50 protein-coding genes and 1 pseudogene (2 of these 51 only partly in view) are annotated in these 56,324 nt (G+C 73.9%); 23 read left to right on the top strand and 28 right to left on the bottom strand.

Annotated features, from left to right (window positions below; genetic code table 11):
* Both WN71_RS29635 and WN71_RS29640 read right to left on the bottom strand, forming a co-directional pair.
* A protein-coding gene (locus WN71_RS29635; RefSeq protein WP_046591016.1) for a sodium/solute symporter crosses the window boundary here: on the bottom strand, positions 1-1,456 show its 5' portion. It extends 155 nt beyond the left edge of the window; the window shows 1,456 of its 1,611 coding nt (coding positions 1-1,456); the start codon lies at positions 1,454-1,456; its stop codon lies beyond the left edge, outside the window.
* Positions 1,453-1,929 (bottom strand): DUF485 domain-containing protein, encoded by a 477-nt coding sequence (locus tag WN71_RS29640; protein ID WP_046591017.1) that lies wholly within the window; start codon positions 1,927-1,929, stop codon positions 1,453-1,455. The genes WN71_RS29635 and WN71_RS29640 overlap by 4 nt, the downstream gene beginning before the upstream one ends.
* A 631-nt stretch (positions 1,930-2,560) precedes the next feature.
* Here WN71_RS29640 and WN71_RS29645 point away from each other — a divergent pair.
* The 5 genes from WN71_RS29645 (at position 2,561) to WN71_RS29660 (ending at position 9,716) form a co-directional block, all read left to right on the top strand.
* On the top strand, positions 2,561-3,829 hold the full coding sequence (locus tag WN71_RS29645) for an amidohydrolase (RefSeq protein ID WP_046591018.1): 1,269 nt from the start codon (positions 2,561-2,563) through the stop codon (positions 3,827-3,829).
* A 340-nt stretch (positions 3,830-4,169) separates the two neighbouring features.
* On the top strand, positions 4,170-4,793 hold the full coding sequence (locus WN71_RS29650) for a hypothetical protein (protein ID WP_046591019.1): 624 nt from the start codon (positions 4,170-4,172) through the stop codon (positions 4,791-4,793).
* Positions 4,794-5,238: 445 nt separating this feature from the next.
* Positions 5,239-5,415 (top strand): hypothetical protein, encoded by a 177-nt coding sequence (locus tag WN71_RS42030; protein WP_167382965.1) that lies wholly within the window; start codon positions 5,239-5,241, stop codon positions 5,413-5,415.
* Positions 5,416-5,650: 235 nt separating this feature from the next.
* Positions 5,651-5,962: a WhiB family transcriptional regulator gene (locus WN71_RS29655; RefSeq protein WP_046591020.1), complete on the top strand. Its 312-nt coding sequence runs from the start codon at positions 5,651-5,653 to the stop codon at positions 5,960-5,962.
* Between the two features lie 781 nt (positions 5,963-6,743).
* Positions 6,744-9,716, top strand: coding sequence for a glycoside hydrolase family 35 protein (locus WN71_RS29660; protein WP_046591021.1), 2,973 nt, complete (start codon positions 6,744-6,746; stop codon positions 9,714-9,716).
* A gap of 205 nt (positions 9,717-9,921) precedes the next feature.
* Here the strand turns inward: WN71_RS29660 and WN71_RS29665 are convergent, their stop codons facing one another.
* Both WN71_RS29665 and WN71_RS29670 read right to left on the bottom strand, forming a co-directional pair.
* Positions 9,922-10,785, bottom strand: coding sequence for a hypothetical protein (locus WN71_RS29665; RefSeq protein WP_046591066.1), 864 nt, complete (start codon positions 10,783-10,785; stop codon positions 9,922-9,924).
* A 243-nt stretch (positions 10,786-11,028) separates the two neighbouring features.
* The gene (locus WN71_RS29670) at positions 11,029-11,607 is read right to left on the bottom strand and encodes a rhodanese-like domain-containing protein (protein ID WP_046591022.1); all 579 of its coding nucleotides are present in this window, start codon (positions 11,605-11,607) and stop codon (positions 11,029-11,031) included.
* Positions 11,608-11,701: 94 nt separating this feature from the next.
* Between WN71_RS29670 and WN71_RS29675 the strand changes: the two genes are divergently transcribed.
* Positions 11,702-11,989, top strand: coding sequence for a metal-sensitive transcriptional regulator (locus WN71_RS29675; RefSeq protein ID WP_046591023.1), 288 nt, complete (start codon positions 11,702-11,704; stop codon positions 11,987-11,989).
* Between the two features lie 129 nt (positions 11,990-12,118).
* Here WN71_RS29675 and WN71_RS29680 read toward each other — a convergent pair whose 3' ends face one another.
* The 9 genes from WN71_RS29680 to WN71_RS29715 form a co-directional block, all read right to left on the bottom strand.
* On the bottom strand, positions 12,119-12,865 hold the full coding sequence (locus tag WN71_RS29680; RefSeq protein WP_046591024.1) for a sulfite exporter TauE/SafE family protein: 747 nt from the start codon (positions 12,863-12,865) through the stop codon (positions 12,119-12,121).
* Positions 12,862-13,080: a hypothetical protein gene (locus WN71_RS42335; RefSeq protein ID WP_206300172.1), complete on the bottom strand. Its 219-nt coding sequence runs from the start codon at positions 13,078-13,080 to the stop codon at positions 12,862-12,864. The genes WN71_RS29680 and WN71_RS42335 overlap by 4 nt, the downstream gene beginning before the upstream one ends.
* Before the next feature lie 53 nt (positions 13,081-13,133).
* On the bottom strand, positions 13,134-14,498 hold the full coding sequence (locus tag WN71_RS29685) for an MBL fold metallo-hydrolase (RefSeq protein ID WP_046591025.1): 1,365 nt from the start codon (positions 14,496-14,498) through the stop codon (positions 13,134-13,136).
* Positions 14,499-14,616: 118 nt separating this feature from the next.
* Complete coding sequence (locus WN71_RS29690; protein ID WP_046591026.1) at positions 14,617-15,660, bottom strand: MsnO8 family LLM class oxidoreductase; 1,044 nt, start codon at positions 15,658-15,660, stop codon at positions 14,617-14,619.
* Between the two features lie 27 nt (positions 15,661-15,687).
* Positions 15,688-17,172 (bottom strand): MFS transporter, encoded by a 1,485-nt coding sequence (locus WN71_RS29695; RefSeq protein WP_046591027.1) that lies wholly within the window; start codon positions 17,170-17,172, stop codon positions 15,688-15,690.
* On the bottom strand, positions 17,169-19,943 hold the full coding sequence (gene lanKC / locus WN71_RS29700) for a class III lanthionine synthetase LanKC (RefSeq protein WP_046591028.1): 2,775 nt from the start codon (positions 19,941-19,943) through the stop codon (positions 17,169-17,171). Before lanKC ends, WN71_RS29695 begins: the two co-directional genes overlap by 4 nt.
* A 173-nt stretch (positions 19,944-20,116) precedes the next feature.
* On the bottom strand, positions 20,117-20,326 hold the full coding sequence (locus WN71_RS29705) for a hypothetical protein (protein ID WP_046591029.1): 210 nt from the start codon (positions 20,324-20,326) through the stop codon (positions 20,117-20,119).
* A gap of 199 nt (positions 20,327-20,525) precedes the next feature.
* Positions 20,526-20,747, bottom strand: coding sequence for a hypothetical protein (locus WN71_RS29710; protein WP_046591030.1), 222 nt, complete (start codon positions 20,745-20,747; stop codon positions 20,526-20,528).
* Between the two features lie 14 nt (positions 20,748-20,761).
* On the bottom strand, positions 20,762-20,974 hold the full coding sequence (locus tag WN71_RS29715; RefSeq protein ID WP_046591031.1) for a hypothetical protein: 213 nt from the start codon (positions 20,972-20,974) through the stop codon (positions 20,762-20,764).
* Between the two features lie 277 nt (positions 20,975-21,251).
* Between WN71_RS29715 and WN71_RS29720 the strand changes: the two genes are divergently transcribed.
* The 6 genes from WN71_RS29720 to WN71_RS29745 all read left to right on the top strand — a co-directional run bounded on the left by WN71_RS29720 (position 21,252) and on the right by WN71_RS29745 (position 28,073).
* Positions 21,252-22,358, top strand: a complete 1,107-nt coding sequence (locus tag WN71_RS29720) for a radical SAM protein (RefSeq protein ID WP_046591032.1) — start codon at positions 21,252-21,254, stop codon at positions 22,356-22,358.
* A 119-nt stretch (positions 22,359-22,477) separates the two neighbouring features.
* Positions 22,478-23,227 (top strand): iron-containing redox enzyme family protein, encoded by a 750-nt coding sequence (locus tag WN71_RS29725; protein WP_240529813.1) that lies wholly within the window; start codon positions 22,478-22,480, stop codon positions 23,225-23,227.
* A 1-nt stretch (position 23,228) separates the two neighbouring features.
* Positions 23,229-23,444: an aroma-sacti cluster domain-containing protein gene (locus tag WN71_RS29730; protein WP_046591033.1), complete on the top strand. Its 216-nt coding sequence runs from the start codon at positions 23,229-23,231 to the stop codon at positions 23,442-23,444.
* 56 nt (positions 23,445-23,500) lie between these two features.
* Positions 23,501-26,656 (top strand): adenylate/guanylate cyclase domain-containing protein, encoded by a 3,156-nt coding sequence (locus WN71_RS29735; protein WP_052743158.1) that lies wholly within the window; start codon positions 23,501-23,503, stop codon positions 26,654-26,656.
* The gene (locus tag WN71_RS29740) at positions 26,653-27,513 is read left to right on the top strand and encodes a S8 family peptidase (protein WP_046591034.1); all 861 of its coding nucleotides are present in this window, start codon (positions 26,653-26,655) and stop codon (positions 27,511-27,513) included. The genes WN71_RS29735 and WN71_RS29740 overlap by 4 nt, the downstream gene beginning before the upstream one ends.
* A gap of 8 nt (positions 27,514-27,521) precedes the next feature.
* On the top strand, positions 27,522-28,073 hold the full coding sequence (locus WN71_RS29745; protein ID WP_046591035.1) for a GAF domain-containing protein: 552 nt from the start codon (positions 27,522-27,524) through the stop codon (positions 28,071-28,073).
* Positions 28,074-28,107: 34 nt separating this feature from the next.
* On the opposite strand, the gene WN71_RS29750 is transcribed toward WN71_RS29745, so the two are convergent.
* Positions 28,108-29,829, bottom strand: coding sequence for an AfsR/SARP family transcriptional regulator (locus tag WN71_RS29750; RefSeq protein ID WP_079178209.1), 1,722 nt, complete (start codon positions 29,827-29,829; stop codon positions 28,108-28,110).
* Between the two features lie 407 nt (positions 29,830-30,236).
* Here WN71_RS29750 and WN71_RS29755 point away from each other — a divergent pair, with 407 nt between their 5' ends.
* Entirely contained in the window at positions 30,237-30,680 is a 444-nt protein-coding gene (locus WN71_RS29755) for an OsmC family protein (protein ID WP_046591036.1), read from the top strand.
* A 271-nt stretch (positions 30,681-30,951) separates the two neighbouring features.
* Entirely contained in the window at positions 30,952-31,293 is a 342-nt protein-coding gene (locus WN71_RS29760; RefSeq protein WP_046591037.1) for a DUF6415 family natural product biosynthesis protein, read from the top strand.
* A gap of 46 nt (positions 31,294-31,339) precedes the next feature.
* On the opposite strand, the gene WN71_RS29765 is transcribed toward WN71_RS29760, so the two are convergent.
* Positions 31,340-32,170, bottom strand: a complete 831-nt coding sequence (locus WN71_RS29765; protein WP_240529814.1) for a hypothetical protein — start codon at positions 32,168-32,170, stop codon at positions 31,340-31,342.
* A gap of 360 nt (positions 32,171-32,530) precedes the next feature.
* Here WN71_RS29765 and WN71_RS29770 point away from each other — a divergent pair, with 360 nt between their 5' ends.
* Positions 32,531-34,522 (top strand): hypothetical protein, encoded by a 1,992-nt coding sequence (locus WN71_RS29770; protein WP_071369894.1) that lies wholly within the window; start codon positions 32,531-32,533, stop codon positions 34,520-34,522.
* A 227-nt stretch (positions 34,523-34,749) separates the two neighbouring features.
* Complete coding sequence (locus WN71_RS29775; RefSeq protein ID WP_046591039.1) at positions 34,750-35,526, top strand: polysaccharide lyase family 7 protein; 777 nt, start codon at positions 34,750-34,752, stop codon at positions 35,524-35,526.
* Between the two features lie 15 nt (positions 35,527-35,541).
* Here WN71_RS29775 and WN71_RS29780 read toward each other — a convergent pair whose 3' ends face one another.
* From WN71_RS29780 to WN71_RS29790, 3 genes are read right to left on the bottom strand one after another with little or no spacing between them, the layout of a single operon-like run.
* A complete protein-coding gene (locus WN71_RS29780) occupies positions 35,542-36,243 on the bottom strand; it encodes a hypothetical protein (RefSeq protein WP_046591040.1) in 702 nt (233 codons plus the stop codon).
* A complete protein-coding gene (locus WN71_RS29785; protein WP_046591041.1) occupies positions 36,240-37,139 on the bottom strand; it encodes an ABC transporter ATP-binding protein in 900 nt (299 codons plus the stop codon). The genes WN71_RS29780 and WN71_RS29785 overlap by 4 nt, the downstream gene beginning before the upstream one ends.
* Positions 37,136-37,537, bottom strand: coding sequence for a GntR family transcriptional regulator (locus WN71_RS29790; protein WP_046591042.1), 402 nt, complete (start codon positions 37,535-37,537; stop codon positions 37,136-37,138). The genes WN71_RS29785 and WN71_RS29790 overlap by 4 nt, the downstream gene beginning before the upstream one ends.
* Positions 37,538-37,661: 124 nt before the next feature.
* On the opposite strand from WN71_RS29790, the gene WN71_RS29795 reads away from it, so the two are divergent.
* Entirely contained in the window at positions 37,662-38,858 is a 1,197-nt protein-coding gene (locus WN71_RS29795) for a M20 family metallopeptidase (RefSeq protein WP_046591043.1), read from the top strand.
* Positions 38,859-38,955: 97 nt separating this feature from the next.
* On the opposite strand, the gene WN71_RS29800 is transcribed toward WN71_RS29795, so the two are convergent.
* Together WN71_RS29800 and WN71_RS29805 are read right to left on the bottom strand one after the other, a co-directional pair.
* Positions 38,956-40,005 (bottom strand): LLM class flavin-dependent oxidoreductase, encoded by a 1,050-nt coding sequence (locus WN71_RS29800; protein WP_046591044.1) that lies wholly within the window; start codon positions 40,003-40,005, stop codon positions 38,956-38,958.
* Entirely contained in the window at positions 40,005-40,517 is a 513-nt protein-coding gene (locus WN71_RS29805; protein WP_046591045.1) for an SRPBCC family protein, read from the bottom strand. The genes WN71_RS29800 and WN71_RS29805 overlap by 1 nt, the downstream gene beginning before the upstream one ends.
* 118 nt (positions 40,518-40,635) lie before the next feature.
* Between WN71_RS29805 and WN71_RS29810 the strand changes: the two genes are divergently transcribed.
* Positions 40,636-41,166, top strand: coding sequence for a winged helix-turn-helix transcriptional regulator (locus WN71_RS29810; RefSeq protein WP_046591046.1), 531 nt, complete (start codon positions 40,636-40,638; stop codon positions 41,164-41,166).
* 245 nt (positions 41,167-41,411) lie between these two features.
* On the opposite strand, the gene WN71_RS29815 is transcribed toward WN71_RS29810, so the two are convergent.
* Positions 41,412-42,755: a hypothetical protein gene (locus tag WN71_RS29815; RefSeq protein ID WP_107469810.1), complete on the bottom strand. Its 1,344-nt coding sequence runs from the start codon at positions 42,753-42,755 to the stop codon at positions 41,412-41,414.
* Positions 42,756-42,901: 146 nt separating this feature from the next.
* Here WN71_RS29815 and WN71_RS29820 point away from each other — a divergent pair, with 146 nt between their 5' ends.
* Positions 42,902-44,296, top strand: coding sequence for a molybdopterin-dependent oxidoreductase (locus tag WN71_RS29820; RefSeq protein WP_206300174.1), 1,395 nt, complete (start codon positions 42,902-42,904; stop codon positions 44,294-44,296).
* 334 nt (positions 44,297-44,630) lie between these two features.
* Here the strand turns inward: WN71_RS29820 and WN71_RS29825 are convergent, their stop codons facing one another.
* From WN71_RS29825 to WN71_RS29835, 3 genes and pseudogenes are all read right to left on the bottom strand, one after another.
* On the bottom strand, positions 44,631-45,383 hold the full coding sequence (locus WN71_RS29825; RefSeq protein WP_046591047.1) for a class I SAM-dependent methyltransferase: 753 nt from the start codon (positions 45,381-45,383) through the stop codon (positions 44,631-44,633).
* A 149-nt stretch (positions 45,384-45,532) separates the two neighbouring features.
* A pseudogene (locus tag WN71_RS29830) lies at positions 45,533-46,129 on the bottom strand (TIGR04282 family arsenosugar biosynthesis glycosyltransferase); the annotation flags it as partial.
* 5 nt (positions 46,130-46,134) lie between these two features.
* Complete coding sequence (locus WN71_RS29835; protein WP_046591048.1) at positions 46,135-46,878, bottom strand: glycosyltransferase family 2 protein; 744 nt, start codon at positions 46,876-46,878, stop codon at positions 46,135-46,137.
* Between the two features lie 334 nt (positions 46,879-47,212).
* Here WN71_RS29835 and WN71_RS29840 point away from each other — a divergent pair, with 334 nt between their 5' ends.
* A complete protein-coding gene (locus WN71_RS29840) occupies positions 47,213-47,878 on the top strand; it encodes a response regulator transcription factor (RefSeq protein ID WP_046591049.1) in 666 nt (221 codons plus the stop codon).
* Positions 47,879-47,880: 2 nt separating this feature from the next.
* Entirely contained in the window at positions 47,881-48,990 is a 1,110-nt protein-coding gene (locus WN71_RS29845; protein ID WP_046591050.1) for a sensor histidine kinase, read from the top strand.
* A 117-nt stretch (positions 48,991-49,107) separates the two neighbouring features.
* Here the strand turns inward: WN71_RS29845 and WN71_RS29850 are convergent, their stop codons facing one another.
* The gene (locus tag WN71_RS29850; protein ID WP_046591051.1) at positions 49,108-49,992 is read right to left on the bottom strand and encodes a GNAT family N-acetyltransferase; all 885 of its coding nucleotides are present in this window, start codon (positions 49,990-49,992) and stop codon (positions 49,108-49,110) included.
* A gap of 54 nt (positions 49,993-50,046) precedes the next feature.
* The gene (locus WN71_RS29855) at positions 50,047-51,036 is read right to left on the bottom strand and encodes an NAD-dependent epimerase/dehydratase family protein (protein WP_046591052.1); all 990 of its coding nucleotides are present in this window, start codon (positions 51,034-51,036) and stop codon (positions 50,047-50,049) included.
* 297 nt (positions 51,037-51,333) lie between these two features.
* On the opposite strand from WN71_RS29855, the gene WN71_RS29860 reads away from it, so the two are divergent.
* Both WN71_RS29860 and WN71_RS29865 read left to right on the top strand, forming a co-directional pair.
* Positions 51,334-52,050, top strand: a complete 717-nt coding sequence (locus tag WN71_RS29860; RefSeq protein ID WP_046591053.1) for a flavodoxin family protein — start codon at positions 51,334-51,336, stop codon at positions 52,048-52,050.
* 19 nt (positions 52,051-52,069) lie between these two features.
* Positions 52,070-54,139, top strand: a complete 2,070-nt coding sequence (locus WN71_RS29865) for a YbaK/EbsC family protein (RefSeq protein ID WP_046591054.1) — start codon at positions 52,070-52,072, stop codon at positions 54,137-54,139.
* Positions 54,140-54,401: 262 nt separating this feature from the next.
* Here WN71_RS29865 and WN71_RS29870 read toward each other — a convergent pair whose 3' ends face one another.
* The gene (locus WN71_RS29870) at positions 54,402-54,953 is read right to left on the bottom strand and encodes an isochorismatase family protein (RefSeq protein WP_046591055.1); all 552 of its coding nucleotides are present in this window, start codon (positions 54,951-54,953) and stop codon (positions 54,402-54,404) included.
* An 80-nt stretch (positions 54,954-55,033) separates the two neighbouring features.
* Positions 55,034-56,324 carry the 3' portion of an MFS transporter gene (locus WN71_RS29875; RefSeq protein WP_240529815.1) on the bottom strand. The gene runs 212 nt beyond the window's last position, so 1,291 of the gene's 1,503 nt are visible here — the last part of the coding sequence; the start codon falls outside the window, past its right edge; the stop codon is at positions 55,034-55,036.

Raw genomic sequence — 56,324 nt, forward strand, 5'->3', positions numbered from 1 at the left:
ACGGGAACCAGTTGAAGTCGTGGCCCGGGAAGGCCGCCGCGGCGGAGCCGGAGACCAGATTGGTGCCCGGCATCAGCGCCAGCACGGTCAGCGAGCCGCCGATGAGCGTGCACAGCAGGCCGGAGGCGGTGAAGCGCCGCCAGAAGAGGCTGTACACGAGCGCGGGTGCGATCGCCGACGCGGACACGCAGAACGACAGCGTCGCGAGCGGCTGAAGGCTGTGGTGCTGCACCAGGGTGGCGAGCGCGATGACCGGCGCGCCGATCAGCACCGCCGACAGGCGGGCCACCGTCTGCTCGGTGCGCGGGCTCAGCCCCTTGCGGCGCGAGGCGACCAGGTCGTGCGCCAGGGAGTTGGCGCAGGCGAGGGTCATGCTGGCCACCGACGCGAGCAGGGTGAGGAAGAGTGCGCTGGTGACGGTGGTGAACAGCAAACTCTCGAACTCGGTGACGTCCGGGCCGAACGCCGCCCGCGAGCCCAGCAGGAACGCGGTGTTGCCGTGCGGGTCCCCGGCCGCGACCCCGGCCCGCCCGACCAGCGCGGTCGCGCCCACCCCGATCACGGTGATGAGCGGGACGAACAGCGCCACGAACGACACCGCCCACGACATCGAACGCCGCACCTGCCGTGCGGAGTCCGCGGTGTTCATGCGCATGGTGACATGGGGCAGGCAGGCCCCGCCGAGCACGATGGCGAACTGCGTGGAGACCATGTCGAGCCGGGGATGCGGCCCGCCGACGAACTCCAGGCCGCTGCGCAGGTAGCGGGCCCCGGCCTGGCTGCGCGCGGCGGCCGCGTCGAACAGCGAGGAGGGTTCCCAGCCGAACAGCCGCAGGATGAGCACGGTCACGACGACTCCGGACCCGAGCAGCGCGATCATCTTCAGGATGTGCAGCAGCGCGGTGCCGCGCATCCCGCCGATCGCCGCGTACGCCACCATCAAGGTGCCCACCCCGACGATGCAGCCGGTCTTCACCGCGCCGCTGGAGAAGCCCAGGATGAACGCCAGCAGCTGGCCGGTGCTGGCGAGTTGGACGAGCATCATCGGCACCAGCGCGCCGATGGTCACCAGGCACGCGGTGATGCGCACGGAGCGCTGCGGCGCGCGCCGGGCGAGCGCGTCGCCCATGGTGAACCGGCCCGCGTTGCGCAGTGGTTCGGCCAGCAGGAACATCAGCACCAGCAGTGACAGCAGGGTGCTGATCGACAGGACCACCCCGTCGTAGCCGCACAGTGCGATGACCCCGCCGATCGTCAGCACGGTGGCCGCGGAGACGTAGTCCCCGGCGATGGCCAGCCCGTTGCGCAGCGGCGAGAGCGAGCGGTAGCCGGTGTAGTAGTCGTCCAGATCCTCGTGGTCGGGTCCGGTCACGATGCACAGCAGGAGGGTCACGCTCACGACGGCGCAGAAGGCCACGAGCGACCACGTCTGGGCGGTGCCGCTGAACGACGTCACCGACCGCTCCCCGTGTCGGGGCCGACCGCCCAGGAGGCGTGATGGGTGACCCGGAACGCGAGCGGGTCCACATAGCGGCGCGCGCTGCGCTCGTACACGACGACGGCGAGCCAGGTGAGCGGGACGTGCGAGAGGGCGAGGAGAAGACCGAGGGGGAGACCGTCCACCCGGCGGCTCATGAAGTCGGGCTCCAGCGCGGACAGGGCGAGGAAGGCGGTGAAGTACCCGAGGGCCAGCAGGGTGGTGACGCGCCGCTGGGTCCGGTACCTGCGGCGCAGCCGCCTCAGGTCTCCGTGATGGGCCAGGGTGGAACGGGAATGCGTCCGCTCGGGTAATAAGTGGCCCGGCGGTAAATCCTCGGAAAGAGGCGCCGGATACCCGGCCGCATCCGATTGCGGCGGCTCGGTCCCTGATTGCGGAGTCTCGGTTTCTGATGGCGGGGGATGCGGCGAGTCGGCGTTGCCGTAGAACATTCCCATACTCCTGGAGCGGATCGGCACGGAGCGGATGGAGACCGGACGGGCGCGCACTCTGCGGAACGTGGTGGGGGAAAGCGGCTCGGTCTCTCGCACGGTATTCGGCCAGGCGTACGAAGGGGAGACGTTTGGTGGAATTGGCTGGTGGAAGGGGGTGACCCCGGGAAACCTCCTGGTCGCGGATGTGATCAGAAGTGAATGCAGTGACGGATGGGATCAGAGAAACCGTTGGGAACAGCCGAGGTCGCCGGGGTCGATTCGAAGAAGGGGGAATGTGCGATGGTTTGCGCGGTGCTTTCCGGGGCCGGATACGCGCCGAAATCTGTGCCGAGCCTGCGTCCGGCCCCCGAATTCTCCCCCGCGCGCCTCCTGTTATTCATCGTCTTCGCGTTCGGTGCTGCCGCGCGCCTCTGTACGCGGCTCTCTTTCCATGGGGCGCAATCGAGGCGTGCGCCCGCGCATTGCAGGGGCGCATTCTCGGCCGCCGTACGCCGGAGGCGCCGGGGCATGCGGCGGCGAAGCCGCAAACTCACAGGCTTCCGACCTCGTCCCACGTGATCATGGGTGCGATGATCGGAGCCGATCCGGCCGTCCGGTGCCGGGTGCTGCCAGGCAAGAGGAGACGGCCGTGACCGACGGCGTGTGGAACGGACTGACGGAGCTGACCGAGGAACTCGCGGACCTGTACCGCGACCTTCACCAGCACCCGGAACTCTCCCTCCAGGAGCACCGCACCGCGCGCCGCCTGGCCGAGGCGCTCGCGCCCCTCGGCTACGAGGTCACCGAGCACGTCGGCGGCACCGGAGTGGTGGGTGTGCTGCGCAACGGGGACGGCCCGGTCGTCATGGTGCGCGCCGACATCGACGCCCTGCCCGTCGCGGAGCAGACCGGCCTGCCCTACGCCAGCACCGCGCGGGCGGTCGACGGGGCGGGCCACGAGGTGCCGGTGATGCATGCCTGCGGCCACGACATGCACGCCGTCTGCCTGGTCGGCGCCGCCACCGTGCTCGCCCGCGCCACCGACGCCTGGACCGGAACCCTGCTGATCGTGTTCCAGCCCGCCGAGGAACTGGCCCGCGGCGCGCGGGACATGGTCGAGGACGGCCTGTTCGAGCGGTTCCCCAAGCCGGACGTGGTGCTCGGCCAGCACGTCGGCCCGCTGCCGGCCGGGTTCGTCGGCCACGCGAGCGGCCCGGTGATGGCCGCCGCGGACAGCGCGGAGATCGTCCTGTACGGCAAGGGCGGACACGGCTCGCGGCCCGAGGCCACCGTGGACCCGGTGCTGATGGCCGCGCACGTGGTGACCCGCCTCCAGGGCATCGTCGCGCGGGAGGTGCCGCCCGCGGAGGCGGCCGTGGTCACCGTCGGCAAGCTGCACGCGGGCACCAAGGACAACATCATCCCCGAGACCGCCGAGCTCGGGGTGAACGTGCGCAGCTACTCCCCGCAGGTGCGCGCCAAGGTCATGGAGGCGATCGAGCGGGTCGTGCGCGCCGAGTGCGCCGCGAGCGGGGCGCCGAAACAGCCGGAGATCACCTGGCACCAGAGCGTGCCGCTCCTGGTCAGCGACCCGGAGGCGACCGCCGCGACGGTGGCCGCGTTCACCGGGCACTTCGGGCCGCAGCGGCTGCTGCCGATGCCGCTCGTCTCCGCCAGCGAGGACGTCGGTGTGTTCGGCGAGGCGGCCGGCGTGCCGACGGTCTTCTGGTTCTGGGGCGGCCTGGACGCCGAGACCACCATCCAGGCGCTGGGCGCCGGACAGCTCGACTCGCTGCCGAGCAACCACTCGCCGTTCTTCGCCCCGGTCGTCGAGCCCACGCTCACCACGGGAGTGGAGACCCTGGTCGTCGCGGCACGGACGTGGCTGGGGCGGGCGGGGGGTACGGAGGCGCCGTAGCCGGGGCCCCGCACGCCCGGCGGGGCTACCGAGGCTTCGTAGCAGGTGCGTCGTACGCCGCGTCATGGGCGGGGGCCGGGGCGACACGCCCCAGGGGCGCGGGGAACTGCGCGCTCAGCCCCCACCATGCCGCAGCCGCGGGCGCCGCGACATGCCCCGGTGCGGGCGCGGCGCCTCACGCCCCGCCCCGCGAGGGGGAGGGCGCGTGGCTCGCTCCGGTGGATGGCGTACCGGGCCGGAGGCCGGAGGCCGCGATTCGCCCGTCAGGAGTCCGTCCGCTCGCGGGGCGCGGGCCGGGAACGGACGATGAGGGCACGCTCCCGAGCCGAAGGACGACCTCATGACCTCCCCCCACCGCCCCGCCGGGCCACGTACCCGTCTGCTGGTGACGGCCGTCGTCACCGGCACCCTGGCCGCCGGGGTGCTCGCGGGTTGCAGTGACAACTCCGACTCCGGTTCCTCCGCGAGCAAGACGCCCTCCGCGCCGGAGACGGGGTCCTTCACCGGCTCGACCCCGTCCGCGGTCAAGTCGTCGGCCTCCGCGGCCCTCTCCTCCGCACGTGCGTCGGCCTCCTCGGCGGCCTCGTCCCTGTCCGCGCGGGCCTCCGAGTTCGAGGCGTCGGTCGACGCGGAGACCGGCCGCAGGGCGGAGACGGCCCAGAACGAGCTCAAGGGCGTGTCCGGAGGGGGCAACGCCAAGTCGGACGTCAGCATGAAGGGGCTCAACAACTCGACGACGGGAGGCGTCCTCGCCGTCCTCGTCACCATCACGAACACCACGGACAAGAAGGCGTCCTACGCCGTCCAGATCGACTTCGAGAACGACCAGGGCAAGGTCGTCGAGACCCGCTACACCGGCGCGGAGAACCTCGAACCCGGCAAGAAGGCACAGCCGATCGTCTTCAGCCGGCAGCCCTCGGAGCCGAGGCTGACGGCGCACCTGGCGAAGGCCCAGCGCTACTGACCGCCTCCCGTTCGGAGAAACCCCTCCCGCCACCGCCCCCGCCGACCGCACGCCCCTCGCCGTGGACCGCTCGCGTCAACTGCGGTTCCTGATCCGGGCGTACCGGGCGGGCCGCGGTGTGCTCAGGGTCTCTTACGCGCTGCTGCCGCTCGTACCCGGGCGGCACAGTCGTACGAACACCGCCTCGCCCCGGGCGCGTTGCGCCCGGTGGTCCGGCCCGATCCGCAGCGGGCGGCGGTCCTGGCCCCGTCCGGTGGTGCCGGCAGCCCGAGCGCCGGCCGCGGACGCGGCCCCCACTGCTGCCCGAACTCGCCCATGGACGGCACGGCGACCCGGTCGGCACGCGCCTCCTCCAGGCCTGCCCGAGCGACGTCCGGTCCCTGGTGCCCGTGCAGACGGCGCCGGTCGTCGCCCCGGCGCTGAACGTCTGGGCGCCGCTCGCGGGATGCGCGGCCGCGTCGACCGCGGGTGCCTCCGGCTTGCCGCGCTCGCCTCCGCCTCCCATCTTCCCGGGCCGCGCAGCCCGTTGCCGCGGGCCGTCGTGCCGATGGCGCTGTTCTGCCTGGTGGCCGCCGTCCTCGGGGTCGCGGAGCTGGTCGGAGCCGTAGCGGTCGCCTCCTGACGTCGTACCGGGTCCTGATGATTTCGAACGGATCTCCCCCCGGACCCGTATTGATCCTCGGCGCGGCACTTCCTCTATCCCCACCGTTCGCGTCTGGCAAGTTCGGCTCACTCGAAAGGATGCAAGAGACAACCGACTTCTGTTCTAAGCCTCCGAAAGGCGTACGGTCATATGCCGATTGACTACGAAGAAGTTCAACCTCCCGAGCGGATCGACAGAAAGGACGGCACCGCGGATGGCGAGCGCCGACTGGAGCGAACGAGGACTGTGCCGGTCTGTGGACCCTGACGAGCTGTTCGTCGAGGGAGCCGCGCAGAACCGCGCGAAGGCGCTGTGCTCCGGCTGCGTTGTCCGGACCGAGTGCCTCGCGTACGCCCTGGACCAACGCATCGAGCACGGCGTGTGGGGCGGCATGACCGAACGCGAACGCCGGGCCCTGCTGCGCCGCAGACCGACCGTGACCTCGTGGTCGAATTTGTTGCAAACGGCGCGCCTGGAGCACCAACGGGGCCGCGGCCTGCCGATGGCCCGGTCGGCGGCGAGCTGATACGGCCTCCCGGACAGGCGGTGCTCCGGGCGCTCTGAGGGCGTTCCACCCGCCTGGACAGGCAACCACACGGGCCGCGGCACCTGGGGCCGCGGCCGCCCGATCCCTGCGGCGAGTCCGCAGCGCGCCGCCCGGCCCACACACCCGCCCGCCGCGCCGTGACCGCACCGGCCCGGCTGACCCGCGATGATGGGCGGGAGCAAGCGCGAGGCAGCAGGCCGGCTCCGCCGCGCGCCGTGCACCTTCCGGCGCCTTCGCTCCGCGCCGCTCCGCCCCGTATCGCGCCGCTCCGCGCACCTTCCGGCGGGCCGCCCTGCCGCGTATCGCGCACCCTCCAGCGCCTGCGCGCCGCCCCGTGCGGGGCTGCTCCCTCCGGCGCCTTCCGGCCGTCCCGGACGAGGTCGCTTCTTTCGCGTGCGTCCCGCGGCCCATCCGGTACGACCTGTTGACTCCGGTGTAGGACCCATGATTTCTTCCTGATGTTCGTTGATTCCCGTTGGTTCGCGGTCGCTTGAGCGAGTGATTTTGTTGATGTCTTCGCGTTCTCCGTCCCTCCAGCGGCGTTTCGCACCGAAGAACACCTGAACCCCCCGTGCGGGCCCCGCCCGGCCCGCACGGCGATCGGCAGCACAGCACCTCGCCCCACCCGCACGGATCCGGCCACCTCCGGCGCGCCCCCTCGCGCCGGCGTCGCGCCGCCCCGGTGGCCGCCCCCTCGGCCGCCGCGTCCCCCAGCAGGGCGACGCCCGCCGGATCCGCCGAACTCCGAGGAGAGCCGCCCGTGAAACTGTCCCGTCGTGCCTTCACCACCCTCACCGGAGCGGCGGCCCTGACCGCCGCCCTGCCCGCCACCACCGCCCGTGCCGCGGTCGCCGACGACGACGGCGGCGGTGGAGCGGCCGCACCGCGCACGGTCGGCTTCGACCGCTACTCGCTCCTCGTCGACGGCGGCCGCGTGCCGCTGTGGTCGGGCGAGGTGCACCCCTTCCGCCTGCCCAGCCCCTCCCTCTGGCGCGACGTCCTGGAGAAGATGCGGGCGAGCGGCTACAACTCCGTGTCCGTGTACGCCTCCTGGGCCTACCACTCGCCCGCACCCGGGCAGTACGACTTCAAGGGCGTCCGCGACCTCGGCCGCTTCCTCGACATGGCCGCCGACGCAGGCCTCTACGTCATCGCGAGACCCGGCCCCTACATCAACGGCGAGACGGACGCGGGCGGTTTCCCCGGCTGGCTCACCACCACGGCGGGGCGCGCCCGCACCAGCGACCCCACCTACATGGCGTACGCCGACGAATGGCTCACCGCCGTCGACGCGGTCATCGCGCCCCGCCAGCACACCACCGGCGGCGGCACGGTCGTGCTCTACCAGCTGGAGAACGAGTACGCCTCCTACGTCACCAGCGCCACCGGCCGCGACTACATGGCCCACCTCTACGCCAAGGTCCGCGCCGACGGCATCGACGTGCCGCTGTTCCACAACGACAAGGGCCGCAACGGCTACTGGACCCCCGGCGCCTTCGACACGGGCGGCGAGGAAGGGCGTTACCTGTACGCGTTCGACGGCTACCCCTCGGCGAGCGGCAACCCGCCGGACTGGGGCTACTTCGGCACCGGAGGCGCCACCGGCGGCTCCACCGCCAGCCCCGAAACCCCGGGCTTCATGGCCGAGTTCGCGGGCGGCTGGTTCGACTGCTGGGGCGGCGCCGAGTTCGCGGGCGCCGGGTACGCGGGGTCGAGAGCGGAGCGCAACGCCGCGTACGAACGGCGCTTCTACCTCACCAACCTGGCCAACGGCATCAAGATCCACAACGTCTACATGACGTTCGGCGGCACCTCCTGGGGCTGGCTCGCCGCCCCCGTCGTGTACACCTCCTACGACTACGGCGCCGCCATCGACGAGGCCCGCAACCTCACCGCCAAGATCCCCCCGATGAAGCAGGTGGGCGCCCTGCTGGAGTCCTTCCCCGACCTCGCGCAGCTGGACCGGGCCACCGACACCGCCGCGAGCAGCACGGACGTCCGCGTCTACCACCTCACCAACCCCGAGCGCGGCTCCCACCTGTACTTCCTGCGCAACGACACCGCCCACGACGCCCCGTGCACGCTCACCGTGGAGACCGCGGCCGGACCCGTCACCGTCCCGGCCGGGGGCGGCCGGCTCACCGTCGCCGCCAAGGACATGAAGGTGCTGGCCACCAACCTCTCCCTCGGACGCCGCGCGGTGCTCCACACCACCGCCCAGCCCATGTGGCGGGCCGGCGGCGCGAGCGGGGACCTCGCCCTCTTCACCGGCCGCCCCGGCGACGCCGTCGAGATCGTCCTCGTCAGCCACCGGCGCCCGGTCGTCCGCACCACCGCCGGGACCGCGGAATCCGTGTACGACGCCGACGCGGGCACCCTGCGCGTCAACGCCGTGCTCGACGGGCTCACCTGCGTGCGCGTCGAGGGCGGCGACACCGCCGTACCGCAGACCCTGCTGCTCGCCGACGACACCGAGGCCGCCGCACTGTGGCCGCGCACCACCACCGAAGGCGCCGCCGTCCTGGTCCGCGGCCCCGCGCTGGTGCGTGACGCCCGCGTCGACGGGCCGACCGTCCACCTCACCGGCGACACCGACGCCCCCGCCGACCTCGAGGTGTGGGCCACCGGCCCGATCCGCGCCGTGCGCTGGAACGGCCGCGCCGTGCCGGTGAAGGCCACCGCCTCCGGCAGTCTCGCCGCCCGCAGCCAACTCGCGGGCCCGGCCGACGTGTCACTGCCCGAGCTCACCGGGTGGCGCTACGCCCCCGAGAACCCGGAATCGGCACCCGAGTTCGACGACAGCGCATGGAGCACCTGCGACCTGACCACCACCCACAGCACCACCAAGCTGCCCGCCGGACAGCCCGCGGTGCTCTTCGCCGACGACTACGGCTTCCACTACGGCGACGTCTGGTACCGCTCCACGGTCACCGACACCACCGACGCGCAGACCCTCTCCCTGTCCTACCAGGCCGGCACCCTGGGCGTCCTCATGGCCTGGTGGGACGGCCGTCCGCTCGGCACGCACCGGCTGCCGGTGCCCACCAAGGCCCAGGCCACGACCGCCACATGGTCCGGCACGGCCACCTTCGCCGTCCCCGCCGACCTGCGCGGCGACGGCCCGCACACCGTGGCCGTCCTCGTCCGCCGCATGGCGCACGAGGAGGACGGCGGCGCCAACGACGCCTTCAAGTCCGCCCGCGGCCTCACCGCCGCCACCCTCGACGGCACACCGCTGACCTGGCGCGTCCAGGGCGCGACCGCGGCCGACCCGGTGCGCGGACCGCTCAACACCGGTGGCCTGTACGGCGAACGCACCGGCTGGCACCTGCCCGGCTTCCCCGACGGGAAGTGGGCCGCGGTGGAACTGCCGTACACCGACACCCGGCAGGGCGTCAGCTGGTACCGCACCGACTTCCACCTGTCCGTGCACCCCGGGACCGACGCCTCGATCGGGCTCACCTTCGAGGACGACCCCGCCCGCCCCTATCGCGTGCTCGTCTACCTCAACGGCTGGAACCTCGGCCAGTACGTCAACGACGTGGGCCCGCAGCACACGTTCGTGCTGCCCAACGGCATCCTCGACACGCGCGGCCGCAACACCCTCGCCCTCGCGGTCCTCTCCGACGGCACCGGCCCCGCCGGTCCGCCGCAGCCCGCGCTGACCCTGCTCGGCGCCGCGGCCGGCGGGGTCCCGGTGGAGAAGGTCGGCTCACCGGCGTACCGGCCGTAGGCGAAGTGGCCGGGGCGGGGCGGGCGTTGCGCCTGCCTCGTCCCGTGCCGCGGGCGCGCCCGGGTGCAACGGTGATGCAACGTGGGGCGCGGGAGACTGGAGTCCTTGAACGGCGCTGCCGTTCAGGGGATGCGGCCGGCCCTGTCTGTCGGCGGTACAGAGCCGGCCGCACCCCGAGACCCGTGACGCGACGCCCCCGGCGGCGTCAGCCCTTGTCCCCCTGCTCCGCGGACGCCGACGCGATGGCCTCGGCCGGCTCGGTGGCGGCGGCCGCCTCCGGCGCCGTGTAATACACCGACGAGCCCTGCTTGTTGCGGTGCGCCTGGGCCTTCGCCACCAGCGCCTCGAGGGTGTTGCGCACCACGGTCGTCTTGATGGTGCGCTCGGGGTGCTGCACGCTCAGGCCGGTGGTGATCTCGGCGGCGGAGAGCGGCTGGCGCTGCCCGGTCACGTAGGCCCGCACCAGGTCCACGAGCGCGGGGGCGGAATGCTTGACGCCGGTCTTCGTGACGGCCGCGTCGGTGGTGGCCGCCTTCGTCGTGCCCGCCTTCGTGGTGCCCGCCTTCGTGGTGCCCGCCTTGGTGGTGGCTGCCTTGGTGGTGGTCTTCGTGGTCGCGGTGCCGGTGCTCGCGGCCTTCGTACGGGGCTCCTTGCGGGCCGGCTTCGAGGACTGTTCGGCCTTGGCCGCGCGGGCTGAGCCCTTGCGGCCCGCGCTCTTCCTGCGCGGGGCGGGCACGACGGCCGCTTGTTCGTCCGCCGCGGCGGGCGCGTCGGCGGACGGCGCGACGGCGGACTCGTCCACCGGCGCGCTCGGGCGCTCGTCCACCGGCGCGATGGGGGACTCGTCCACGGGCGGGACGGGGGAGTCCGGCTCCGCCGAAGCCCCCAGTGCCTGCTGGATGTTCACGAGCACGGTGTGGTCCTGCTGGAGCACCGCCAACTCACGCTGAAGAAGCTCCAGTTCGCCGGTGATGCGGTCCTGCTCCTTGAGGTTCCGTTCGAGGTCACCGGCCACCTGCGTGCTGTACTGCGAGGCCAAGCCGGTAGCTGCGGCAGTGGTTTCGGACATGATGCTCACACCCTTCCTGGGCGCCGTTGCCGCGGGCGCCGAGCTCGCGGCGTGTGCGAAGTCCAACGCATGCGCTGTTTCTCCTGGTGTCCATGAGCAGGAGCGGTAACTGCTGCACAGATGCGTTGTAGCGATAGTACGGACGAGCAACGCGAAGTGTTGCGCTGTCTGGCCGAAATGCACCGCAACTGCACTGACTTGGGTGACGCGCCCGGGGAACCGGACGTGGCTCGGGCGCGGTGCTCAGCGTCGGCGCAGGGCGGCCAGGGCGGCGTCGAGGTCCGCCGGGCGGGGGCGGTTGTGGGGGAGTCTGCTCAGCAGGGCGGCCATGCCGCAGGTGTCGGTGACGGCGGAGAAGACCAGGCCGGCCGCGACACCGGCCGACAGGAGCAGGCAGGCCGGATGCACGAGCACGCCCAGGAGCAGACCGAGCAGGACGAGCGTCGCCGCGGTGAAGCGCACCTGTCGTTCCATGCTCCAGCCGGCCCGCGTGTCGCACGCCGCGGGCCGGTGCAGTGCGTGTCCCCCGGCGGACCAGGCGTGGGTGCCGCCCACGAGGGTGGCCGTGGCGATGCCGTGCTCCGCCAGGAGCGTGCACGCGCTCTGCGAACGGGCGCCGGAGGCGCAGACGACGAGAAGGTCACCGCGTCCGGCCGCGTGCCGCAGCTCGGGCAGCGCGCGTCGCACCTGGTCCAGGGGGATGTTGAGGGCTCCGGGCACATGGCCGGAGGCGTACTCGCCGGGTGTGCGTACGTCGACGACGGTCAGCTCGTGGAGCCGGGCGCGGGCCTCGGCGATGCCGTAGGTGGCGGGGGTGGTCATGGCAGACGGGTTCCTTTGCGATCCTTGGAGGTCGCCGCCGTCCCGAACCGGGACGTACAGTACCCCCAGGGGTATTTGTTTTCGAGGAGTGGTCGTGGAACTGGAGCTTGAGGGCGCGTCCCTGAAGGCCGTGCTGAACCGGCTGCGGCGTGCGCAGGGCCAGATCTCCGGAGTGATCCGGATGATCGAGGAGGGGCGGGACTGCGAGGAGGTCGTCACCCAGCTCGCCGCCGCCTCGCGGGCGCTCGACCGGGCCGGGTTCGCGATCATCGCCACGGGACTTCAGCAGTGCCTGACCGACATGGAGTCGGGGCGCGGGACCGGCGAGGACCCCGAGGCCATGCGGGCCCGGCTGGAGAAGCTCTTCCTGTCGCTGGCCTGAACGCGCGGCCCCGGCGCAGTACGGGGGCACAGGACCTTGCGGCCCCGGTGGGGCGAGGGGGCACAGGGTCCTGCGGCCCCGGCGGGGCGAGGGGCACAGGACCCTGCGGCCCCGGCGGGGCACGCGGGGTCACACCACCCCGTCCACGAACATCCACCCGGCCACCGCGAGCAGCACCACGGCGAAGACCCGCTGGAGCGTCGCGCCGGGCAGCTTGGCCGACAGCCGCCTGCCGTCCCACGCGCCCAGGATCGCGGCACCGGCGAACGGGCCGATGACGGCCCAGTCGAGGCCGTGCGCGGTGCCGGCCCGCATGGCCAGGGCGGCGAACGAGTTGACGGTGATGACCAGCAGGCTGGTGCCGACGGCCGCCCGCATCCGCAGACCGACCACGTCGACCAGTGCCGGCACCGCGAGGAAGCCGCCCCCGACGCCGAGGACGCCGGTGACCGCCCCCAGTCCCGCACCGGCGGCCGCCGCCCGGCCCGCCCGCACCGGCGCCCCGCTCTCCCGCGGGGTCCGGGGTCGCAGCATCCGCACCGCGGCCACGGCCGCGAGCACGGCGAAGGCCAGGGTCAGGACCGCCGCGGGCAGCCGGCCCGCGAGCGCGCCGCCGAGCATCGCGGGGCCGGTCCCGGCCGCCGCGAACAGCAGTCCGGTGCGCCAGCGCACATGCCCGTCGCGGGCCTGTGCGGACAGGGCGGTCGCCGAGGTGACGCCGACGATGATCAGACCGGCCGTGGTGGCCGCGACCGGGGTGAATCCGAGCAGATAGATCAGGGCGGGCACGGTGAGCACGCTGCCGCCGCCCCCGAGGGCACCGAGCGCCAGCCCGATCACGGCGCCGGCGCACAGGGCGAGTATCACCGCGCTCACGCCATGGCCTGGCGGACGGCCGAGCGGGCGGGACCGGCGGATACGCCCGCCTCCCGGCCCCGTGTGATGCGGGCGGTGGCGCCCCGGACCGTCGTACGGCCGGGGCCGGGGCAGGTGGTGTACGGGACCGGAGCGGGGCCGGTGCCCGCCGCCGGGTCCGACACGGCCGCAGTCCGGCCGCCCGGGGTGCTTCGGGCGCGGCCGAAGGCTCTCATCGTGGTTCTCTCTTTCGTACGGGGCGGTGCGCGTGCGGTCGGTCGGGTCGCCGTCAGGCCGTGACGACGGTGAGCCCGGCCCGCTCGGCCGAGTCGAAGGAGTCGTCCACGGCGACCACGTCGCGCCCCGCGGCATCGAGCAGGGAGGCGGCCGTCGCGGCGCGCATACCGCCCGCGCAGTGCACCCACACCTGTCCCTCGGGAACCTCGTGCAGGCGACGGTGGAGCGTGTGCACGGGGATGTGGACGGACCCCTCGACGAAACCGGCCGCCCGTTCGGAGTCCCGCCGCACGTCCAGTACGACGACACCCTCGGCGGCGTGCTCCGCCAGGTCGGCGAAGGCGGCCCGGGGGAAGGAGGCGAGCGCCTCGCCCCCGCGCACCCAGCGCGCCGGGTCACCGGTGGCCGCCGCGGCCGGGCGGTCGATGCCGACGCGGACCAGGTCCCGCTGGGCGGCGGCGAGCTGCTGCGGGGACTCGGCGAGCAGGGTCACCGGCCTGCCCCACGGGATCAGCCAGGCCAGATAGGCGGCGAGCTGTCCGTCCGCCTCGAAGTTGAGCGAACCGGAGACGTGGCCCGCCGCGAAGGCGACCCGGTTGCGCAGGTCCACCACCCACTCCCCGGCGGCGAGCCGGTCCGCGATCTCGTCGGCGTCGGCGACGGCGGGCGGGGTGAGGTCCACGGGTGCGGGGCCGGCCGCGTTGGCCGGGCCCATGCGGGCGTAGTACGCGGGGATGTCGTCCAGCCCGGCCAGCAGACCGGCGACGAACGTGTCCACGTCCTGGGTGAGGGCGTGGTTGGACGCCTTCTCCCGGCCGATCGTGGTGGACTCGCCCGCCGCCCGGCCGGCCGAGCAGAAGCTGCCGAAGCCGTGCGTGGGGAGCACCGCCGTGTCGTCCGCCAGCTTCTCGGCCAGCCGCCGCACGGAGGCGTGCTGGTCGCGCGCGAGCTTCTCCGTCAGCCGCGGTTCGACCAGGTCGGGGCGGCCGACCGTGCCGATGAGCAGGGAGCCGCCGGTGAACGCGGCGACGGCGGCGCCGTGCTCCTCCAGCACGTAGGAGGTGTGGTGCGGGGTGTGGCCGGGTGTGGCCAGGGCGCGCAGGCCGAGGGCGGCGTCGGCGTCGATCTCCCAGTGGTCGCCGTCGCTCACGGCCACCCGCTCGTAGTGGACGCGGGCCCCGGCGGGGACCAGGTAGGCGGCTCCCGTGAGCCGGGCCAGCTCCAGTCCGCCGGTGACGTAGTCGTTGTGGAGATGCGTCTCCACCACGTGGGATATCCGCACGCCACGCCGGGCCGCCGCGGCGATCACCCGGTCGATGTCCCGCGGTGGATCGACCACCACGGCCGCCCGCTCGCCGCCCGCCAGGTAGCTGCGGTTGCCGAGCCCGGCGGTCTCGATCGTCTCGACGAAGAACACCAGGTGCTCCCTTCCCGTGACCCAGTCGTCTCATTACCCCGGGGGGTATGTCTCGGACCGTATCACGGGTACCCCCGGGGGTATTTTTCCCCCGGGAGTCATGCGCCCGCGGCGCCGCTCAGCGCGGCGGCCGTCCCGTCAGTACGCCGCGGCCGGGCCGGGACGACGCGGCGCCCGCGCCGTGCCACGCCTGCGCCGTCAACCGCAGCGTGCGGACGCGGCCCTCGGCGGTGATGTCGTACGGCACGAGCATGAGTTCGTCGGCGCCGAGGGTGGCGGCGAGGCGGATCAGGCCGTCGGCGACGGTCGCGGGCCCGCCCCGGACCAGCTGCAGGTCGTCCAGCATCCGGTCGACGAGATAGCGCTCACGCGCCTCGGAAAGGGGAGCGGCCGACGTCGCCGTGTGCTTCTGGCGGAAGCGGGCCGTGGTCGTGTCGAGGGCCAGCCGTTCGGCCTCGGCGTCGGTCCCGGCGCATTGGACGTTGACGGACGCGATCACCCGCGGCCGGGTTCCGGCGAAGCCCGGTGTGAAGGCCGACCGGTACCGGTCCAGGGCCGCCGGGCGGGACCTGGGCCCCAGATGGGCGCCGTAGGTGAACGGCAGGCCGCGCGCGGCGGCGACCCGCGCGCCGTTCTCGGAGGTGCCGAGCACGTGCACGACCGGTGGCACGGTGACCGTGGGGGAGAGCTCCAGGTCCTGGAAGCCGTGGCCGGCCGGCCAGTGGCCGTGGAGGAACCCGAGGAGTTCGTCGACGAGTTGGGGGAACTCGGCGCGCGCCTGCGGCGGCCGGCGCAGTGCCCGGTCGAGCAGGGTGCCGCTGTCCACGCCGCCGGTCGCGCGGCCCACCCCGAGGTCGATCCGGTCGTCGTGCAGGCACTGGAGGACGGCGAACTGTTCCGCGACGGTCAGCGGCGCGTGGTTGGTCAGCATCACGCCGCCGGAGCCGACCCGGATGCGCTGGGTCCGCGCCGCGATGTGCGAGATCAGCACGGCCGGTGAACTCCCGGCACAGCGGGGTGAGTTGTGGTGCTCGGCCACCCAGAAGCGGTGGTAGCCGAGCGTGTCGGCCGCCCTGGCCGTGCCGACGACGTCGTGCAGTGCCTGCCGGGCGGTGCCGCCGGGCGCGACCAGCGCCACGTCCAGCACGGACAGCGGAACCATGTGAACCTCCTGGGCCTTGTGGGGTGTTCAGTCCTCGGCGGTCCCGGGCGTGGCGGTCCCGGGCACGGTGGTGCCGGGGGCGGCGGTTCCGGGAGCGGCCGCCGCCGAGGTCGCCGGTTCCGGCGGTGAGGGCAGGAACAGCGCCAGTCCCGCCAGCAGCGCGAACGCCACGGCGAAGAAGGCGGCGGTGCCGGACAGGGAGAGGTAGGCCAGCAGCAGGCCCGCCGAGAGGGGGCCGAGGGGCTGGAGGATCTCCGCGGTGAACCCGAGCGCCGTCGTGGTGCGGCCGTAGATGTTCTCGGGGACGGTGGTCGCCAGGATCGTGCCCATCACCGCGCCGTTGACGGGGGTCAGCAGGCACAGCGCGGAGTAGCCGGCGGCGAACGCCACCCCGCTGCCGGTGAACCAGGCGACGGCGAGCATGACCGCGGCGAGCGCCGGACCGGCCGCCATCACCGTCTGCATGCGCAGCCTGCGTTGCAGGAAGGGCGCGACCAGCGAACCGGTCAGTCCGGTCACCGCCGCAGCGCTCATCGCGAGGCCCACCGCCGCCGCGCCGTCGTGCTCGCGCCCGATGCCGAGGAGCAGGGCGTAGGCGAGGGCCTGGAAGGCGAAGTTCTCCCCCGCGGCCAGCGCGGCGAGCGTGCGCAGGAACGGGTCCTTGACGACATGGCGCAGTCCGGCCGTCAGACGGGGCAGGAAGCGCTCCCGCGGCGGGCCGGGGTCCGGAGCCGTCTCCCCGCCGGCGGCCGGGGGCGGCCCCGCGCCACCGGTGCTGTCCGCGGCGGCGGTGTCCGCGGTGGTGCGCGTCGCGGTGTCCGCGGTGGTGCGGGTCGCGGTGTCCGAGGTGGTGGCGGAGGAGGTGCCGGTGACGCCGCCTGCCGGGCGGAGCCGCCGCAGCGGCCGGTACAGGGCCAGCACGCACAGCGCGGACACCGCGTACGTCACCGCGTCGACGGCGAACGGCAGCCACAGGGACGCGGTGATGAGCAGACCGGCCACGGCGGGACCGACGATCCCGGCGGCGTACGCGCGCGCCTGGTTCATCGAGATGGCCGTGCCGAGCTGCGCGGCCGGGACGACCCTGCGGACGGTGGCGTTCTGGCTGGGCCGGAAGAGCTCCACGCCCACCTGCGCCACGACGACCGTCACCACGGCCATCGCGATCGGCAGCCGGTCGAGATACGTCCAGGTGGCGACGGTCGCGACCGTCGCCAGCCGGGCCAGGTCCGCCGTGAGCATGAGCCGGCGGTGGCTGTGGTGGTCGGTGAGGTACCCGGCCGGCATCCGCACGATCATGGCGGTGACGAGGACGGCGGTCCCGATGGTGCTGGTCGCCGAGGTCGAGTAGCCGCTGCGCAGCAGGGCCAGCGGCAGCACCAGCGCCGTCATGGCCGTGCCGAAGTCCGACAGCGCCTGGCCGATCCACAGCAGCCGGAAGGCGCGGTTGGCCCGCAGCGGCACGAGCGCCGGGGCGGCGGCCGTGGCGGTGGTCGCGGTGGGCGCGTTCACCGGGCACCGTCGCGGCCGGAGGCGTCCGGCAGCAGGTCGTCGAGGACGAAGTTGGCGTTGGTGCGGCCCCCGGGGTGCGCCGTGCGCAGCCGGTCGAGGAAGAGCGCCACCCCCGCCGAGCCGCTGGCCAGGTCGCAGCTCTCGCGGACGGTCTGCTCGCCGGGGAAGACGATGCCCTCGGGCCGTTCGATCGCCGTGCACAGCACCGCCTCGGCCACCCGCTCGGCCTCCGCGAGGAGTTCCGCGTCGCCGAGGAACTCGTAGGCGTCGAGCAGGATGTTGCCGAGCCCGCTGTTGCCGTGGAACAGCTGCGGGAACACCGTGTACTTGCGGCGCACGTCGGGCAGCAGCGCGTCGATCCGCTCGCGCAGCCGCGGGTCGGCGGTGACGTGGTGGTAGCGCAGCAGGGCGGTGAGGACGCCCGCCGTGCCGTGGTCCCAGTAGTGCCGTACGACCATGACGGGCTTGTCGTCGGTGACCACGGTCGCCGGGAACGACAGCCGGCCGCCGGCCCCGGCCACCGCCTGCGCCAGGTCGAAGTCCAGTGCGGCGCGGCCCAGTTCCAGCGTGGCCGGGTCGCCGGTCGCGCAGTGCAGGCCGAGCAGGAACAGGGCCACCCCCGCGGCGCCGTCCGCGTAGCCGATGGCCGTGGTGCCCGTGGAGCCCGGCCAGGAGACAAGTCCGTCCGCGCGTACGGCTGTTGCCGCGAGGTGGTCGCCGATGGCCACCGCCCGGTCCAGGAACTCGGCCAGGCCGGAGTCGCGCCACAGCCGCAGGCAGGCCAGGCCGTGCCCGGCGGCCCCGGTCAGCACGCCCGGCTCGGTCAGCAGCTGCGGATGCCCGTGCGCGTCCCGCAGCGTCCGTACGGCGATGTCGAGGTGCCCGAGGGCCGACTGCGCCCACGCCACGCCCGCCGCGCCGAGATACAGCCCGGCCGGCATCGCGTCGTGCGCGGTGGAGTGCCGCAGGGCCCAGGCGTCCAGGTCGTCGGGGACCGTGCCGCGCAGCCGGTGCAGGGCGTACAGCGTGCCGTAGGCGCCGTGCGCGAGGGAGAGCGGGTTGGTGCGGAACACCGCGACGTCGGCGGGGAACAGCCGGTCCTGCCGGTCGAGGTCGGCGGTGCCCTGCCAGAAGTCGGCGACGCCGATGAGGGTGGCCTCCACGCGCTTGTGCAGTTCGGCGCGGGCCACCGCGTCCGTCGCCGGGGGCAGTCCGAGCGGCGGCGGCTGCCGCCACGCGTCCGCGAACGGAAGCGACTCGATCCGGCGCCGCAGTGCGGCGGGGTCCGGCAGGTCGGCGTCCTCGGCGTACAGGTCCGAGATGAGCGAGACGAGTTCCGCGGGCAGCGCGAGGTCGGCCGCGGCCTCGGCGAGCAGCCTGCGCGGCATCGTACGGTCGATGAAGTCGGTCTGGTGGCACAGCAGGACGCAGCCGAGGATCAGGCCGCCCAGCGCGTAGTAGTCGGTGCGCCGGTCGCCCTGGGCGGCCAGCCGGGCGCGGCGGGTGACCATGCCGGGCGTGTAGAGCCGGGCGCCGCGGGCCGCTCCGGGCGGGGCGTCCTCGTGGAAGGCGGACTCCAGGTCGATGACGCGGATCCGGTCGTCACCGGTGACCATGATGTTGGTGAGCGACAGGTCGCCCAGCACGATGCCGCGTTCGTGGCAGACCGCGATCGCGTCCGCGACCTGGAGCCACAACGCGCGGAACCGCTCGTAGTAGTCGGTGAGACGCTCGGCCGTGAGGTCCAGGTTGTAGACCGGGTTCTCGATGATGCCGAGGTGTCCCAGGTGCGTGCCCTCGATGAACTCCTCGGCGATGAAGGCGTGTTCCCAGTCGGTGAACCAGGCGACCGGGTGCACGAACAGGCCCGTGTCGGCGAGTTCGGTGAGCATGTCGTACTCGTGGCGCAGCAGTTCGGTGGCGTCCGTGCCCTCGGGGCCGATCTGGACGCCCGGCCGGGCCTCACGGATCACGACGTCCGCGCCGGTCTCGTTGTCGACGCCGTGGTAGATGCCGCCGCGGTTGCTGAACTTCATGGCACTGAGAACGGTGAAACGGCCTGCGGCGAGAGTGGCTTGGGGTTTCCGCGCGGCGGCTCGGGGTGCGGGTTCGGCCCCGGGGGGCGTGGATTCGGCGGTGAACGGGTCCGTGACCCAGTCGGGCAGATGGAACCAGGGATGCCGGATGTCGACCACCGGATTGCCCTCGGGGGTGCGGATCAGCAGCTCCTTCGTGCCGGACGGCAGCATCCGGGAGACCGACACGAAGCCGCCGTAGCGGTAGTGCACCACCCGGGATCCCGGGTAGCGCCGGTCGGAGAGGATGTGCGGCCCGTCGAAGCCGGCCAGCGCCTCGGTCAGCGCGTCACCGACCGCCCGGAACTCCCGTTCGTCCTGCGGGTACGCGGTGATGAACTTGCCGCTCGAACCCCGCGGGAAGGACTTGCCGTTGGACTCCAGCATCGCGGCCGGGTCGATCAGGAACTTGAAGTGCACGGCGGCGTCCCGCAGCACCGGCAGCACGGCGCGCAGGGTGGCCGCGCTGGTCCGGGAGGTCGCGGAGACGTGCAGCTTCCAGCCCTGGGCGACCGCCGGTACCTGCGGCGGCGCGGTCAGCAGCCAGTAGCCGCGGCGCCACAGCCGCCACGACGCGGGCATGGCGGCGCGGTACTCGCGCAGATGCTCCGCGCTGGGCGCGCGGCGTTCGAAGTCCTCGAACCAGCGCGGGTGGTGCGTCATGTACGTCTGGATGATCTCCCACTCGAGCTGCATACCGCCCATCCCCTCTGCCCGGACCGGAACCTGCCGTGACCGGAAGCTGCCGATGCCGGGACCGGGCCCTGGTGGCGCCGGGACCGGAACCCGGTGACGTCCCGTCCGGCCGGGTCCGGAGGCCGCGCCCCCGGATCCGGCCGGACGTCGTACGCACGCGTGCTCGTCAGCCGTCAGAAGCAGCTGATGTTGTGGCAGGAACCCCCGCTGCCCGCGGGGTCGCTGACCATGGAGTTCTCCTTCTCGGGGCTGAGCTTCTGGAGGCCCAGGACGCCGTCCTGGCCGGCCGCGAGGTGTGCCTCGACGTCACCGTCGTCGGCGGCTTCGGTGGTGGGATCGGTGGGCTCGTCGGGCTCGGCGTCGGGGCGGATCTCCTCGGACATGGCTCACTCCTCACATCTACGGGAATCGGTGTACGGCTGTGCCTCGGTGCCAGGGCGACGACCGGCCGTCGGGGGATCGTCCGGCCGTCGGGACCGTCGGGACCGTCGGGACCGTCGGGACCGTCCGAGCGTCGGGACCGTCCGGTTGTCGGGGACCGTCCGGCCGACGGGGGTGGTCCCGCCGTTGCTGACCGGCCGGTCAGCAGCAACTCATCATGGCGCAGGAGCCCCCGCTGCCCGCGGGGTCGCTGACCATGGAGTTCTCCTTCTCGGGGCTGAGCTTCTGAAGGTCCAGGACGCCGTCCTGGCCGGCCGCGAGGTGCGCCTCGACGTCACCGCCGTCGCCGCCGTCGTGGGCGGTCCCGGTGGTGGCATCGGTGGGCTCGTCGGCCTCGGTGTCGGCGTGGTTCTGCTCGGACACGGGTCGCCGGCCGGTCAGAAGCAGCTGATGTTGTGGCAGGAACCCCCGCTGCCCGCGGGGTCGCTGACCATGGAGGTCTCCCGCTCGGGGTCGAGCCGCTGCAACTGGAGCACGGCGTCGGCGAGCGAGTGTGCGGCCACCTCCGCCTGCCGCGCGACCTCGGCGGCCTTCTCGACCTTGGTGCTGTCGTCCTCGCTCTGCTCGGGTACCTGATCCGCCTCCGACATGAGCACTCCCTCCCTCGTGGGACACACGGGGCCGGCCCGGTCCGTTGTGGGTCCGGCTCGGCCAGCACCGTAGGAACGCCCGCCACACAAGCGGTTGGCAGACGGTGAACACGCAGCTCGCAACGGGTGGGCGGAACCCTCACCGGCCTCCGCCGGCCTCCGCACCGATCACCTCGCCTCGCCGCGCACCTCGACCGACCTGTGCTTATACCGTTTCCGAACCGGTTCGCAGGCGGTGGTCCCACACTCGGGCGAGTGACGGACGAGAGGGGACGGCATGCGCCTGGCCGAACTGATGTCGCTGCGCCAGCGGATCGGCGCGGGAGCACTGGTCACCCTGACCGAACGCTGCCCGCTCGGCTGCGCCCACTGCTCGACCGCCGCCACCCGCCACGGCCGCGACCTCGACCGCGTCCGACTGCTCGACCTCATCGCCACGTTCACCCCCGACTGCCGCCCCGACGTGCTGCTGCTCACCGGCGGTGAACCCCTGCTGCGGGCGGACCTGGTGGCGGAGACCGCGGAGGCGGCCCGCGCCCACGGCACCCGTACGGCAGTGCTCTCCGGCGGGTACTTCGCCGTGCGCGGAGGCCCGTTGCCGGCCCCCGTACGGCGGGCCGCCCGTGCCGTCGACCACTTCTCGCTCAGCCTCGACGCCTTTCACGAGCGGCAGGTCCCGCGCGACGACGTGTACGGCGCGCTCGACGCCCTGCTCGCCACCGGTGTCGCCGTCAGCCTGCACGTGCTGGGCAACGGGCCCGAGGACCCCTACCCGGACGAGGTGCGCGCCCAGGTGCTGCGCCGCTTCGGGACGGACGTGCCCCTGCTGGTCTCCCAGGTCCGCCCGGTCGGGCGCGGCACCGGGCTGCGGCCCCGCCCCGTCCTGCCCCCCGGGCCCGACCCGTGGGCAGCCGCGCCCTGCGACATGGCCGCCTGGCCCGTCGTCACCGTCGACGGCACCGTCACCGCCTGCTGCAACCAGGACGTCGCCGACCGCCGGGTCCGCCCCGCGCATCTGACCCTCGGCGACCTCGGTACGACGACCTGGGGCGCGGTGCGCGAGCGTACGGCCGCCCGCCCGCTGCTGCGGATGATCCGCACCGTCGGCCCCGTGCACATCGCCACCCGCGCGGGCGCCGCCGCGGACGGCTACTGCGCCACCTGCCACCGCCTCGGCGACGTCGAGCCCGCCCGGCGCTGGGCGGACCGTGCCGGTGCGGGAGCGGCGGGCGAACTGCTCCAGGCGGCCGCGGTACGGGCCGGTGAGGCGGGCGGCCCCGCGGCGCTCGTGGCGCGCCACGGCGCGGCCCGGCACGCCGATCTCGTCGCTCCGGACCACCACCGCGACCGGGCACTCCCGCCCGGACGGGAGCACACGCCGTGACGGCGGCGCGTGAACGGGGCGGGGTGCCGGTGGGGGAGGGAGTGGGTGTGCCGGTGGGCGAGGGGTTCGGTGTGCCGGTGCGGGAGGGGCCGGGCGTGTTCTCGGGGAAGGGAGTGGGCGTGCCCGTGGGGGAGGGGCCGGGTGTGTACTCGGCCTACCGGGCAGGTGAGCCCGCGGCGGACGGTCCGCTGGGGGAGCAACTGCGCACCGTCCTCGACCTGGTGGCGCCCCTGCTGCACGCCGGTGCCGCCCGGCTCTGGCATCCGCACCGGGTGCGGGAACGCTATCTGCGCTACCTCGTCACCATGCACACCGTCATCCGCGCCTCCGTACCGCTGATGGAACTCGCCCTGGAACACTGCCGCGGCGCGTCCGCCACCGACCCGGCCGCCGGACCGCTCGGCCGCTACCTGCCCGCCCACATCGCCCGCGAACGGCACCACGACACCTGGCTGCTGCGGGACATGGCGGCGGCCGGGCTGCGGCCGGAGCGGGAACTCACCCGGCCGCCCTCGCCGGAGGTGGCCCGGATGGTCGGCGCCCAGTACTACTGGGTCCACCACTTCCATCCGCTCTGCCTGCTCGGCTACGTCGCCGTACTCGAACTGAACGCCCCCGAACCGGCGTTGGTCCCGCTGCTCGCGCACCGCACCGGCCTGCCGGCGGACGCCTTCGAGACGGTGCGGCTGCACGCCGAGATCGACGCCGGGCACAGCGCCGAGGTGCTCGCCACGCTGGACGCGACGTCCGCCCCGCCCTCCCTCCGCTCCGCGGTGCGGCTCAGCGCGCTGCACACCGTCGGCGCGCTGGTCGACGTGCTGGACGCGGTGACCGCCGCGACGGATCAAGCCGAACGAGAGGTCATCTGACATGGCATCGGACCCGGACACGCCCTCCCAGCCCGTGCTCCAGGCGCTCGAACGGGCCGGATTCCCCGTGGCGGCCTTCACCGAGGAGCAGCGCGCCGTGTTCGCGGCCCTCACCCCGCAGGAGCTGGAGCTGATCCTCGACCTGAAGTCACGGCTCGACGCCGTCCAGCCGGAGGTGCAGGCCCACACCGTCGTCGCGGGCGCGGCCCTGTTCTGAACGACCGCGCGTTCCAGCGGAGTTGTGCACGCCGGTGACCAGCGAGGAGACGGCCCATGCAGCAGCGCAAGGTGATCACCGCCCTCTTCTGCGATCTCGTGGGCTCCACCGAACTGTCCGGCGCGCTGGAGGCGGAGACCCTGCGCTCGGTGGTCCTGCGGTACTTCGAGGCGATGCGGGCCGCCATCGAGTCGCACGGCGGAACGGTGGAGAAGTTCATCGGGGACGCCGTGATGGCGGTGTTCGGCGTCCCCCGGGTGCACGAGGACGACGCGCACCGGGCCGCGGCCGCGGCACTGGAGATGCTGGCCGCGCTGGCGCGGCTCAACACCGAACTGGAACAGGACTTCGGCAGCACCCTCGCCGTGCGGATCGGGGTCAACAGCGGGGAGGCCGTGACCTCGTCCGACCTGGTGGACGGCACGGTCGCCTCCGGCGAGGTGGTCAACGTCGCGGCCCGGCTCGAACAGGCCGCCCCCGCCGGGCACATCCTCATCGGCCCCGCCACCCGTACCCTGCTGGGAGCCGCCGCTGTGGTCGAAAACGTGGGCGCGCTCAGCCTGAAGGGCAAGCGGGACCCGGTCGACGCCTTCCGGCTGCTCGGCCTCGCGGCCGGGCACGATCCGCGCGCCGCGGCGCCACCCGTCACGCCGTTCGTCGGACGGACCCGGGAGTACGACCGGCTCACGGCGGCCTGGGCCGCGTCGGCGGCCGACGGCGCACCCCGCCTGATCCGCCTGACCGGGGAGGCGGGCATCGGCAAGACCCGCCTGCTGCGCGAGTGGATCGCCGACCGCACGGCCCGGGGCCTGCTCGTCGGGGCGGGCCGCTGCCACTCCTTCCGTGACGAGGCCAGCCTGACGCCCCTCGCGGACGCCGTCGGGTCCGTGCTGAACTCCGCGCCGACCCGGGTCCCCGACGCGGCGGCCTACGAGGTGCTGCGCGGCGGGCTGCTGGCGGACGGCACGCCCAGCCCCTCGGCGGAGGCGACCTGGGCGGCCGTGGCGGCGGTGCTGGGGGGTCTGGCCGCCACCCGGCCCATCGCGCTGGTGCTCGACGAGTTGCAGTGGGCGCGCCCACAACTCCTGGATGGCCTGGCTGGGTTGACCGAGGCGCTGTCGGGGGCCCCGGTGCTGCTGGTGTGTTCGCAGCGCCCGGACGCCGACGCGCGTCCCGTCGCCGGGTCCGCGAGTGACGAGATCCGCCTCGGCCCGCTGTCCGGCCCCGACTCGCTGCGCCTGGCGGTCGCGTTGGCGACCCGGGGCCCCGGCGACGACGTACTGCGGGCCGTCGTACGGCGTGCCGAGGGCAATCCGCTGCATCTGGCACAGCTGCTGACCATGGTCGAGGACGGCGCCGACCCCGGCGACCTGCCGGTCACCGTCACCGCCGTGCTCGCCGCCCGCATCGACGTGCTGCCCGCGGGGGAACGCGCCGTGCTGGACGCGGGCGCGGTCATCGGCCGCCGGTTCGGAGTGGCGGACGTCCGACGCCTTCTCGACGGCGACTCTCGGGACGGCGACTCTCGGGACGGCGGCCCTGGGGACGGCGGCCTTGGGGACGGCGGCCTTGGGGACGGCGGTCCTCGGGATGCCGCCCTTCGGGACAACGCCCTTCGGGACCCCGGTCTCCGTGACGGCTCCCCCGGCACCCCGCGGGTCTGCGCCCGTCCGGGCACCACGCTCCACGACCTCGTACGACGAGGCCTGCTGGAGCCCGTGCCCGGCGACCCCGGGGGCCACCAGTTCAGCTCCGGACTGCTGCGCGATGTCACCTACCAGGCCCTGAGCAAGCAGCAACGGGCCGACTGGCACGAACGGTTGGCGGTCGGCGCCGACGCCGGTGCGGCCCTCGCCGCGCACCACCTGGAGCTGGCGTATCGGCACCGCCGCGACCTCGGGCAACGCGGCCCACGCGTCGACGGGTTGCGCGGCCGGGCCGCCGAGGCGCTCACCGGTGCGGGCCGGCACGCCCTCGCCCGTGCCGACCTGTCCTGGTCGGCCGACCTGCACGCCCGCGCCCTGGCCCACTGCGCCCCCGACGAGACCCGGTGGCGGTACGCCGCCCAGGGCCTGGGCGAGACCTGGCTCGCGCTCGGCCGCAGCGAGGAGGGCGGCACGCTGCTCAGGCAGGTGCGGGACACCGCCGCGGCGGCCGGTGACCGCCTCGCGCACGCGCACGCGCGCCTGCAACTCGCCTCCCTGGGCCCCGACGCCTCGACCGGCAGCGCCGCCGAGGCCGCCCGCGCCGGACTGCGCGTGTTCCGGGAGTTCGGCGACCGCCTGGGACTGGCCCGCGCCCATGTACGGCTTGCGCAGGAGCAGCAGTTCGCCGGCCGGCATCGCGCGGCGGACGACCTGCTGGCCGTCGCCCTGGAGCACGCCGTGGCCGCCGGGGCGGCGCCCGAACGCGCCATGGCGCTCGGCGCCCTCGGCATCTCCCTGTGGCACGGACCGACGCCGGCCGCGACGGCGACGGAGCGCTGCCGCGCCCTGCTGGCCCGGCACGGGCCGGGCAACCCGGCCGTCGCGGTCACTCTCAACTACCCCCTGGCCAACCTGCTCGCGCTGGCCGGGCGCGAGGCGGAGGCCCGTGCCTGCCTGGCGGCCGCGGAACGCTGCGCGGCCGGGCTCGGCTACGCCGAAGTGGCGGCGTTCGCCCCCCTGTTCACCGCCGGAGTGGAGGTGCTGACGGGGTCGCCGGGCGAGGCGGAGCGGCTGCTGCGCCAGGCCGTCGACACGTTCCGCGCGGTCGGCGGACCGGTGCCGCTGGCCGCCGCGCGCCGGGACCTCGCCCGGGTGCTGATCGCCGGCGGCCGCCACCCCGGCGCCGTACTGGAGACCGATGCCGACACCGGACTGCCGCCCGCGGACCAGGCCGACGACCTCGGGGTGCGGGCCCTGGCCGCCGCGCTGGCCGGAGCCGCCGACACGGCCCTGCCGCGGGCCCGCCGCGCCGTCGCGGTCGCCGACTCGACGGACTCCCCGATCGGGCGCGCGACCGCCCGGCTCGACCTCGCGCACGTGCTGCTGCGGGCCGGACAGCCGCTCCCCGCACGCCACTTCGCGGATCAGGCGGGACACCTCTTCGAGGCGAAGGGGCACGTCGTGGGACAGGTGAGCGCCCGCCGGCTGGCCGCACAGGCCGCAGGCGCGGCCGCCGAGGACCGTGCGGCGCCCGGCCGTGCGGCGGTGAAGGGAGGCGGGCAGTGACGAGCGCGCTGAGCTGGGGTCTCGGCGACCGGCGGCCGGACGACATCGAGGTCCCGGCGGAGACCATGGGAGGCGTCACGCCGGAGTGGGCGTGGGGCGGGTCCACCGGACGCGGCGTACGGGTCTGCGTCGTCGACAGCGGGGTCGAACACGGCCACGTCATGGTCGGACACGTCGCCTCGGCCCACCGGGTGGTGGAGGGCGACGACGGACACCCTCTGGTGCGGCCGTCGGACGCGGGCGACCTGTGCGGTCACGGCACCGCGTGCGCGGGGATCATCCGCGAGGTGGCCCCGGACTGCGAGCTGCACAGCGTGCAGGTGATCGGCGAGAGGTTCACCGGCAGCGGCGACTTCCTGCTGGCCGGTCTGCGCTGGGCGGTGGAGCAGGGCTTCGACGTGATCAACATGAGCCTGTCCACCACCCACACCAGGTTCGTGCGCGAGCTGCACGAACTGGCCGACGAGGCGTACTTCCGCCGGGCGGTCGTCGTGGCGTCCGCGCACAACAGCCCCGTCGTGAGCTTCCCTTGGCGGTTCTGCTCCGTGGTCTCCGTCGGCAGCCACAAGGAGGACGACCCCGGTCTCTACTTCTACAACCCGCGCCCGCCGGTGGAGTTCTACGCCAAGGGCCAGGACGTGCGGGTGGCCTGGCTCGACAACTGCGTCACCCGAACCACCGGCAACAGCTTCGCCACGCCGCGCATGGCGGGGCTGTGCGCGCTGATCCTGGCCAAGCATCCCGGCCTGACCGTCTTCCAGTTGAAGACGGTGCTCTACCTGGCGGCGGCGAACGTCCGCTCCCCGCAGGCCCGCCCCGGGACCCGGCCCGGCCCCGAAACCCCGACGGAGAAGTGAGGTCAACGGTGCTCCCCATCCTTCCCCCCGACGACACCCGCGCATTGCTCCAGTCCGTGGTCGACGTGGCCCGGGCCATCTTCGCGGCCGCCGCGAGCTCCGTCTTCCTGCTCGACGAGGAGGCGGGCGAACTCGTCTTCCAGGCCGTGTCCGGGGAGGGCGAGGACATCCTCGTCGGCACCCGGTTCCCGGCCCACCGCGGCATCGCGGGCTGGGTCGCCTCCTCGGGCCAGGCGATGATCGCCGACGACCTGGCCAAGACCCGGACCTTCGCCCGCGACCTCGCCGAGTCCACCGGCTATGTCCCCGACGCGCTGATGGCGGCGCCGCTGCTGACGGAACAGCGGGTGCTCGGCGTGCTGGAGGTGCTGGATCCGGCGCCCCGGCCGCGCGCCGGACTCAGCGATCTGGACCTGCTGTCCCTCTTCGCCGGCCAGGCGGCCATCGCCCTGCGGGTCGCCCGCGGCTCCGTGCCGCACGCCGACACGCCCGCCTGGAGCGCCACGGACGAGCAGATGACGGACGCCTTCCGCGCCTTCCTGCGCAGCCGGTCCCACTGAACGCGAGCGGCGCGCGTCCCGCGCGGGACGGATGTCAGGAACCCGGCACCGGCGGGAGGCCTACCGCGGTCCCGCCGGTGATCCGGCGGCCGAACTCGTGGGCGAACCCGGACATGCCGTAGGCGGCCATGTGGGCGCTGACCTCGCCGGCGGGCGGCATCAGGAGGTTGCACTCGTGCAACTCCTCCACCTCGGCGATGACCTGGTCGTAGCGGAACGGCGGGGTGAGCGAGGCCAGTCGCCGGTAGGCGACCCGCTGCTGCTGCGGCAGGTCCCGCCAGAAGGCCTCGTAGCGTTCGCGCAGCACCAGTTCGCCGACCGCCATCTCGTCCAGCAGTGAGGGCGCCTCCCACAGCCGGTCGGCGTAGTCGGCCAGGCGGACATGGCGCAGCGACTCCAGCTTCGCGGCGGCGATCCGCACGGCCAGCGGCAGGCCCTCGCAGCGGTGGACGATGCGCCGGGCGGCCGTCCGGTCGGTCATCACCCGGCCGAACCCGATGATGCTGCCCAGCAGTTCGGTCGCCTCGGCCTCCTCGAAGGGCGCGAGTTCGACCCGGGCCACGGCCTCCAGGCCGCTGAGCCGGTAGCGGCTGGTGACGAGGGTGCAGCTGGCGCCGGAGCCGGGCAGCAGCGCCAGGACGGTCTGCTGGCCCACCGCGTCGTCGAGGACCAGCAGGATGCGCCGGCCCGCCACCCATGAGCGCCAACGCGCCAGTGCCTGGGCGACGTTCTGGGTGCCGGGCAGGCCGACACAGTCCAGCAGGGCGCGCAGTACCGAACCCAGCGGGCGGTTGCCGAGTTCGGCCATGATCAGGCCGTCGGGGAAGGAGTCCGCGAGCAGGTGGGCCACATGGACCGCGAACGCCGACTTGCCGACGCCGACCGGCCCGGACACCACCATCACGCCGCCGTCGCGGCGCGCGCGGAGGTAGGCGAGGGCGCGCTGCACGTCGTCGGCCCGGCCGACGAAGTCGGGCAGATGGCGGGGGAGTTGGTTGCCGGGGCCGGGCTGCCGTTGGTCCGCGGGCTGCTCCAGGAGGCGGCGGTGCAGGGCGGTCAGGGCGGGGCCGGGCGTCACGCCCAGTTCGCGGACCAGGGCCTGCCGGACGGTGTCGAAGTGGGCCGCCGCCTCGCTCTGCCGGCCCGTCGCCGCGAGGGCCCGGATCCATGCGGCGGCCAGCCGTTCGCGCAGCGGGTGGCCCACGACATGCTCCTGGAGGCGCTCGACGACGAGCGTGTGACGCTCGCGGTCGCTCTCCAGTTCGGCCCACTCCTCCAGGGCCGTCAGGAACATCTCCTGCAACCGGTCGACGGCCGAGGTCAGGTAGGGCACGTCCCCGAACTCGATGAGCGGCCTGCCCCGCCAGACCTCCAGGGCCTCGGCGAGCGCGTCGCAGGCCCCTTCGGGATCCCCGTCACGATGGCGCCGCCGTCCGATGCCGCTCAGTTCCTCGAACCGCAGCAGATCGCATTCCGACGCCTCGAGGCGGAGGAGGTATCCGCCCGGAGAGTGGTGCAGTCGGTCGCCGAGCACGCGGCGCAGCCGGGAGACGTAGCCCTGGAGGTTCTTGCGGGCGGTCCGGGGCGGCCTGCCGCCCCACAGGGCGTCGATCAGTCCGTCGACGGGTAAGACGTTGTTGGCCTGGCTCACGAGTACGGCCAATAAGAGACGCGGTTTCGGCCCCCCTAGATCGGCCGGGACGCTTCCGTCGATCCGCACCGATAATTCCCCGAATGCAGTGACCAACCGACTCATGTTTCGACATTGCCACAAGCATTTAATCGGCGCATGAGGGGCCGACCAGCAAGTTCCTGCTGTTTAGGCGCTGTTGAGAGGCGTTCTCGCCGTGCCCGCGACGGTCGTGCGGGCGGTGGTGTTCCCGGCGCGGCTTTGCGGCGGTGCGAGTGCGGACTCGCGAAGCCCGCGGTGGCGTTTCGGTGGTCGCGGACGGATTGCCCGGATGGGCGGCTCTTTCCCGTTTGTATATATCGGAAGGGCGCATTCCTGGGGAAGGGGGACGTTGATCCGCCGAAGGATGTCCATGCCATTTCCACTGGCAACGAGTCATCCGTCCCCGATACGGCCGGAGAAGACCTCCCGGGTCTCCAGGGCGCGGCCGGGGCACGGCGAAAACACGCCGGTCGCCGCCTAGGGTCGTGGGTATGACCGACAACTCCCTTCGCTCCGTCACCGTCGAGCGGACCGCCGCCGGACGCTACGTCGCGACCAACGCCCGAGGCGGCACGCTCGCCTTCGGTACCGGCACCGACGCCGACGCAGACCCCGCCGCCTTCACCCCCGTGGAACTGCTGCTCGCCGCGATCGGCGGCTGCACGGCCGTGGACGTGGACATCGCCACGAGCCGCCACGCGGAGCCCTCCCGCTTCACCGTGACCATCGCCGGCCACAAGATCAGCGACGATCTCGGCAACCGTATGACCGACCTCTCGGTCACCTTCTCCGTCGCCTTCCCGGAGGGCGAGGGGGCGGAGCGCGCCCGCGCGATCCTGCCCCGGGCCGTGAAGACCTCGCACGACCGGCTCTGCACGGTCAGCCGGACGGTGGAGATCGGGACGCCGGTCGGTACGACGGTCGAGGAGGGCTGAGCCGGCGCGCGGCGGCCTTGCACGCGGCGCGCGCCCTCCGCGGCCCTACGCCCGTCGGTTCCGGCGCAGTGGGGCATATGAGGGCCGAACCGCGGTCGCCGAAGGCTGTGTTGAAGAATTTCGCCGTACCGTGCATCCGGGCCCCGGCGGTTGCCGGAAGTACCCGGTGGCGGCGCGCGGATCACGCCGATGGTCTGCGCACCGGAGCCAGGAGGGTACGGACACGGCCGGGGTCCCCACGACGAGACCCCGGCCGGCGAGGGGCAGGGGCATGCGAACGGAAACGCCGGACATCGAAACGATGCGCGACAGCGTCACCCGCGCGCTGGTCGACATGCCCGCCCTGCCCGCGCCCGACGCCGAGGCGCTGGACACCCTCGCCGCGACCCTGCGCGGCCATGTCGTCGTACTCGTCCCGGAGGTGGAGGCGCTGGCCGCCCAGCGGCCCGAGGGTGACGTCCCCGGCCGGGTCGCCCTCGCCTGCGTCGAGGAGGCCCGCCGGAAGCTGCGCGTCCGGGACGGGCACACCGTGCAGGCGCGGCTGACGACGGTGCAGAAGCTGGGCCGTGTCGTGAAGGCCCTGTGCGATCACTTCGAGACCCTGACCGGTTGACCGCCGACCGGCCGACCGGTCCGACACCCTGACGTTCAGGGGCGTTTCACCGGGAGGTGGGCGATGCCGAGCCGGTCCCGGCGGACGGGGCCGGCGAGTAGTGCGGATGCAGCGAGGCCGGCAGCGGCGCGAGGTTCTCGCACATCGAGGCGGGGAAGTCCGGCTCCCGTGCCTGTACGACCGCGCACCCGCCGGCCGCTCCCTCGGCGATCGGCCGCCACCCGGACTTCTCGGCGCGGAAGAAGTACCGGTCGCCCAGCCGTGACCCGCAGCCCTTGTCGTCGCCTCCGCAGGACGCGGCCCCGGTCGGCCAGGAGAACTGCATCACCATCCACTTCCCCCGGCAGTCCACCGCGTCCTGGTACGAGTGGTTCGGCGCGTCCACGGTCTTGAGCGCCTGCACGTACGAGTCGGAGGTGCAGCCGGTGGGCGCCGGGTGGCAGCCCAGATCACCGCAGAGCCGCAGCGCCGGCGGCTTGGCCCCGTCGGGCGTGAACACCGTGTAGTTGTCGACCACCAGTTCCCGGCCCCCCAGGGCCTGCGGCAGCACCGTCCGCGTCGACTCGGTGGCCGTGCCCGTGCAGCCCGAACGCCGGTCCCCGTCCGGGGAGACCAGGGTGACCTGCACGTGCACCGTGGTGGAGACGTCCGCGGTGTAGACGGCCTTGAGGTCGCGAACGCAGGGGTGCGGGCCCTTCGGCACCTGGACGTCCAGGGTCAGGGTCCGGCCGTCGGCGGCCAACCGGGCGGCCGTGACGTAGGCCGGCTCCTCGGTGGTCCACGGGAGCGGCCCGGCCGTCGACGCGGAGTCCCCGCCCGCCCCGGCCACCTGCGTCCCGCACGCGGAGAACAGGAGCACGGCGATCGCCCCCGACACGCCCGCCGCCCAGCCCCGGGCCCGCCGCGACCCTCCCGGCATCAGGCCTCGGCCGCGCCGCGACCCGCCCGCCGCCCGGCTCCGGCCCCGCCGCGACCGACCCCGTCCCGCATCTCGCCACGCCGCCCCCATCGACCGAACCAACTCCCCGTAGACAAACGTCAGTTGTTGACCCCCGCACCCTACGCGGGACCGCAGCCCGGCCCGATCCCGGGACACCCGTCGCACCCCGGCGCGCTCGCCGTGCGTACCGGGCCATGACGACGATCGAGGCGGCAGACCGTGACCCCGTCCCTCGTCACTCGTTTGACGCAGCGGCACACCGGCAGGACACGCCTCTCCCGGAAAGCGTTCCGTACCATGCACCTTCGGCAGCTTCGCTCGTTCCGGCCGCCCGGCCGCGCAGGCGTCAGGCAGCGGGTTCGGGAGGCCGAATCCGTCCTCGTCGAGCAGTACGGCGACCTGGTCCGCCTGGCCCATCTCGTCCTGCCCGCGTCCCTCGGCCGACACCGGCGGGTGCTCGTGGCGCACTCCGTGGTCCAACGGGCCCTGCGCCGCGCCGGCGCCCCGCGCACCGCCCCCGCCGTGCCGCCCCCGCGCCGCGCGTCCGGCGGCCGGGACAGCGCCGAGTGGTCGCTCCTCGCGGAAGTGGTGCGCGCGGCGCTGGCGCACGGACGCCGGCCGCGCCTGTGGCCCGCCCGGCTGACGCCGCCCGGCACGCTGCTGCCCCGGCTCCCCGTCGTCGTAGGGCTGCGGCTGTTCCCGCGCTCAGGGGGAGCCGACGAACTGGCCCTGGCGCAACGGCTGTCCGCGGCGCCCGCCGCCGCCCGCGCCGCGTTCCTGCTGACCACCGTGCACGGTCTGTCCGACGACACCGTCCACGAACTGCTCGCCGCGGCGGGCGTCGCCGACCCGGCCGCCGCCCTGCGCACCGCGAGCGTCCTGGAGGAGTTCGGGCGCAGCGCGCCCGCCGCGCTGCTGGCGTCACCGGAGTTCGACGCCTGTGCGCTCCAGGCGGGCCCCACCGACCTGTTGCGCCGCTCGCGCCGGTTCCGCCTGGCCCTGGGCGCCGCGGCCATCGGCGCGGTGACGGCCATGGCGCTGATCGCGACGAGCACGAGCGGTACGACCGCCCGTCCCGAAGCGGCGAGTCCCGCCGCGCACGACGTCCCGCGCCCCGCGGACCTCCAGCGCACGGCGCCCGGAGTGTGGGACGACACCTCCCGCGTCGACTTCACCGCATGGCCGCCGCGCGGCCCGCGCGTGCGCGACGAGGTCCTGCTCGGCCGCGCCCTGTCCGCCTGGCAGCACCCGCGCACCCACGGCACCCGCCTCACCCTGACCCCCGCCACCGCCGCGACCCCTCCGGCCGCCGCGCCCCAACTGCTGTACGCCGGGGACGTCGACGGGCGCGCGATCGTCCTGTTCTACGACGGTCAGCGCCTCGCCCGCTACAGCGAGCGCCGCACCGCGGCGCGGGAGGCCGAGCTGAGCGTCGCCCGCGCCGACGACGCGGACGTCACGACCGCGGCGGCGGTGACCCTGAACTCCGGTTCCGGCGGCGCGCGTTACCTGCTGGCGCCCTGGGTCGCCGAGGCGCAGACCCGGGACCTGCTGCACCCCGACACCCTCGGCCGTGCCCTGCACGTGTCGCAGGACGGCCTGACCGACCCGCTCCCCGTGGCGCCCGCGACGGGGAGCTGCGACAGCCGCCCGGTCCTTCAGCTGCGGTCCTCCGAACGCATCGCGGAGCACCACGCGTTCCTGCTGGCAGGGCTCGGCGACCTCTCGCCGGTCCACCTGACCTACACCCCGTTGCCCGGTCCGGGTGCCCCGGCCCGCCAGCCGCGCGAGGCCACCGGGCCGGCCGCCCTGCTCGCCTGGGCCCACCAGGCGTGCGCACTGGGGGAGTTGCGGGGAGGAGGCGTACGGGCCGTCAACGCCTGGGACTTCGCGGCGCAGAGCCTGCCGGACGGCGGCGGCCACGCCGTGTGGACCTGCGCCCGCGCCGACACCTGGCGCGGGCCGGGCGACGTCACCGTGTCCTACCGCGTGGGCGGTTCCGCGAGCGGAGCCCCGGCCCGCACGGTGGCGCGCGCACGGGCGACCGCGGCGTGCAGCCGCTTCGGCCAGCACGTCGTGGCCGGGACCGGCTGGCGCTCGCCGCACGGCCGTTGGTACGTGCTGGCCGCGGGCAGCCGCGCCGTGACCCGCCTGTCGGTCACCGGCACCGTGGCCGCCACCACGGACGCCCGGACCCTTGCCGTGCCCGCGCCGCGCGCCCCCCGCGTCCACGTTACCGCACGACTCGTCACGGGTGAACGCCTGAACGCGGTCGGAACGCCCTCCTGACGGCGCGGGTATTCACATCCAGGAACAGGACGACGGGCCTCAAACACGCCCACACGCACGCCACTTGATGTGGACCGCTTCCGTCCCTTGACGCGCTTGGTCCAGACCTCTACCTTCACGGGTCAACGAATGGACGCGTATGCGTTCGGTGTTCACGTGTATGAACTCGCCTGCCGGGCACCGCACTTGAACACCGAACGCATCCCCACGCCGGAAGGACCCCCCACATGTCCCGTTCCAGGCCTCTCGCGGCTTCGGCCGCCGTCGGTCTCTCCCTCGCGCTCACCGTCCTCGCCTCGGGCAGCGCGGGAGCCGCCGACCCGACCAAGGCCCCCGGAGGCAACTTCGACCTGTCGACATGGCAGCTTCAGGAGCCCGTAGGCTCCCCCGGCTCACCGACGACCATCCCCTCGTCCCGGCTCCAGGGCGCGAACGGCTACCAGGACGCGTACTTCTACACCGACACCCGCGACGGGGCCATGACCTTCTGGGCGCCCGAGAAGGGCGTCACCACTCCCAACTCCAACTACGCCCGCTCCGAACTGCGCGAGATGAACCGCGACGGCAGCGCCGCCGACTGGTCGCTCGGCGGCTCCCACCGGATGAGCGCGACCCTGCGCGTCGTCTCCGTGACGTCGAACGTGTGCGTGGGCCAGATCCACCTGGGCTCCGGCGGTTCCTCCACCAAGCCGCTGATGGAGCTGTACTACCACTCCGACGGCGACATCGTGCTCGGCACCGAGAACTCGCCCTCCGGCGGCCAGACCACCCACACGGTCGGCCATGTGGCCGTCGGCAAGACCTGGACGTACACCATCGCCGTCTCGGGCGGTGACACCATCGACCTGACGGTCAACGGCACCACCACCCACTACGCGATCCCGTCCTCGTTCGACCCCTACAAGCAGTACTTCAAGGCCGGTTCCTACAACCAGTCCTCGTCCGACAGCACCACCAAGGGCGCCCGCGTGGCGTTCTACGGCCTGACGGTCAAGCACGGCTGACCCATCGGGCCGGCCTCACACCGTCAGCCGCCGGATGGTGGCATAGCTGCCCGTGACCAGGACGACCAGAGCGGTCGCGAGGGCGGCGGTGAGGCCGGCCGCGGTGAGCGTGGCGAGGAAACGGCCGATGCGGTGCCAGTCGTGCGCCCAGGTCGCGACGACCGCCGCCAGGGCCAGCACGCACAGCTGGGCCGCGCCGAAGACGGTGGTGCCCAGCAGCCCGGCCCGGCGGTGGATCAGGCCGAACCACATGCCGTGGACGAAGAGCAGAGCGAAGGCGACCGCCGCCGTGAGCCACGACTGGTACCAGGGCCCGTCGAGAAAATAGGGGACGCGGAAGTACGCCATGTCGATGCCCCAGCCGCCGGTCGCGCGCTCGACGCTCTGGCCCACGGCGACCACGAGGCCGAAGCACACCGCCAGCCCGCCGGCCAGCGCCGTGGCACCCAGGTAGTAGCCGCGCCGGCTGATCCCGAGCGACAGGGCGAGGGGCAGGGCACGGGCCGCGGACTGCACACCCACGGCGAACATGACCGCGAACACCGCGCCGAGGCCGCCGACCCAGCGGTGCGCGGTGTCACCGGCGGGGGTGAGCTCCAGGATCACGACATCGATGAGGAAGGTGAACACCGCCCAGGTCCAGGGCAGCAGCACATAGGTCACGCGATCCAGGAGCAGATAGCGCACGACGGGGACGATCGGGGTGGCGCGCGTCATGATGCCCTCGCGGTGGTGAGTCCGAACTGGTCGTGGTGGTCGGCCGCGTAGACCGCGAGCTGCTGGAGCGTGACCGCTTCCAGGCGCAGCCGCAGATGGTCCGCGATCTCGCGGTCGCGCGCGTCGAGCCGGCCGATCATCACGGCCGTGGTCCGCGCGCCCAGCGTGCGCCTGCTCAGCGTGGTGCGTCCGGCGGCGAACCTCTCGACACCGTCCGCCGGTCCGGTGACCACCGTGGCCGCCCCGCGCAGGTCGTCGGCCGGCGCGTCGAGGACCAGCCGGCCGCGGTCCAGGACCAGGACGCGGTCGAGGAGTTCGGCGGCCTCGTCGATGAGGTGGGTCGACAGCACGATGCACCGCGGATGGGCGGTGTAGTCGGCCAGCAACTGGTCGTAGAACAGGGCGCGGGCCACCGGATCCAGGCCGGCGTACGGCTCGTCGAACAGGGTGACTTCGGCGCGGCAGGCCAGTCCCACGACGATGCCCAGCGCGGTCCTCATGCCCCGCGACAGCTTCTTGATCGGTCGACCGGGCGGCAGTTCGTACGCGTCGAGCAGCGTGCGGGCCAGCTCGGCGTCCCAGTTCGGGTACAGCAGCGCCGCGGCCTCGGGTACGTGCCGGACCTTCAGATCGGGGTAGGTCTGGTCCTCGCGGACCAGGATCATGCGGCGCAGCACGGCGTCGTTCTCCAGCGGTTCGGCGCCGAAGACCCGCACGCGTCCGGAGTCGTGGAACTCCTGTCCGGCGAGAATCCGTAACAGGGTGGTCTTCCCGGCGCCGTTGCGGCCCAGCAGCCCGGCGACGCACGGCGTGCCGAGCTCGAACGTGAGGTCGGTGAGGGCCTGATGGCCGCGGTAGCCGCGGGAGAGTCCGGTGACCGACACCGCGGCGGTCATGCCGCGCCTCCCGCCGGGCCCGCCGTCACCTCGGCCGAGTCCAGCTCCTCCCGGACCAGGTCGAGCAGTTCGTCCCGGCCGATCCCGAGCCGGGCCGCCTCGACCGTCAACGGCCTCACATAGCGCTCGGCGAAGCGGCGCCGCCTCGCCAGCACCAGCCGCTCGCGGGCCCCTTGCGCGACGAACATGCCGACGCCGCGGCGCTTCTCCACCAGCCCCTCGTCCGCGAGCACGGTGAGACTGCGCGCCGCGGTGGCCGGGTTGACCCGGTAGAAGGACGCCAGTTCGTTGCTCGACGCGACCCGCTCGCCCTCGCCGACGGTCCCGTCGGCGATCTGATTCGCCAGCTCGTCGGCGATCTGGGCGAAGATCGGTCCCCCGTCTTCGAGGAATGACATCATGCCTCCCTTGCTCAACTGGTTCCCTACCGTACTAATGAACCAGCGTGCGAGGCAAGGAGGTTGCCGCGCCCACGGCCCTGCCGTGCGCGCGGCCCGGCGCACCCGGATGTCAGACTGAGGCGTGAGCGAGAAGTTCCGGTTGCCGGACCGCGCGTGGGTGGCGTCCGTCGTCGCGCTGGCGGCGGAGTTGGTGCGACGGCCCAGCCGCGGCGGGATCGACGACTGTGAACCGGTGCTCCGGCTCCTGGAGGACTGGCTCGCCGCCCGGGGACTGCCCTGCCGCCGCCTGCAGGAAGACGGCGTCCTCGTCGGGCTGTTGGTGGAGATCACCGGCGGGCGGCCGGGGCGGTGGTGGGCACTGGACGCGTGCGTGGACACCGCGCCCTACGGCGACGAGTCCGCCTGGTCGTTCCCGCCGGCCGCCGGTGACGTGGTCGACGGCCGGCTGCGCGGGCGCGGCGCCGCCGACTCCAAGCTCGCCGCGGCGATGTTCTGCCACATCGCCGCCGACCTCGCGCCACGCGCCGCCGAACTGCCCGGCGGTCTGGCGGTGTTGCTGGACGTGGACGAACACACCGGCGGCTTCGGGGGCGCCCGCGCCTACCTCGCCGACCCGGCCGCCGCCCGCCCTGCCGGGGTGCTGATCGGCTACCCGGGGCTGACGGACGTGGTGGTGGGCGGCCGCGGCCTGTGGCGGGCCACCCTGTCGGTGCACGCGCGGGCCGGACACTCCGGGTCGCGCCGCGGTGTGCTCGGCGCGGTCTCCCGCGCCGCGCATCTCGTACGGCTGCTCGACGCGGCGCACCTGCCGGACGAGGACGACCCGTCGGGGTTCCCGCTGCCGCCGAAGCTGTCGGTCACCGCCGTCCACGGCGGGCAGGGCTTCTCCGTCACACCCGACCGGTGCGAGGTGAACGTCGACGTCCGCACGACGCCGGCCTTCGGCGCCGAGGACGCCGAACGGCTCGTCCGTGACGTCGCCGCGGCCCTCGACACCGAACTGCCCGGCCCCCGGCCCACCGAGGTGACGCCGGTCGCGAGCTGGCCCCCGTTCCGTCTCGCCGACGGCGAGCAGCCCGGCGCCGCGCTGCTCGGTGCCGCCGCGGAGGCCGGTCTGCCGGTCACCGCGAAGACCGCCGGGCCGTCCAACATCGGCAACCTCCTCGCCGGACACGGCATCGCCGCCACGGCCGGGTTCGGAGTGCCGTACGAGGGGCTGCACGGGATCGACGAGCGCGCCGACCTCGCGCAACTCCCCACGGTGTACGGCGTCTACCGGCGGGCCGTGCTCACCCTCCTCGGGGATGACGGGGGATGAGGGGGGATGACGGGGGGATGGCGAGTGACGACGGGGACGGCGGGAGCGGCGCGGGTGCGGCGGTCGGGCCGACGCGGGGGTGCGTGCGTGCGTCCCGCTACTTCGCGGTCGCCGCGCGGACCAGGTCGATGCCGCGGCCGAGGTTGTCGAGGCGGGCCCCGAGCGTGTCGCCGGCCGGATACAGGCGCACGGTGTCGACCCCGGCCCGCTGCCAGACCGCGAGGCGCGCACGGACCATGTCCTCGGTGCCGATGAGCGTGGTGGCCAGCACCATGTCGTCGGTGACCAGTTCGGCGGCGCCGTCGCGGTCGCCCGCCTGCCAGCGCTCGCGGACCCGCGCGGCGACGTCCGCCCAGCCCTGCCGACTGTAGGCGTTGTTGTAGAAGTTGGTGGAGCCGGAGCCCATCCCGCCGAGGGAGAAGGCGAGTTCCTTCTTGCGGCTGCCGACGATGGCGGCGAGGTCGCCCTCGTCGTCGACGACGTTGATCTCGGCGCCCTGGCACACGTCGAGCCGGTCCCGGGTGCGGCCGGCGCGGGCGAGCCCCGCGTCGAGGTGGGTGAAGTAGGCGTCGGCTCCCTCGGGGACGAAGCTCGTGCCGAGCCAGCCGTCGGCCAGCTCGCCGGTGAGCTCCAGCATCTTGGGGGAGAGCGTGGCGAGGTAGACCGGGACCGGGGTCGGCGTGAGGCTGAGGCGCATCGGGCGGCCCTCGCCGTCGGGCAGCGGGATCGTGAAGCGGCGCCCCTGATAGGCGATCCTCTCGCCGGTGAACGCGGCCCGGACGATCTCCACGGTCTCCCGCATCCGGGGCAGCGGCTGCGCGAACGGGATTCCGTGCAGCCCCTCGATGACCTGGGGTCCCGACGCGCCGAGCCCGAGCAGGAAGCGGCCCTCGGACAGCTGGGCGAGGGTCATCGCGGTCTGCGCGATGGTCACCGGTGAGCGGGTGGCGAGCTGGATGACGCCGGAGCCCAGCAGCATCCGCTCGGTGCGCGCGGCGAGATAGCCGAGCGGCGAGGGCGCGTCGCTGCCCCACGCCTCGGCCACCCAGCAGATGTCGAGCCCGAGCTTCTCCGCCTCGACGACGAAGTCCACGGTCTCGCGCCAGGCGCCGCCGCCGGACGCCTCGATGGTGGTCGCGGTGCGCATCAGTCCCCGTCCTCCGCGAGCGTCTTGATCGCGGCCAGGTTGGCCAGCATCCCCGCCTCGAACTCGCGCAGCCGCACGAACACGATCTTCTGCTCCTTGTCGGGCATCGCCTCGATGGCGTACGTCAGCCCCGAGGGGCCCGGCCCCATCTGGGCCCACTGTTCGAGGACCGTTCCGGAACCCTCCGGGGTCAGCGTGAACCGCCAGCGTCCGGCAGGGTGCCCGGGGTCGCCCACCGCCCAGCAGAAGCGGCGCGGCGCCTCGCACTCCATGACCGTGCTGGTCGTCTCCCAACTGCCGTAGGCGGGGTGCGCGTTGCGCCCGACGAAGCGGGTTCCGCACTCCGCGGCGGTCGCGCCGTCGAGCCACTCGACCTCCCGCAGTTCCGAGCTGAGCCGGGGCATCAGCCGGATGTCGCTGACCAGCGCCCAGACCCGCTCCGGCGGAGCCTCGATGTACGTGTGCGCGGAGACCGTCGGGCAGTCCGCGTAGACCTGTCCCGTCCATTGCATGCGCGTCACCTTCTCCTCGGTCGTTGACCTGCATAGTTGCGTATCGAGACTGACCAGCGCAAGACTCGACACCGCATTGGCCTGCTCAGTTTCAATGTGAGACTCGTATGATCGGAGCATGAGGCGTACGACGTTCGAGAACTGGCCGTGCTCGGTGGCGCGGAGCATGGACCTGCTCGGGGACCGCTGGACCCCGCTGGTGCTGCGGGAGGCCTTCTACGGCATCCGCAGGTTCGACGAGTTCCAGCAGCAGCTGGGCATCGCCCGCAACACGCTGGCCGAGCGGCTGGGGCGGCTGGTCGAGGGCGGTCTGCTGGAGAAGCGCGTCTACGAGACCCAGCCGCTGCGGCACGAGTACGTGCTCACGGAGTCGGGGCGGGATTTCTATCCCGTGATCCTCGCGATCAGCGCGTGGGGGGACCGGTGGCTGGCCGGGGAGGCGGGCGTCCCCGTCGCGGCCCGCCACGAGCCGTGCGGGCACGACGCGCAGGCCGAGGTCGTCTGCTCGCACTGCAAGGCGCCGCTCGTGTGGGAGGAGGTCACGCCGCGGCCGGGGCCGGGGTACCCGGAGCGGCTGTTGCAACGGCCGGACATCCGGCGCCGGTTCGGGCTCGACGGGGTGGACGAGGCCTCTGCGAGTGTGTCTTGACGCTCCGTCACCATCTGCGGCCGAGTGGGGGCTGATCGCGCAGTTCCCCGCGCCCCCTTGGGGCGCTGGATCGTGCGGTCGGCAGTCAGGCGTGCGGGTCCGTCGTGGCCGATCGCGCAGTTCCCCGCGCCCCTGAGGCGAGCGACGGCTGATCCCCTGAAGGGGCGCGGGGAACTGCGCGAACGGGTCCCACCGGGCCGCACCCGACCGACAGACCCGTGCCTGCCGAATCGCAGATGACCCCGTCACCAACCCGTGAACAGCAGGGAGTTGATCAGCAGCGCCAGCGTCACCTGGCCCGCCAGCCACGCGCGCGGCCGGGGCAGCAGCGCGCACCCCGCCGGCAGCCACATCGCGAACGGCAGCCAGATCCGCTCCGTCTCCGCCTTGCTCATGCCGGACACGTCGGCCACGAGCACCGCCAGCGCGGCCGCGCCCACGAGCACCGCCAGCCGGATCTCGGCGGCCGGGGCCGAACGCCGGTGCACCAGGGCCGCGCCCGCCCGCCGCAGCCCGGCCGCCGTCGCCAGGCCCGTGATCAGCACGGTGCAGGCGAGATCCGCCCACACCCAGTAGCCGTAGGGCCGGGTGCCGCCGACGCCCTGGTAGTAGCGGGTGACCAGCAGCCGGTACCCCTCCCACCAGTCGAACCCGGCGAGCGTGAACACCACCGGCACGACCGCCGCGCCCGCGAGCAGCAGGACGAGGACCAGCGGGCGCGCGCGCACCCGGCGCCGCTCCAGCAGCAGCACCGCCGCGCCGATCAGCGCGAACAGGGTGAGGCCGTAGGAGAGATAGCAGGTCAGTCCGTACAGCAGCCCGGCGCCCGCGGCCCACGCCACGGACCGGCCGGTGACCGCGAGCGCCAGCAGCGCCACCGACCAGGCGGCCACCGCCGCGAAGTACCCGTCCGCCGACGCGCCCACCCACACCGCCGCCGGGGCCGCCACCAGGAACGGCGCCGCCCGCCGGGCGAGCCGCTCGTCCGTGAGCGCGCGCAGCGCCACCAGCACCGCCACGCAGGCCGTCGAGCCGACCGTGATGCACCAGGCCCCCGCCCAGCCGCCGCCGCCCAGCCCGATCCGGTCCAGCAGGACGAACGTGACGGTGGCCGCCGGGGGATGCCCGGCGACATGGGCCGGCCAGGGCGCGGGGGAGCCGCTGACGATGTGGTGCGTGAAGTCGCGCAGCGTGGCCGGGATGTCGTGGAAGCGGCCGATGACGGTGAGGTACTCGTTGTGGGCGGTCAGCCGCCCCGCGACGCCCCGCCGCCAGCCGTCGATCAGCGCCAGCGACCACGTCCAGGCCAGCGCGGTGCCCCACGCCGCAGCGAGCAGCCCGCGCCACGGCAGTCGTACGGCGACGGAGGGGCCGTAGGCGACGACCGCGGCCGCCACCAGAACGGCCGCCGCCGTACCCGGACCCAGGTGCGGGTCCCAGTCGGCGAACAACGGCGGCCAGTGCACGAACAGGGTCCGCCGGGTGTCCTGGATGTGCCGGCCGACCAGCACGGCGACCAGGACGAGCAGGGCGGCGGCGAGCGCGGCGGCGAGATCCGCGCGCAGCCCGGCGTGGCGGGCGCGGCGCAGGTCGGGGGCGGCGCGGTGCAGATCGACGGTCACACCGGAACGCTAGATCGGCGAACGGCCCGGGCAGGGCTCCGGCGGGCGGACGTCAGCGTTTCGTCATGGGTCGCGGACGCTTTCCGGGGCCGGTCCCGGCCTACGGTCGGATCATGCGAGACGACGACCCACGGCCTGCCGACGACGACCCACGGCATGCCGACGGGGACCCGCGGCCCGTCCCTGGCCCCGAGGAGGCCGTCCCCGGCCCCGAGGAGAAGGAGGCCGCTCCCGCCCCCCGCCTGCCCACCTCCCCCGGCTTCTGGCGCAGCCCGGTGCGCGGCACCTGGTTCACGTCGGTGCTCGGGCTCGTGCTGCTCGTCGGCATCACCGTGCTCTTCGTGACCGGACTGGTGTCGTACGCCGCGTACAACCCGGATCTGTCCCCGGTCAACGACCAGACCCCGGACAAGGGCCTCCTCGGCTTCTACCTGTTCGCCTGGCCGACGAACCCGTACTGGCTGTACCGGTTCACCCAGGGTCTGCACGTCACCCTCGGCGTCGTCCTGATCCCGGTGCTGCTGGCCAAGCTGTGGTCGGTCGTGCCGAGGCTGTTCGCGCTGCCCCCGGCCCGCTCCCTCGCCCACGCCCTGGAGCGGCTCTCGCTGCTGCTCCTCGTCGGCGGCGGCCTGTTCGAATTCACCACCGGGGTGCTGAACGTCCAGCTCGACTACGTCTTCCCCGGCTCCTTCTACCCGCTGCACTTCTACGGCGCCTGGGTGTTCTTCGCCGCGTTCCTGGCGCACGCGGCCCTCAAGTTCCCGGCCGCGATGCGGGCCGTCCGCCGCCGGCGCGAGGAACCGGACGCGCTCGAGTCCCCTCGACCGGACGCACTCGAGTCCTCCCGACCGGACGCGCTCGAGTCCCCCCGACCGGCCCCGTCGACCGTCTCCCGGCGCGGCGCGCTCGGTTTCGTCGGCGGCGCCTCGCTGCTGCTGCTCCTCACGACCGCCGGGCAGTCCATCGGCGGGGCGCTGCGCCGTACGGCCCTGCTCGCGCCGCACGGCTGGGCCGACCCCGGCGGCGGACCGAACGGCTTCCAGATCAACAAGACGGCGAGCTACGCCGGGATCGACGCGACGGAGACCCAGGAGGAGGCGTGGCGGCTCGTCGTCGTCGGACGTGACGGCCGCACGGTCCGCCTCAGCCGATCCGACCTGCTCCAACGCCCCTTGCACAGCTCGGCGTTGCCGATCGCCTGCGTCGAGGGCTGGTCCACCGCCGATCAGTGGTGGCGCGGTGTGCGGCTGCGCGACCTCGCGGCGCTCGTGGGCTACGACGGCGACTCGCCCGACGCCTTCGTGGAGTCGCTCCAGCGGCACGGCGCCTTCCGGCACGCGGCCCTGCGCGCCAACCAGGTCGCCGATCCCCGCTCGTTGCTCGCCCTGTACGTCAACGGCGAGGCGCTGTCCGCCGACCACGGCTACCCGGCGCGCGTCATCGTGCCCGCCGCCCCCGGTGTCCTCAACACCAAGTGGGTGGCCCGGATCACGTTCGGAGACCTGTGATGCGCCGCCGCCCCCGCCGCCCCCGCCGCCTGCCGCCCCTCGGCAGCCCGTTCGAACTCCTGCTGCTGGCGTGTTCGTTCGCGCTCGCCGCGTACGCCGGGGCGCGGCTGTTCGCCGACGACTGGACGGCCGTCGCGCTGTGGCTGGTCGGCGCGGCCCTCGTGCACGACCTGGTGCTGCTGCCGCTGTACGCGGCGGCGGACCGGGTGCTCGCGCGCGGCCTCGACGCCGCCGGGCGGCGGGAGTGGACGATGTACGTCCGTGTCCCCGCCGCCCTCTCCGGCCTGCTACTGCTCGTCTGGTTCCCGCTGATCGGCGGGACGGTGGACCGGCGTTATCGGTCGGCGACCGGTCTCGCGGCGGACGGCTTCCTCACCCGCTGGCTGCTGATCACGGCCGTACTCTTCGGCGGTTCCGCGCTGTTGCTGTGGCTGAGGGTGCGCAGGGCGAGGAAGCTGCGGCCGCCCGCCGTCCACTGACCGGCCCGTCGCCAGCCCCGCGCGCAGCGCAGCAGGGCCGGGGTGCCGAGCCGGGCCCACGGGAAGCAACCGCCGTTTCCCGCCGGGCCGTCGGACAGATCGACGACCTGGACCCGGACCCGTTCGTCGATGTCGGCCGGCGCGGTCTCCGCGATCAGCACCCCGCCGGGTCGCAGGAGTTGAGCGACCCGGCGCAGCAGGGCCGCCGGATCGCCGCCGATGCCGACGTTGCCGTCCATGAGCAGCGCGGTGTCCCAGCGTCCCTCGCCGGGCAGCGGCTCGAACACCGAGCGCCGCAGCGCCTGCCCGCCGAGCCCCACCGTGTGGTCGACGGCGGCCGCACTGACGTCGACGCCGAGGACGGTGGCGCCGCGGGCGGCCAGTTCGGCGACCAGCCGGCCGGGACCGCAGCCGATGTCGAGCACGGCGCCCTCGCACCGGTCCAGCACCGTGCGGTCGATCCGGTCGGCCCGCGCGCACCAGCGCTCGACCTCCAGCGGCAGCAGCCAGCCGTCGGCGCGGCGCAGGAACAGCGGCCCGCGCCCGGCGCGCAGGGCGGCCGCGTAGGGGTCGGCACCGGCCCAGGCGACGGCCGGCGGGGCGCTCATCGAGCCACCCGGGCGGGGGCGGCGAGCGCCGTCCCGCCGGGGGCGTCGAGGGCTGCCCCGCCGGGGGCTTCCAGGACCCTCCCCCCGTGCGGGGCGCAACGGTCGAGCCGGTCGACCCGGTCGACCCGGTCGACCCGGTCGACCCGTTCGAGCCGGGCCAGCCGGGCCGCGAACCGGCCGTGCGGGGCGAGGGCCGCGACCGCGGCCGCGTCCTCCGCGGTGTCCACGTCCCGCAGGGTCGGCAGGTCACGCACGCGCAGTCCCGCCTCGACCAGTCGCCCGCGCTGGACCGCGCCGGTGTGCGGCGTGGACATCGGCACCCCGCGCAGCAGTGCGGGGTCGGGTTCGGCCAGTCCCAGCGCCCAGAAGCCGCCGTCCTCCGCCGCCCCGAACCACGCGTCGGCGCTCGCGGGATCAACGTCGAGCAGCCGCGGTGTGACCTGCGGGGTGTCCATGCCGATGAGCAGGGCGGGGCCCGTGCAGGCGGCGAAGGCGTGGGCGAGGCGTTCGTCCAGGCCGCCCGCGCACTGCGCAAGGACGTCGAAGCCGGACGGCAGCCACGGTCCCGGTGTCCCGTCGAGGACGAGGACCCGTCGTGCGGCGGGCGCGGCGGCCACGGCCAGCAGCGTGTCGGCGAGCGCGGCCTCGGCGAGCTCGGCGGCCTCGGCGGGCGTGAACGGCGGGGTCAGCCGCGTCTTGACCCGGCCCGGCAGTGGCTCCTTGGCGATGACGAGCAGGGTGGGCAGTCCGCTCACCGTGCGGACCTCCCGGCGGTCTCGGCGACGGCCCGGGGCTCCGCGCCGCTCGGCGGTTCCGCGAGGACGCGGCTCATGTCCCGTACCGCCTGCCAGGTCCCGCGCCAGGTGCCCGTCACCTTCGAGGCGCCCGTGCGCGGCAGGTACGGCACGTCGTGCTCGGTGATCCGCCAGCCGGCGTCGGCGGCGCGCACCACCATCTGGAGCGGGTAGCCGCTGCGCCGGTCGTCCAGGCCGAGCGCGAGCAGCGGCTCGCGGCGGGCGGCGCGCAGCGGTCCGAGGTCGCGCAGCCGCAGCCCGGTACGGCGGCGCAGCAGCCGCGCGAGCGCCAGGTTGCCCGCCCGCGCGTGCGTCGGCCATGAACCCCGGCCCTGCGGCCGCCGCCGCCCGAGCACCAGATCGGCCGTACCGCCGCGCACCTCGTCCACGAAGGGCACGAGGAGCGCGGGGTCGAGGGAGGCGTCGCAGTCGCAGAAGCAGACGATCTCGGCGCGGGCCGCGGTCAGCCCGGCGTGGCACGCGGCGCCGAAGCCGCGGCGCGGCTCGTGCACGACGGTCGCGCCGAGCGAGCGGGCGATCCCCGCCGATCCGTCGGTCGAGCCGTTGTCGACGACGACGGCCCGCCAGCCCGCCGGGATCCGTGCCAGCACCCAGGGCAGGGCGGCGGCCTCGTCGAGACAGGGAAGCACCACGTCGACGTCGGCGGGTTCTGAGGGTGATGAGGTGGTCACGGCATTCACCCTACGAACGCGAACCGGACATATCGGGCAGTGGCTCCTTACGAAACACGGACGTCGCGGCCGGGACGTGGCCTGAGGTGCGACGCCCGCGACCGGCTGGTGCGAGGCTGGGGACATGCAGCAGCCGCACGCAGCGATGGGGGCGAGAGCCATGGACGGGACCGGAACCAGGACCGGAACGGGAACCGGAACCGGGGCTCAGACCCGGGCCGGAACCGGGGCCGAGACCGGAACCGGGGCCGGGACCGGGGCCGGAATTGGAATCGGTGCCGGGACCGAGACCGGGGCCGCCGGACCGACGCCGCCCGTCGCCCCCGACGCCGCCCGCGTCCTCGTGGTCGACGACGATCCGACCGTCGCGGAGGTCGTGGCCGGCTACCTCGGCCGCGCGGGCTTTGTCGTGGACCGCGCCGACGACGGGCCCACGGCGCTCACCCGGGCCGCCGCGCACTGGCCCGACCTGGTCGTCCTCGACCTGATGCTGCCCGGCATGGACGGCCTGGAGGTCTGCCGGCGGCTGCGCGAACGCGCCCCCGTTCCCGTGGTGATACTCACCGCCCGCGGCGACGAGGACGACCGCATCCTCGGGCTCGAGATCGGCGCCGACGACTATGTGACCAAGCCGTTCAGCCCCCGCGAACTCGTGCTGCGGGTCGGCTCGGTGCTCCGCCGCACCCGCCCCGGCACGGGCACCCGACCCCTGGCCGCGGCCGGCCTCGCCGTCGATCCGGCGGCCCGCCGCGCCACCAAGAACGGCGGCGAACTCGCGCTCACCCTGCGCGAGTTCGACCTGCTCGCCTTCTTCCTGCGGCACCCCGGACAGGCGTACAGCCGGGAGGACCTGATGCGCGAGGTGTGGGGCTGGGACTTCGGCGACCTGTCGACCGTGACCGTCCATGTGCGGCGGCTGCGCGGCAAGGTCGAGGACGACCCGGCCCGCCCGCGCCTGATCCAGACCGTGTGGGGTGTCGGCTACCGCTTCGAACCGGCGGGTGAGTGACGGTGCGGGACTTCCTTCTCATCGCCCTGTACGCCTTCGCGGGCGCCGCCGTCACGGGCCTGGCCGGGGCGGCGCTGCTGCGCGTGCTCCGGCGCCGCTCGCTCATCGCGTCCGTCACCGTGGTCGCCGCGGTCGGCGTGGTGGGCGTGCTCGCGGGCACCCTCGCGGTCGCCTGGGCGATGTTCCTGTCGTCGCACGACCTGACCGTGGTGACCACGGTCGTTGCCATGGCGGCCGTCGTGTCGCTGGCGACCGCGCTCCTGCTGGGCCGCTGGGTGGTGGCGCGCAGCCATGAACTCGCCCTCGCGGCCCGCTCGTTCGGCGAGGCCGGGGACTATGCCGCGCCCGGCGTGCCAGCGACCGCCGAACTGGAGGCGGTCAGCCGGGAACTGGCGGCCACCAGCGCCCGGCTCGCCGAATCCCGGGAACGGGAGCGGGCGTTGGAGTCCTCGCGGCGCGACCTCGTCGCCTGGATCTCGCACGACCTGCGGACCCCCCTGGCCGGGCTGCGCGCCATGTCGGAAGCGCTGGAGGACGGGGTCGCCCCCGACCCCGGGCGCTACCTCACCCAGATGCGCACCGAGGTCGACCGGCTCAACGGCATGGTCGGCGACCTCTTCGAACTCTCCCGCATCCACGCGGGCACCCTCCCGCTGACGATGTCCCGGATCTCGCTCTACGACCTGATCGGCGACGCCCTCGCGGGGGCGGACCCGCTGGCCCGCGCGCACGGGGTGCGCCTGGTCGGGGACCGGGTGGAGGCGGTGCCGGTCGAGGTGGACGGCAAGGAGATGAGCCGCGTCCTGGGCAACCTGCTGGTCAACGCCATCCGCCGGACGCCCGCCGACGGCACCGTCGCCGTCGCCGCCGAGCGCGGGACGGGCGGGGTGGTGCTGTCGGTGACGGACGGCTGCGGCGGCATCCCCGAGGAGGACCTGCCCCGGGTCTTCGACACCGGCTGGCGCGGCACCCACGCCCGCACGCCGCCGGCCGGGGCCGGGCTCGGCCTCGCCATCGTCCGGGGGATCGTCGAGGCCCACCAGGGGCGGGCCACCGTCCAGAACATCCCGGGCGGCTGCCGCTTCGAGGTGACCCTGCCGACGGTGCCGTGACTCCGGCCCACGGACGGCGGAGAGAGCCTCCCCTGCCCGCGCCGTGGCCGGGGCGCGCCGCCCCCGCCGCGCCGACGGTCCCGTGAGCCTGCCCGGCCGACGGCACCGCGTCCCCGCCTAGCCGGCTTCCCGCGGGGCGCCGTACGAGAACGAGTACCCCGTGAAGTCGGCGAGCCGGACATAGCCGATGCGCTGGTAGAGGGCGTTGCTGGTCGGGTTCGCCGGGTCGGTGTGCAGGACGACCTCCCGCGCGCCCGCGGCCAGCGCGGCGCGGCTCACCTCGGCCGTCGCGGCGCCCGCGTAGCCGCGGCCCCTCAACCGCGCCGGGGTGTAGACGGGATCCACCCGGACCATGCCGCCGACGACCGAGGTCGCGGCCGCCATGGAGAGGGGAGTGCCGTCCGCCGACTCCCAGAAGGTGAACTGCCGGTCGCCGAAGCGCGAGTCGGCCCACCGGCCGGCGTCGATCAGGTCGATGGACGGCTGTTCCCCGACCACCACACTGAACTCACGGCACCAGCGCACGACGTGATCGTGGTCCGACGCGCCCGCGACGCGACCCCGGCCCTCCGGGTACGGCCGCGGTGGGGTGAGCGTGCCCAGCCGGTAGAGGTGGGTCCGCCAGGTGGGGGCCGGTGCCGCGCCCGTGTGCCGCTGCCACGCCCGTGCGAACGCCGTGGCGGTGTCGTGGTCCGCGAAGACGCCGGAGGGGGAGTGGCCGAGCCCGGCCAGGCGGGCGGCCAGGGTGTCGGCCTGCCCGTCGCCGAGGGGGGTGATCCACAGGGATCCGCGCGTCCTGCGGTAGAAGACGGCCGTGATCCCGTCGCCGGACTCCAGCCGCCCGAAGAGCGCGGCCTCGGCACCCTCGGCACCGCGGGTCCGCCGCCGCTCGATCTCCGTCAACGGCATGTTGTGCAGCGCGGGCCGCGACCGCAGGAATTCCCCGGCCCGAGCGTGGAAGTCGTCGAGGTCCCCGGTGAGTCGCCAGTCGTCCACAAGCATGGTTCATGATCCCGTACGGGGCCGCGTCGGGGACCCCGCTTTCCAGCCACCGGCTCACCGGTCCGCCGCGAACTCCCGCATCCCCTCGGCGAATCCGACCTCCGGCTTCCAGCCCAGCTCGGCCCGCAGCCGTGCGGAGTCCGCCGTGATGTGGCGCACGTCGCCGAGCCTGTACTGACTGGTGACGACGGGCGCGGGCCCGCCGTGCGCGTCGGCCAGCGCGCGGGCCATCTCCCCGACGGTGTGCGGCTCCCCGCTGCCGGTGTTGAGGACGGTGAGCGCACCCGCCGCCGAACTCGCCTCCAGCGCCGCCAGGTTGGCCGCCGCGACGTCTCGCACGTGCACGAAGTCCCGCCGCTGCCGCCCGTCCTCGAAGACGCGGGGCGCCTCGCCGCGGGCGAGCGCGGAGCGGAAGAAGGAGGCGACCCCGGCGTACGGGGTGTCGCGGGGCATCCGGGGGCCGTACACGTTGTGGTAGCGCAGCGACAGCGCCGACCCGCCCGTGCACCGCGCCCAGGCGGCGGCCAGGTGCTCCTGGGCCAGTTTGGTGGTGGCGTACACGTTGCGCGGGTCGACGGGGGCGTCCTCGTCGACGAGTCCGGGCAGCAGCTCGGCGCCGCACCGCGGGCAGACCGGCTCGAACCGGCCCGCCTCCAGGTCCCCGACGGCGCGCGGTCCCGGACGTACGACGCCATCGCGGGGGCACGCATACCGCCCCTCGCCGTACACGACCATCGACCCGGCCAGCACCAGGCGCTCCACACCCGCCTCGGCCATCGCGGCGAGCAGCACGGCGGTGCCGAAGTCGTTGCGCCGCACGTACTCCGGCGCGTCCTCGAACCCGGTGCCGAGACCCACCATCGCGGCCTGGTGGCAGACGGCGTCCACGCCCCGCAGCGCCCGCGCCACCGCCGCCGTGTCGCACACGTCGGAGGCCGGATCCCGCCGTACGTCGAACACGACGGGCTCGTGCCCGCGCGCCGCCAGCGCCTCCACGACATGGGACCCGATGAACCCGGCACCGCCGGTGACCAGTACACGCATACGACCACGCTAGGGGCCCGGCGGCGGGGGGTCCCGTCCCCACGCCCGCACGTCACGACTCCGTAAGGCGGACGCCCGGCGGTCGCCCTCGCGGCCGCGAGCGTCGATCCCCCGGTCGCCGCCGACTTCGGCAAGGTCATCCGAGGAGTAGCCGCACCCGCCACCCCGCCGCGCCCGGGCATCCTCCGTCAAGCCTTCGGCCCAGCCCCGCGCGCGCTCGCGGGGCCGGACTGGTGAGCTGACCGGAGTGCCCGGGGCCGTCCGGTCGGCCGCCGGGACGGCATCGAGGAGGAGTCCGTGCCGGAGACGACGACGTCGTACGCCGACCTGCGAGCCCTGGTGATCAACTGCACGCTGAAGCGCTCCCCGGAACGCAGCCACACCCAGGGCCTGATCGACCTCAGCGCCGGGATCATGGAACGGCAGGGCGTCGCCGTCGAGGTGGTGCGCGCGGTCGACCTCGACCTCGCGACCGGCGTCTGGCCGGACATGACCGTGCACGGGTGGGAGACCGACGACTGGCCGGTCGTCTACGCGCAGGTGATGGCCGCCGACATCCTGACGCTGGCCGGTCCGGTGTGGCTGGGAGACAACTCGTCCGTCATGAAGAAGGTGATCGAGCGGCTGTACGCGTGCTCGTCGATCCTCAACGAGCACGGACAGTACGCCTATTACGGCCGGGTCGGCGGCTGTCTGATCACGGGCAACGAGGACGGCGCCAAGCACTGCGCGATGAACGTGCTCTACAGCCTCCAGCACCTCGGCTACACCGTCCCGCCGCAGGCCGACGCCGGATGGGTCGGCGAGGCGGGCCCCGGCCCCTCCTATCTCGACGAGGGCTCCGGCGGCCGCGAGAACGACTTCACCAACCGCAACACGACGTTCATGACCTGGAACCAGCTCCATCTGGCCCGGATGCTCAAGGACGCCGGCGGCATCCCGGCCCACGGCAACCAGCGCTCCGAATGGGACGCGGGCTGCCGCTTCGACTTCGAGAACCCCGAACACCGCTGAGGACGCCGGGAGGTTGAGCATGACGACGACCCAGGACCCGGCCGGGACAGCGGCCGAGGGGCGCCGCGGCGCCCTGAAGATCGTCGTGGCGCTGGGGCTGGTGCTGATCGCCCAGGCGCTGCTCGCGCTGAACCTGGTGAGCGCTCAACAGCTGCTGGTGCCGCGGAACATGCCGTTCGGCGTGACCGGCCCGCCCTCGCCCGTCGTCGCCGAGGTCGCCTCGAAGGCCGGCCTCACCCTGACCTCGTACCCGAGCCAGTCGGCCCTGGAGCACGCGGCCGAACAAGGCGATCTGTACGGCGGTTACGTCAGCGGCGGCACGACCCACACCCTGGTCCTGGTCCCCTCGAAGAGCTTCTTCGCCCAGACCGAGCTGGAGCCCGCCTTTCTCCTGGCGGCGCACAAGCTGGGCGAGAAGGTCACCGTCCACGAGATCGCACCGCTGACCTCCAACGACACCGTCGGCGCCGTGACCTCGCTGCTCCTGCTGCCGCTGCTGATCGGCGGCTACCTGGCCGCCGTGTTCGTCTACAAGGCGGCCCACGGCGTCGCCGCCGCGCCCTGGCGTGCGGCCATCCTGATCGGATACGCCCTGGTCGGCGCGGTGCTCACCGACCTGATCGCCGGACTGGCCATCGGGGCCTACGCGAGCAGCCACTTCTGGCCGCTGCTGCCCTGCTTCTGGCTCGTCACCGCGGCCGTGGCGCTCGCCGCCGCGGCGGTACAGGCGGTCGTCGGCAGGATGGGCACCCTGCTCGTGGCGGTGCTCTTCATCGTCGTCGGCGGTCCGCCGGCCGGCGGCCTCGGCACCTACCTGCTGCCGGTCTACTGGCGCAACATCGGCGTGGTCCTCCCGCCGCAGAACGCCGTCACGCTGATCAACCACGTGCTCTACTTCGGCGGCAACAACATCACCACCCCGATCGTCGTCCTGCTCCTGTACACCGCCGCCGGGACGGCCGTCATCGCCTGGTTCGGACGCATCCGCCCGGCCCTGCGCGCCGGCCACCGGACCGGCGGCGCGCCGGACCCGGCGGGAGCGGAGGCGGGGGCCGCCGAGGCCACCCCCACGAGTCTTCCTGGCAGCCGCCGCTCCTGGGTCGCGCTGCTCGTCGCACTCGGCGTCTGCGCCGTCATGCAGTCCCTGTTCGCGACCACGTACATGAGCGCCTCGCACGCCCCGAAGGCGACGAACCTGCCGTTCGGCGCGGTCGGTTCGTCACCCGTGCTGGACGCGGCCGAGAAGAAGATCTCCCTCAAGGTCACGCAGTACCCGGACGAGGCGGCGGCCAAGACCGCGATGAACGAGGCCCGTGTCTTCGGCGCGCTCGTCACCTCGGGCGACTCGACGACGCTGATCGTGGTGCCGTCGATGAGCGACCTCGCGCCGCTGGACCTCGCGGTGCGCTTCGAGGAGGCGGCCAAGGCCACCGGCCACAAACTGACCGTGCAGCAGTACGCCCCGACCCCGCTGGCCGCCAAGGACCCCTTCGGACTGGTCCAGAGCCTGATGCTGGTGCCGCTGATCATCGGCGGATACATGAGCTCGACCCTGCTCCTGGCCGCGACCGGCCGCGCGGCCGGCCGCTGGCGCGCCGCCCAGCTCGCCGGCTTCGCGATCGTGAGCGGCCTGGTCGTCGACCTGGTCGTCTGCTACTGGCTGCAAGGGTTCCCCAGCGACAAGTTCTGGATCGTCTGGCCGGTCTGCTCGCTGCTGGTCGCGGTGGTCGCCTTCGTCGCGGCGGTGCTGCAGAAGGTGCTCGGGCCGGCGGGCACCCTGCTGACGGTCGTCGCGATGGTCCTGTTCGGCAATCCGTCGTCGGGCGGTGCGAGCGGGGTGCCGTATCTGCCCGCCTTCTGGCGTGACATCGGCCCCTACCTGCCGCCGCGCAACGGCTATCTCCTGCTGCACCGCGTGATCTACTTCGACGGCCACGGTACGGGTGAGGCGCTGACCAACCTGCTCATCTACCTGGGCGCCGCGCTGGCCGTACTCGTCGTTCTCGACCTGCGCCGTCCCGAGGCGACGGTCCCCGTCGACGCGACGGAGGCGGCGGCGGTGTCGGTCCCCATCGGCGCGGTGCCGTAGCGCCTGGACGGCTGGTCTCGCTCCCCCTCCTGCAGGCGCATGCTTCGTCTGCGGGTCGGTGGTGGCTGGTCGCGCAGTTCCCCGCGCCCCTCAGGGGCGCGGGGAACTGCGCGAAGGGGCCCCACCGGCCCGCAGGGGATGCACGCGGCCAAGCGCCCCCGAAAGGGCGAAGGGGCCCCGCCGGGCCGCGGACGGCCGCTGACCGTCACGGGCGGACGCCCGGCCGGGGGGCCCGGTCGGGCGTCCGTTCGGGCAGGCGGCCTCAGCCCAGCAGCGCGATGATCGCGTCGGTCGTGTCCGTCTCGCCCAGCCGCGGGAAGATCCGCTCGATGCTGTTGGCGTGGGCCTCGGCCGACATGTCCGTGACCGCGTCCGTCGCGACGGTCACGTGATAGCCGTGCTCGTGGGCCGCACGGGCGGTCGACTCGACGCCGATGCTCGTCGCGATGCCCGCCAGCACCACCTGGGTGACCCCGCGGCGGCGCAGCTCCAGATCGAGGTTGGTGCCGTAGAACGCACCCCACTGCTGCTTGCTGACGGTGACGTCGCTCGGCTGCTGCTGCAGCTCGGGCACCAACCGGGCCCAGTCCGCGGGGATCTCGCCGCCGCCGGCCGCGCCCTCGGTGCGGCCCGGCGCGCCGCCGGTCACGTTCACCAGGACGACCGGCAGGCCCTTGGCGCGGAATGCCTCGGCGAGCCGTGCGCCCTGCTTGACGATGTCGTCGGCGGAGTGCGCGGTCGGCAGGGCGACGATGCCGTTCTGGAGGTCGACGAGGACGAGGGCGGTACGGGGGTCAAGTGCCGTTGCGGGCATGATGCGTTGCCTTTCGAAGGGGGTGATGCGCGGCCTGATGGGTCCGGCCGTGCGGTTCTGTGGGGGTCGAGGTGCGCCGGTCAGCCGCGGCGGACACGGAGTGCGCGGTCGGCGGCCGTCAGGACGAGCAGCGCGAGGCTGAGCACGCCCACGACGGCGGCCAGGTCGTGCAGTCCGGCGTCGGTGGCCCGGTCGCCGTAGAAGAGACCGATCAGGCTGGCGGCGGTGATGGCGCCGAGGTACTGCGCGGTCCGCTGGAGGCCCGCCGCGGAACCCATGCCGCCGGCCGGCGCCTGGGCGTAGACCGCGGCCTGGTTGGCGGTGGAGATCAGCCCCTGCGGCAGTCCGAACAGTACGGCGCCCAGCAGGAGCAGGGCCGTCGACGTGTGATGCCCGGTGAGCAGCAGGACGGCGCTGCCCGCGACCAGCAGCGCGGCGGCGGCGATCAGCGGTGCCCGGATGCCCCGGGTGCGGGCGCCGAGCAGGGAGCACACGGCCGCCGCGACCGACATCGGCAGCATGATCAGGCCCGCCGTGAACGCGCTCATGCCGTGCGCGTCCTCCAGCCACTGGGCGTAGCCGTACATCACGCAGTAGACGACGAGGTAGGCCACGCCGTGCCGGAGATACGTGGTCGTCAGGGCGCGGTTGCGGGTCAGCATGGCGAGGTCGACGAAGGGGGAGGGGCGGCGCAGTTCCCACCGCACCAGGGCGGCGCCGAGGACGGCGACCAGCGGCAGCAACCACCAGTGGGGTCGGTCCAGTTGGAGCAGGAACAGCATCGCGGTGACGAGCGTGCCGGTGAACAGGGCGAGGCCCACGGGGTCCAGGGAGGCCGAGCGGGCACGGTGCCCGGGTGCGCTGCCGGCGGCGGACGGGTCCGCTGCCGGAGCACCGTCCGTGGCCGATCCGCCGCCCGGCCTCGGAGCGGTGTCCACGGCCGGCTTGCCGCCCGGCAGCCACAGCGCCGCGAGGACGAGGGTCACGGCGGCCAGCGGGATGTTCACCGCGAAGATCGCACGCCAGCCGAGTGTGGCCGCCAGCAGACCGCCGAGCACGGGTCCCACGGCCGCGCTGGACAGCCCGGCCAGCGACAGCAGGCCGAGAACCGTCCGCGGGGTCTCCCGGCCCAGCCGCCTGGATTCGGCGCGGAGCATCGCCATCGCCGACGGGTACGCCGCCGATGTGCCGAAGCCCAGCAGGACGCGGGAGGCGATGAGCCACCCCAGCTGCGGTACGAACGTGCCGACCAGACCGGCGGCGCCGACCAGCACCAGCCCCGCCATGAAGACCCGGCGCGGTCCGAAGAGGTCCGCGAGCCGGCCCATGGCCGGCTGGCCGATGGCGCTCGCCAGATACAGGCAGGCCACC

It is taken from the genome of Streptomyces mangrovisoli (assembly GCF_000974985.2).
In the GTDB taxonomy this organism is placed as follows: domain Bacteria; phylum Actinomycetota; class Actinomycetes; order Streptomycetales; family Streptomycetaceae; genus Streptomyces; species Streptomyces mangrovisoli.

What these genes read in the sequence shown, in the direction of transcription:
- WN71_RS29640 (WP_046591017.1), bottom strand. Translation starts at nt 1,929, where the DNA reads ATGTTCTACGGCAACGCCGACTCGCCGCATCCCCCGCCATCAGAAACC.
- WN71_RS29650 (WP_046591019.1), top strand. Translation starts at nt 4,170, where the DNA reads ATGACCTCCCCCCACCGCCCCGCCGGGCCACGTACCCGTCTGCTGGTG.
- WN71_RS42030 (WP_167382965.1), top strand. Translation starts at nt 5,239, where the DNA reads ATGCGCGGCCGCGTCGACCGCGGGTGCCTCCGGCTTGCCGCGCTCGCC.
- WN71_RS29655 (WP_046591020.1), top strand. Translation starts at nt 5,651, where the DNA reads ATGGCGAGCGCCGACTGGAGCGAACGAGGACTGTGCCGGTCTGTGGAC.
- WN71_RS29665 (WP_046591066.1), bottom strand. Translation starts at nt 10,785, where the DNA reads ATGTCCGAAACCACTGCCGCAGCTACCGGCTTGGCCTCGCAGTACAGC.
- WN71_RS29670 (WP_046591022.1), bottom strand. Translation starts at nt 11,607, where the DNA reads ATGACCACCCCCGCCACCTACGGCATCGCCGAGGCCCGCGCCCGGCTC.
- WN71_RS42335 (WP_206300172.1), bottom strand. Translation starts at nt 13,080, where the DNA reads ATGAGAGCCTTCGGCCGCGCCCGAAGCACCCCGGGCGGCCGGACTGCG.
- WN71_RS29690 (WP_046591026.1), bottom strand. Translation starts at nt 15,660, where the DNA reads ATGGTTCCGCTGTCCGTGCTGGACGTGGCGCTGGTCGCGCCCGGCGGC.
- lanKC (WP_046591028.1), bottom strand. Translation starts at nt 19,943, where the DNA reads ATGCAGCTCGAGTGGGAGATCATCCAGACGTACATGACGCACCACCCG.
- WN71_RS29705 (WP_046591029.1), bottom strand. Translation starts at nt 20,326, where the DNA reads ATGTCCGAGGAGATCCGCCCCGACGCCGAGCCCGACGAGCCCACCGAT.
- WN71_RS29715 (WP_046591031.1), bottom strand. Translation starts at nt 20,974, where the DNA reads ATGTCGGAGGCGGATCAGGTACCCGAGCAGAGCGAGGACGACAGCACC.
- WN71_RS29720 (WP_046591032.1), top strand. Translation starts at nt 21,252, where the DNA reads ATGCGCCTGGCCGAACTGATGTCGCTGCGCCAGCGGATCGGCGCGGGA.
- WN71_RS29730 (WP_046591033.1), top strand. Translation starts at nt 23,229, where the DNA reads ATGGCATCGGACCCGGACACGCCCTCCCAGCCCGTGCTCCAGGCGCTC.
- WN71_RS29735 (WP_052743158.1), top strand. Translation starts at nt 23,501, where the DNA reads ATGCAGCAGCGCAAGGTGATCACCGCCCTCTTCTGCGATCTCGTGGGC.
- WN71_RS29750 (WP_079178209.1), bottom strand. Translation starts at nt 29,829, where the DNA reads ATGAGTCGGTTGGTCACTGCATTCGGGGAATTATCGGTGCGGATCGAC.
- WN71_RS29755 (WP_046591036.1), top strand. Translation starts at nt 30,237, where the DNA reads ATGACCGACAACTCCCTTCGCTCCGTCACCGTCGAGCGGACCGCCGCC.
- WN71_RS29760 (WP_046591037.1), top strand. Translation starts at nt 30,952, where the DNA reads ATGCGAACGGAAACGCCGGACATCGAAACGATGCGCGACAGCGTCACC.
- WN71_RS29770 (WP_071369894.1), top strand. Translation starts at nt 32,531, where the DNA reads ATGCACCTTCGGCAGCTTCGCTCGTTCCGGCCGCCCGGCCGCGCAGGC.
- WN71_RS29775 (WP_046591039.1), top strand. Translation starts at nt 34,750, where the DNA reads ATGTCCCGTTCCAGGCCTCTCGCGGCTTCGGCCGCCGTCGGTCTCTCC.
- WN71_RS29780 (WP_046591040.1), bottom strand. Translation starts at nt 36,243, where the DNA reads ATGACGCGCGCCACCCCGATCGTCCCCGTCGTGCGCTATCTGCTCCTG.
- WN71_RS29785 (WP_046591041.1), bottom strand. Translation starts at nt 37,139, where the DNA reads ATGACCGCCGCGGTGTCGGTCACCGGACTCTCCCGCGGCTACCGCGGC.
- WN71_RS29790 (WP_046591042.1), bottom strand. Translation starts at nt 37,537, where the DNA reads ATGTCATTCCTCGAAGACGGGGGACCGATCTTCGCCCAGATCGCCGAC.
- WN71_RS29800 (WP_046591044.1), bottom strand. Translation starts at nt 40,005, where the DNA reads ATGCGCACCGCGACCACCATCGAGGCGTCCGGCGGCGGCGCCTGGCGC.
- WN71_RS29805 (WP_046591045.1), bottom strand. Translation starts at nt 40,517, where the DNA reads ATGCAATGGACGGGACAGGTCTACGCGGACTGCCCGACGGTCTCCGCG.
- WN71_RS29810 (WP_046591046.1), top strand. Translation starts at nt 40,636, where the DNA reads ATGAGGCGTACGACGTTCGAGAACTGGCCGTGCTCGGTGGCGCGGAGC.
- WN71_RS29820 (WP_206300174.1), top strand. Translation starts at nt 42,902, where the DNA reads ATGCGAGACGACGACCCACGGCCTGCCGACGACGACCCACGGCATGCC.
- WN71_RS29825 (WP_046591047.1), bottom strand. Translation starts at nt 45,383, where the DNA reads ATGAGCGCCCCGCCGGCCGTCGCCTGGGCCGGTGCCGACCCCTACGCG.
- WN71_RS29850 (WP_046591051.1), bottom strand. Translation starts at nt 49,992, where the DNA reads ATGCTTGTGGACGACTGGCGACTCACCGGGGACCTCGACGACTTCCAC.
- WN71_RS29855 (WP_046591052.1), bottom strand. Translation starts at nt 51,036, where the DNA reads ATGCGTGTACTGGTCACCGGCGGTGCCGGGTTCATCGGGTCCCATGTC.
- WN71_RS29865 (WP_046591054.1), top strand. Translation starts at nt 52,070, where the DNA reads ATGACGACGACCCAGGACCCGGCCGGGACAGCGGCCGAGGGGCGCCGC.
- WN71_RS29870 (WP_046591055.1), bottom strand. Translation starts at nt 54,953, where the DNA reads ATGCCCGCAACGGCACTTGACCCCCGTACCGCCCTCGTCCTCGTCGAC.